59 protein-coding genes (2 of these 59 cut by a window edge) are annotated in these 52,559 nt (G+C 62.7%); 24 read left to right on the top strand and 35 right to left on the bottom strand.

Translation table 11 applies throughout. The features are described 5' to 3' along the window. Positions 1-156, top strand: the 3' portion of a protein-coding gene (locus AC07UR_RS04925) for an asparaginase (protein ID WP_209787139.1). 852 nt of this gene lie to the left of the window's left edge; only the last 156 of its 1,008 coding nucleotides appear in the window; its start codon lies beyond the left edge, outside the window; the stop codon is at positions 154-156. An 82-nt stretch (positions 157-238) separates the two neighbouring features. Here AC07UR_RS04925 and AC07UR_RS04930 read toward each other — a convergent pair whose 3' ends face one another. Then, positions 239-991 (bottom strand): DeoR/GlpR family DNA-binding transcription regulator, encoded by a 753-nt coding sequence (locus tag AC07UR_RS04930; RefSeq protein ID WP_209787137.1) that lies wholly within the window; start codon positions 989-991, stop codon positions 239-241. Between the two features lie 93 nt (positions 992-1,084). Between AC07UR_RS04930 and AC07UR_RS04935 the strand changes: the two genes are divergently transcribed. Further along, positions 1,085-1,456, top strand: coding sequence for a DUF4406 domain-containing protein (locus AC07UR_RS04935; RefSeq protein WP_209787135.1), 372 nt, complete (start codon positions 1,085-1,087; stop codon positions 1,454-1,456). 115 nt (positions 1,457-1,571) lie between these two features. On the opposite strand, the gene AC07UR_RS04940 is transcribed toward AC07UR_RS04935, so the two are convergent. Next, the gene (locus AC07UR_RS04940; RefSeq protein WP_209787133.1) at positions 1,572-2,303 is read right to left on the bottom strand and encodes a DUF4198 domain-containing protein; all 732 of its coding nucleotides are present in this window, start codon (positions 2,301-2,303) and stop codon (positions 1,572-1,574) included. Positions 2,304-2,442: 139 nt separating this feature from the next. Here AC07UR_RS04940 and AC07UR_RS04945 point away from each other — a divergent pair, with 139 nt between their 5' ends. Then, on the top strand, positions 2,443-3,063 hold the full coding sequence (locus AC07UR_RS04945) for a glutathione S-transferase family protein (RefSeq protein ID WP_209787131.1): 621 nt from the start codon (positions 2,443-2,445) through the stop codon (positions 3,061-3,063). Here the strand turns inward: AC07UR_RS04945 and AC07UR_RS04950 are convergent. Both AC07UR_RS04950 and AC07UR_RS04955 read right to left on the bottom strand, forming a co-directional pair. After that, on the bottom strand, positions 3,060-3,488 hold the full coding sequence (locus AC07UR_RS04950; protein ID WP_209787130.1) for a hypothetical protein: 429 nt from the start codon (positions 3,486-3,488) through the stop codon (positions 3,060-3,062). The genes AC07UR_RS04945 and AC07UR_RS04950 overlap by 4 nt on opposite strands. Positions 3,489-3,616: 128 nt before the next feature. Continuing rightward, positions 3,617-4,543: a bestrophin family protein gene (locus AC07UR_RS04955; RefSeq protein WP_209787129.1), complete on the bottom strand. Its 927-nt coding sequence runs from the start codon at positions 4,541-4,543 to the stop codon at positions 3,617-3,619. A gap of 252 nt (positions 4,544-4,795) precedes the next feature. Between AC07UR_RS04955 and AC07UR_RS04960 the strand changes: the two genes are divergently transcribed. Together AC07UR_RS04960 and AC07UR_RS04965 are read left to right on the top strand one after the other, a co-directional pair. Continuing rightward, the gene (locus tag AC07UR_RS04960; protein ID WP_209787127.1) at positions 4,796-5,374 is read left to right on the top strand and encodes a dihydrofolate reductase family protein; all 579 of its coding nucleotides are present in this window, start codon (positions 4,796-4,798) and stop codon (positions 5,372-5,374) included. 113 nt (positions 5,375-5,487) lie between these two features. Further along, positions 5,488-6,018 (top strand): GrpB family protein, encoded by a 531-nt coding sequence (locus AC07UR_RS04965; RefSeq protein ID WP_209787125.1) that lies wholly within the window; start codon positions 5,488-5,490, stop codon positions 6,016-6,018. Between the two features lie 38 nt (positions 6,019-6,056). On the opposite strand, the gene AC07UR_RS04970 is transcribed toward AC07UR_RS04965, so the two are convergent. Then, positions 6,057-6,443 (bottom strand): MmcQ/YjbR family DNA-binding protein, encoded by a 387-nt coding sequence (locus AC07UR_RS04970; RefSeq protein WP_234941598.1) that lies wholly within the window; start codon positions 6,441-6,443, stop codon positions 6,057-6,059. Then, the gene (locus tag AC07UR_RS04975) at positions 6,440-6,649 is read right to left on the bottom strand and encodes a hypothetical protein (protein ID WP_173419297.1); all 210 of its coding nucleotides are present in this window, start codon (positions 6,647-6,649) and stop codon (positions 6,440-6,442) included. The genes AC07UR_RS04970 and AC07UR_RS04975 overlap by 4 nt, the downstream gene beginning before the upstream one ends. A gap of 90 nt (positions 6,650-6,739) precedes the next feature. Here AC07UR_RS04975 and AC07UR_RS04980 point away from each other — a divergent pair, with 90 nt between their 5' ends. Further along, positions 6,740-7,681: a LysR substrate-binding domain-containing protein gene (locus tag AC07UR_RS04980; RefSeq protein WP_209787123.1), complete on the top strand. Its 942-nt coding sequence runs from the start codon at positions 6,740-6,742 to the stop codon at positions 7,679-7,681. Positions 7,682-7,717: 36 nt separating this feature from the next. Here the strand turns inward: AC07UR_RS04980 and AC07UR_RS04985 are convergent, their stop codons facing one another. Beyond that, a complete protein-coding gene (locus AC07UR_RS04985; RefSeq protein WP_209787121.1) occupies positions 7,718-8,377 on the bottom strand; it encodes a glutathione S-transferase family protein in 660 nt (219 codons plus the stop codon). Positions 8,378-8,585: 208 nt separating this feature from the next. On the opposite strand from AC07UR_RS04985, the gene AC07UR_RS04990 reads away from it, so the two are divergent. The 4 genes from AC07UR_RS04990 (at position 8,586) to AC07UR_RS05005 (ending at position 13,954) form a co-directional block, all read left to right on the top strand. Then, on the top strand, positions 8,586-8,951 hold the full coding sequence (locus tag AC07UR_RS04990; RefSeq protein ID WP_209787120.1) for a hypothetical protein: 366 nt from the start codon (positions 8,586-8,588) through the stop codon (positions 8,949-8,951). A gap of 158 nt (positions 8,952-9,109) precedes the next feature. Further along, entirely contained in the window at positions 9,110-10,486 is a 1,377-nt protein-coding gene (locus tag AC07UR_RS04995; protein ID WP_209787119.1) for a PepSY-associated TM helix domain-containing protein, read from the top strand. 164 nt (positions 10,487-10,650) lie between these two features. Continuing rightward, positions 10,651-12,984 (top strand): EAL domain-containing protein, encoded by a 2,334-nt coding sequence (locus tag AC07UR_RS05000; RefSeq protein WP_209787118.1) that lies wholly within the window; start codon positions 10,651-10,653, stop codon positions 12,982-12,984. Between the two features lie 181 nt (positions 12,985-13,165). Next, positions 13,166-13,954, top strand: a complete 789-nt coding sequence (locus tag AC07UR_RS05005) for a L,D-transpeptidase family protein (RefSeq protein ID WP_173419303.1) — start codon at positions 13,166-13,168, stop codon at positions 13,952-13,954. A 148-nt stretch (positions 13,955-14,102) separates the two neighbouring features. On the opposite strand, the gene AC07UR_RS05010 is transcribed toward AC07UR_RS05005, so the two are convergent. Beyond that, complete coding sequence (locus AC07UR_RS05010; protein ID WP_209787117.1) at positions 14,103-14,579, bottom strand: MarR family winged helix-turn-helix transcriptional regulator; 477 nt, start codon at positions 14,577-14,579, stop codon at positions 14,103-14,105. Positions 14,580-14,696: 117 nt separating this feature from the next. Between AC07UR_RS05010 and AC07UR_RS05015 the strand changes: the two genes are divergently transcribed. Then, entirely contained in the window at positions 14,697-15,119 is a 423-nt protein-coding gene (locus AC07UR_RS05015; RefSeq protein WP_043610962.1) for an organic hydroperoxide resistance protein, read from the top strand. Positions 15,120-15,235: 116 nt separating this feature from the next. Here the strand turns inward: AC07UR_RS05015 and AC07UR_RS05020 are convergent, their stop codons facing one another. Both AC07UR_RS05020 and AC07UR_RS05025 read right to left on the bottom strand, forming a co-directional pair. Further along, positions 15,236-15,448, bottom strand: coding sequence for an alkylphosphonate utilization protein (locus tag AC07UR_RS05020; RefSeq protein WP_025426258.1), 213 nt, complete (start codon positions 15,446-15,448; stop codon positions 15,236-15,238). Between the two features lie 89 nt (positions 15,449-15,537). Beyond that, positions 15,538-17,100 carry a helicase HerA-like C-terminal domain-containing protein gene (locus tag AC07UR_RS05025; RefSeq protein WP_173419305.1) on the bottom strand — a complete coding sequence of 521 codons (1,563 nt, stop codon included), beginning with the start codon at positions 17,098-17,100 and terminating at the stop codon, positions 15,538-15,540. A gap of 357 nt (positions 17,101-17,457) precedes the next feature. Between AC07UR_RS05025 and AC07UR_RS05030 the strand changes: the two genes are divergently transcribed. Next, on the top strand, positions 17,458-17,850 hold the full coding sequence (locus AC07UR_RS05030) for a hypothetical protein (protein ID WP_173419306.1): 393 nt from the start codon (positions 17,458-17,460) through the stop codon (positions 17,848-17,850). Positions 17,851-17,937: 87 nt separating this feature from the next. Here AC07UR_RS05030 and AC07UR_RS05035 read toward each other — a convergent pair whose 3' ends face one another. Genes AC07UR_RS05035 through wrbA form a run of 3 tightly spaced genes read right to left on the bottom strand, consistent with a single transcriptional unit; the run spans position 17,938 to position 20,422 of the window. Further along, positions 17,938-18,585: an MBL fold metallo-hydrolase gene (locus tag AC07UR_RS05035; RefSeq protein WP_234941597.1), complete on the bottom strand. Its 648-nt coding sequence runs from the start codon at positions 18,583-18,585 to the stop codon at positions 17,938-17,940. Then, positions 18,582-19,790 carry an MFS transporter gene (locus tag AC07UR_RS05040; protein WP_209787116.1) on the bottom strand — a complete coding sequence of 403 codons (1,209 nt, stop codon included), beginning with the start codon at positions 19,788-19,790 and terminating at the stop codon, positions 18,582-18,584. Before AC07UR_RS05040 ends, AC07UR_RS05035 begins: the two co-directional genes overlap by 4 nt. After that, a complete protein-coding gene (gene wrbA / locus AC07UR_RS05045) occupies positions 19,790-20,422 on the bottom strand; it encodes an NAD(P)H:quinone oxidoreductase (RefSeq protein WP_209787115.1) in 633 nt (210 codons plus the stop codon). The genes AC07UR_RS05040 and wrbA overlap by 1 nt, the downstream gene beginning before the upstream one ends. Positions 20,423-20,542: 120 nt before the next feature. Between wrbA and AC07UR_RS05050 the strand changes: the two genes are divergently transcribed. Beyond that, the gene (locus tag AC07UR_RS05050; protein WP_209787114.1) at positions 20,543-21,451 is read left to right on the top strand and encodes a LysR family transcriptional regulator; all 909 of its coding nucleotides are present in this window, start codon (positions 20,543-20,545) and stop codon (positions 21,449-21,451) included. 9 nt (positions 21,452-21,460) lie between these two features. On the opposite strand, the gene AC07UR_RS05055 is transcribed toward AC07UR_RS05050, so the two are convergent. The 3 genes from AC07UR_RS05055 to AC07UR_RS05065 form a co-directional block, all read right to left on the bottom strand. After that, entirely contained in the window at positions 21,461-22,621 is a 1,161-nt protein-coding gene (locus AC07UR_RS05055) for an MFS transporter (RefSeq protein ID WP_209787113.1), read from the bottom strand. A 117-nt stretch (positions 22,622-22,738) separates the two neighbouring features. Then, the gene (locus AC07UR_RS05060; RefSeq protein ID WP_209787112.1) at positions 22,739-23,575 is read right to left on the bottom strand and encodes an aldo/keto reductase; all 837 of its coding nucleotides are present in this window, start codon (positions 23,573-23,575) and stop codon (positions 22,739-22,741) included. 88 nt (positions 23,576-23,663) lie between these two features. Beyond that, positions 23,664-24,845: an MFS transporter gene (locus AC07UR_RS05065; RefSeq protein ID WP_209787111.1), complete on the bottom strand. Its 1,182-nt coding sequence runs from the start codon at positions 24,843-24,845 to the stop codon at positions 23,664-23,666. A gap of 140 nt (positions 24,846-24,985) precedes the next feature. Between AC07UR_RS05065 and AC07UR_RS05070 the strand changes: the two genes are divergently transcribed. Then, positions 24,986-25,879 carry a LysR family transcriptional regulator gene (locus AC07UR_RS05070; RefSeq protein ID WP_173420969.1) on the top strand — a complete coding sequence of 298 codons (894 nt, stop codon included), beginning with the start codon at positions 24,986-24,988 and terminating at the stop codon, positions 25,877-25,879. 53 nt (positions 25,880-25,932) lie between these two features. Here AC07UR_RS05070 and tam read toward each other — a convergent pair whose 3' ends face one another. The 4 genes from tam to AC07UR_RS05090 form a co-directional block, all read right to left on the bottom strand. After that, on the bottom strand, positions 25,933-26,706 hold the full coding sequence (tam, locus tag AC07UR_RS05075) for a trans-aconitate 2-methyltransferase (RefSeq protein ID WP_209787110.1): 774 nt from the start codon (positions 26,704-26,706) through the stop codon (positions 25,933-25,935). A gap of 12 nt (positions 26,707-26,718) precedes the next feature. After that, positions 26,719-27,381 (bottom strand): haloacid dehalogenase type II, encoded by a 663-nt coding sequence (locus AC07UR_RS05080; RefSeq protein WP_077504090.1) that lies wholly within the window; start codon positions 27,379-27,381, stop codon positions 26,719-26,721. 179 nt (positions 27,382-27,560) lie between these two features. Then, positions 27,561-28,121, bottom strand: coding sequence for a phosphatase (locus AC07UR_RS05085; protein WP_209787108.1), 561 nt, complete (start codon positions 28,119-28,121; stop codon positions 27,561-27,563). Between the two features lie 112 nt (positions 28,122-28,233). Continuing rightward, a complete protein-coding gene (locus AC07UR_RS05090; protein ID WP_209788452.1) occupies positions 28,234-29,274 on the bottom strand; it encodes a zinc-dependent alcohol dehydrogenase family protein in 1,041 nt (346 codons plus the stop codon). A gap of 159 nt (positions 29,275-29,433) precedes the next feature. On the opposite strand from AC07UR_RS05090, the gene AC07UR_RS05095 reads away from it, so the two are divergent. Next, entirely contained in the window at positions 29,434-30,315 is an 882-nt protein-coding gene (locus AC07UR_RS05095) for a branched-chain amino acid aminotransferase (RefSeq protein ID WP_173419317.1), read from the top strand. Positions 30,316-30,506: 191 nt separating this feature from the next. On the opposite strand, the gene AC07UR_RS05100 is transcribed toward AC07UR_RS05095, so the two are convergent. Beyond that, a complete protein-coding gene (locus AC07UR_RS05100) occupies positions 30,507-30,845 on the bottom strand; it encodes a hypothetical protein (protein ID WP_209787106.1) in 339 nt (112 codons plus the stop codon). A gap of 221 nt (positions 30,846-31,066) precedes the next feature. Between AC07UR_RS05100 and AC07UR_RS05105 the strand changes: the two genes are divergently transcribed. Beyond that, positions 31,067-31,669: a superoxide dismutase gene (locus AC07UR_RS05105; protein WP_209787105.1), complete on the top strand. Its 603-nt coding sequence runs from the start codon at positions 31,067-31,069 to the stop codon at positions 31,667-31,669. Positions 31,670-31,790: 121 nt separating this feature from the next. Continuing rightward, a complete protein-coding gene (locus AC07UR_RS05110) occupies positions 31,791-32,675 on the top strand; it encodes a metallophosphoesterase (protein WP_209787104.1) in 885 nt (294 codons plus the stop codon). Here the strand turns inward: AC07UR_RS05110 and AC07UR_RS05115 are convergent. Further along, positions 32,641-33,336 carry a helix-turn-helix transcriptional regulator gene (locus tag AC07UR_RS05115; RefSeq protein ID WP_209787103.1) on the bottom strand — a complete coding sequence of 232 codons (696 nt, stop codon included), beginning with the start codon at positions 33,334-33,336 and terminating at the stop codon, positions 32,641-32,643. The two genes, AC07UR_RS05110 and AC07UR_RS05115, sit on opposite strands and share 35 nt — an antisense overlap. A 132-nt stretch (positions 33,337-33,468) precedes the next feature. On the opposite strand from AC07UR_RS05115, the gene AC07UR_RS05120 reads away from it, so the two are divergent. From AC07UR_RS05120 to AC07UR_RS05135, 4 genes are all read left to right on the top strand, one after another. Then, positions 33,469-34,104, top strand: coding sequence for a LysE family translocator (locus AC07UR_RS05120; protein ID WP_209787102.1), 636 nt, complete (start codon positions 33,469-33,471; stop codon positions 34,102-34,104). A 212-nt stretch (positions 34,105-34,316) separates the two neighbouring features. Further along, positions 34,317-34,763 carry a c-type cytochrome gene (locus AC07UR_RS05125; protein ID WP_173419323.1) on the top strand — a complete coding sequence of 149 codons (447 nt, stop codon included), beginning with the start codon at positions 34,317-34,319 and terminating at the stop codon, positions 34,761-34,763. Positions 34,764-34,929: 166 nt separating this feature from the next. Next, complete coding sequence (locus AC07UR_RS05130; RefSeq protein ID WP_209787101.1) at positions 34,930-35,844, top strand: cytochrome c; 915 nt, start codon at positions 34,930-34,932, stop codon at positions 35,842-35,844. Between the two features lie 75 nt (positions 35,845-35,919). Continuing rightward, positions 35,920-36,594 (top strand): nitroreductase family protein, encoded by a 675-nt coding sequence (locus AC07UR_RS05135; RefSeq protein ID WP_209787100.1) that lies wholly within the window; start codon positions 35,920-35,922, stop codon positions 36,592-36,594. A 12-nt stretch (positions 36,595-36,606) separates the two neighbouring features. On the opposite strand, the gene AC07UR_RS05140 is transcribed toward AC07UR_RS05135, so the two are convergent. The 4 genes from AC07UR_RS05140 to AC07UR_RS05155 form a co-directional block, all read right to left on the bottom strand. Beyond that, on the bottom strand, positions 36,607-37,131 hold the full coding sequence (locus tag AC07UR_RS05140; RefSeq protein WP_412728329.1) for a DJ-1/PfpI family protein: 525 nt from the start codon (positions 37,129-37,131) through the stop codon (positions 36,607-36,609). 67 nt (positions 37,132-37,198) lie between these two features. Continuing rightward, entirely contained in the window at positions 37,199-37,702 is a 504-nt protein-coding gene (locus AC07UR_RS05145) for a GNAT family N-acetyltransferase (protein WP_173419327.1), read from the bottom strand. Between the two features lie 260 nt (positions 37,703-37,962). Further along, complete coding sequence (locus AC07UR_RS05150; RefSeq protein ID WP_173419328.1) at positions 37,963-38,376, bottom strand: MerR family transcriptional regulator; 414 nt, start codon at positions 38,374-38,376, stop codon at positions 37,963-37,965. 105 nt (positions 38,377-38,481) lie between these two features. Then, a complete protein-coding gene (locus AC07UR_RS05155; protein ID WP_209787099.1) occupies positions 38,482-39,348 on the bottom strand; it encodes an alpha/beta fold hydrolase in 867 nt (288 codons plus the stop codon). Positions 39,349-39,741: 393 nt separating this feature from the next. On the opposite strand from AC07UR_RS05155, the gene bla reads away from it, so the two are divergent. Continuing rightward, a complete protein-coding gene (gene bla, locus AC07UR_RS05160) occupies positions 39,742-40,632 on the top strand; it encodes a class A beta-lactamase (protein ID WP_209787097.1) in 891 nt (296 codons plus the stop codon). Here the strand turns inward: bla and AC07UR_RS05165 are convergent. From AC07UR_RS05165 to AC07UR_RS05185, 5 genes are all read right to left on the bottom strand, one after another. Next, positions 40,629-42,329, bottom strand: coding sequence for an ABC transporter ATP-binding protein (locus tag AC07UR_RS05165; RefSeq protein WP_234941596.1), 1,701 nt, complete (start codon positions 42,327-42,329; stop codon positions 40,629-40,631). The two genes, bla and AC07UR_RS05165, sit on opposite strands and share 4 nt — an antisense overlap. 93 nt (positions 42,330-42,422) lie before the next feature. Beyond that, on the bottom strand, positions 42,423-42,887 hold the full coding sequence (locus AC07UR_RS05170; RefSeq protein WP_209787095.1) for a hypothetical protein: 465 nt from the start codon (positions 42,885-42,887) through the stop codon (positions 42,423-42,425). Positions 42,888-42,992: 105 nt separating this feature from the next. Continuing rightward, positions 42,993-45,326 carry a glucose/quinate/shikimate family membrane-bound PQQ-dependent dehydrogenase gene (locus tag AC07UR_RS05175; RefSeq protein WP_209787093.1) on the bottom strand — a complete coding sequence of 778 codons (2,334 nt, stop codon included), beginning with the start codon at positions 45,324-45,326 and terminating at the stop codon, positions 42,993-42,995. Positions 45,327-45,692: 366 nt separating this feature from the next. Further along, positions 45,693-45,992 carry a DUF6958 family protein gene (locus AC07UR_RS05180; protein ID WP_209787091.1) on the bottom strand — a complete coding sequence of 100 codons (300 nt, stop codon included), beginning with the start codon at positions 45,990-45,992 and terminating at the stop codon, positions 45,693-45,695. Then, on the bottom strand, positions 45,976-46,536 hold the full coding sequence (locus AC07UR_RS05185) for a GFA family protein (RefSeq protein WP_459553703.1): 561 nt from the start codon (positions 46,534-46,536) through the stop codon (positions 45,976-45,978). The genes AC07UR_RS05180 and AC07UR_RS05185 overlap by 17 nt, the downstream gene beginning before the upstream one ends. A gap of 109 nt (positions 46,537-46,645) precedes the next feature. On the opposite strand from AC07UR_RS05185, the gene AC07UR_RS05190 reads away from it, so the two are divergent. After that, a complete protein-coding gene (locus tag AC07UR_RS05190; protein ID WP_173419334.1) occupies positions 46,646-47,278 on the top strand; it encodes a TetR/AcrR family transcriptional regulator in 633 nt (210 codons plus the stop codon). Between the two features lie 45 nt (positions 47,279-47,323). Here the strand turns inward: AC07UR_RS05190 and AC07UR_RS05195 are convergent, their stop codons facing one another. Next, the gene (locus AC07UR_RS05195) at positions 47,324-48,829 is read right to left on the bottom strand and encodes a protein adenylyltransferase SelO (RefSeq protein WP_209787087.1); all 1,506 of its coding nucleotides are present in this window, start codon (positions 48,827-48,829) and stop codon (positions 47,324-47,326) included. A gap of 163 nt (positions 48,830-48,992) precedes the next feature. Further along, positions 48,993-49,949: a homocysteine S-methyltransferase family protein gene (locus tag AC07UR_RS05200; RefSeq protein ID WP_173419336.1), complete on the bottom strand. Its 957-nt coding sequence runs from the start codon at positions 49,947-49,949 to the stop codon at positions 48,993-48,995. Positions 49,950-50,188: 239 nt separating this feature from the next. Here AC07UR_RS05200 and AC07UR_RS05205 point away from each other — a divergent pair, with 239 nt between their 5' ends. Then, positions 50,189-50,806: a TetR/AcrR family transcriptional regulator gene (locus tag AC07UR_RS05205; protein ID WP_209787085.1), complete on the top strand. Its 618-nt coding sequence runs from the start codon at positions 50,189-50,191 to the stop codon at positions 50,804-50,806. Positions 50,807-50,809: 3 nt separating this feature from the next. On the opposite strand, the gene AC07UR_RS05210 is transcribed toward AC07UR_RS05205, so the two are convergent. Beyond that, positions 50,810-51,337, bottom strand: a complete 528-nt coding sequence (locus tag AC07UR_RS05210) for a DUF1697 domain-containing protein (protein ID WP_209787083.1) — start codon at positions 51,335-51,337, stop codon at positions 50,810-50,812. A 10-nt stretch (positions 51,338-51,347) separates the two neighbouring features. Then, positions 51,348-52,559: the 3' portion of a S9 family peptidase gene (locus tag AC07UR_RS05215; protein WP_209787081.1), read on the bottom strand. It continues 903 nt past the right edge of the window; 1,212 of the gene's 2,115 nt are visible here — the last part of the coding sequence; its start codon lies off the right edge, out of view; its stop codon occupies positions 51,348-51,350.

The raw sequence follows: 52,559 nt of genomic DNA on the forward strand, positions 1-52,559 counted from the left end.
GCTGCCGAGGCGATGGTCACAGCGACGCTTGCCCGCTTCTTCCAGGAAGAGCCAGAAGTACAGTCCGCGCTGATGGCGCAGGCCAACCACACCATGAAGAACTGGAACGGTATCGCGGTCGGCGACGTCAGGGTGACGGACGCCTTCGCCGCCTGAGATTCACAGGCTTGAAAGCGCGCGGGCAAGGAAACGGCCCGCGCGTTCTTGCACACGTTGCGCAGCCAATCGGGCGCCGCCCTCAGACGGGCAGCAGCGTCACGCCCTTGTCGCGATAGGGCTTGAGGGCATCTTCATTCATGTCTTCAGGCACGATCAACCCGCCGATGTCTTCCACATTGGCGACGTGGTGTGGCGAGGCCGCGCCGAATTTTTCGGCGGTGGCGACGACGAACGTCTCCGCCGCCTGGGCGAGGATCGCGCGCTTGACCGCTGCCTCTTCATAGTCGCCGGTCGAGAACCCGTGCACAGGGTGGATCGCGGTGACGCCCAGGAAGAACATGTCGACGCGGATAGCGGCAATCGTTGCGACCGCGGCTGCACCTGTCGCCACCATTGAGTGTTTGTAGAGCCTGCCGCCGATCAGGATCACATCTGCGTCGTGCCGTTCGAGTTCGGCGGCGATCGTCGGGCTGTGGGTGATGATCGACAGCCGCATTTCGCGCGGCAGCGCCCGGGCGATTTCGGCGTTGCTGGTGCCGCCATCGAGAAAGATCGTTTGTCCCGGCGTGACAAGCCCAGCCGCCCTGCGGCCGAGCCGGCGCTTGACGTCGCCGGCAATCTCCTGTCGCGCGGCAAAATCCGGCAGGGCAGGGACGAGCGGCAGCGCGCCGCCATGCACCCGCTGCAGCAGCCCTTCTGCCGCCATCTCCCGGAGGTCGCGGCGGATCGTGTCTTCGGAAAGCTGCAGCTCGTCGGCCAGGCGCTTGGCGACGATCTCCCCGTCGCGGTTCAGCCGCGCCGAAATCAGCGCCCGTCTCTGTGTCGTCAGCATTCATTCGCTCCTTGACTCTTCACGATAATGCACGAATTATCACGAACATTCCAGAATTATCTGGATATATCGTGCAAAAATGAGGAAGAAATCATGTTGATCCTGATTGCAGGTCCCTATCGCTCGGGCACCGGTGATGACCCGGCCAAGATGGCGGAGAATTTGAAGCGATTGGAGGAGCCGTCCCATGCCCTGTTCAGGGCCGGCCATGTGCCGATGATCGGCGAATGGGTGGCGCTGCCGGTCTGGCATGCGGCGGGTGGTGCCAGGATCGGCGACGACCTTTACGAAGAGATCTTCCATCCCGTCGCCGGACGGCTGCTGGCGCTCTGCGATGCCGTGCTGCGCCTTCCGGGCGACAGCAAGGGCGCGGACAACGATGTGCGCATTGCCCGCGAGCGCGGCATTCCGGTTTACTACAGCCTGCAGGACGTACCTGGCTGCAGCGAGGCCCGGGTAACCTGAGTGAAGACGGCCCCGGTGGACATGTTCCACAGGGGCCTCAATTGCCTGGACGCAGGTCGCAAGCGCGCCTCTCAACGGCTTGGCCGCGCACGTTCCGCTCTGCGGAAAGACGTGACTATTCGTGCACGTGCGGCTCGGCGACGAAGGTCAGTGTTGCCGTCAATCCCTTCTTGTCGGCGGCGGTGTCGCCGTCGAGCGGAATGGCGTGGCTGACGGCGAGAATGTTGACGCCGGCATTGCGCAGCGTCACTTCGGCTTCGCCCTTCGCGTCCGTTTTTTCGGAAACAAGCTCCGGCAGTCCGGCATAATCGATGGTGATTTCCTTGCCTTCGAGCGGCTTGCCGTCAAGCAGCAAGCGGACGCGAAATTTTTCGCCCGGCTTCAGGCCGATCGGATTGTCGAGCGGCACGATCTGCAGCGGCTGAGCCGGGAAGGCCGGCATGTCGCCATGCACATGCACGAGCGCGATGCTGTATTTCACCGAGTGGCTGGCCTGCTTGGCGCCAGGAACTTCGCTTTTCGGCTTGTTGACCCATTTGCCGTCGGCACCCTCGCTCCAGTAGCCGTTGTCGAACTCAAGCGCGAGCAGGGCCGGTTCGCCGTCGAGCTTCAGCAAGGCATGGCTGCCGGCCGGCAAGATCGTGACAGGCAGGGCCTTGCCGTCCTCGCCGAGCGCGGAAACGGACTTCACTTTTGCCGGATCATAGGCTTCGTCGGCGGGCCCGTGGCCGTAGATCACGGCAAGATCGCCCCAGCGCTCGCCGATCCAGGCGCCATGTGCAAATGCCGGCGTGGCGGCGGCGGCCAGCAGGCCGGCGGCAAGCAGGGAGGAAATGAAGGTCTTCATGAGCAACTCCGAAAATATGTTATAACGTAACAACAACGTTCTATTGAAGTTGGATTTGGCTTGTCAACCGTGGCGACTTCATTTCTTCTGCGGCACGAAAGACGGCGTGATGGTCGCACCGAATGGCAAGGAGAGTAACGTGCTGAAATTGTTCTACACCCCGGGAACCTGTTCGCTGGCCTCGCACATAGCGCTCGAAGAGACCGGCATCGACTACAGCGCCGTTCCGGTCGATTTTTCCAAGGCGGAACAGACCAAGCCCGACTATCTCGCGGTCAACCCGAAGGGACGGGTCCCGGCACTGGTTACCGATCGCGGCACGATTACCGAGACCCCGGCGATCTTGACCTACATTGCCCAGAGCGTTCCGCAGGCGAAGCTCGCACCGCTTGACGATGCCTTCGAATTTGCGCGGATCCAGTCCTTCCTCAGCTACCTCTGCTCGACCGTGCATGTCGCCCATGCCCACGGCCGCCGCGGTGCGCGCTGGGCGGATGACCCGACGGCGCACGAGGCGATGAGAGCCAAGGTTGCCTCAAACATGACGGATTGCTTCCAGCTGATCGAGACCACCATGCTCGCCGGCCCCTTCGTCGCTGGCGAGACATACTCGATCGCCGACCCCTATCTCTTCACCATCGCCGGCTGGCTCGAGCCGGATGGCGTCGACCCGGCGCGGTTTCCGAAGATTCTCGATCACCGCAACCGCATGACGCAGCGGCCGGCGGTTGCCCGGGTTCTCGCGGTCCTGAAAGACTAGGTACGGGGCGAGCGTCCAGCAAGTCTCTCGGGCAGGTCGAGCGGGGGTTCGTCCGCCCAGGCGACGAACTCTTCATAGCTGATCTTGTCGTCGATAATGGCGCGGACGAACAGCCGGCAATAGGCTGCCGGAATCTCTGGCAGCCGCACATCAAAGTGGGTCCCCAGCTTTGCCAGATCGACATTGGCTATCCGGCCCTCGGCAATGCGTTTTTCCATCCCGAGCCTGCACCCGGTCGCTGCACGGGAAAAGGCATGACGTTCTTCGCGAAGAGCACGTTTCCTCTCCTGCCATTCCTCGACCGTGAGGTTATCAGCGTTGGAGGCACGGCCGAATTCGGACACCCTGAAATTCATCACGAGCATGAGAACAACGACGAGGCCAAGGCTGGCGATGAGTCCGTTCAATGCCTTGCCGACCCGCATTTGAGACCTTCGCTCCTAGAAACCCTGCATGCCAAGTAGGGAGTAAAGCCGGAAGCTGCAGGATTAAATCTCGGCTATCCCTGCGTGCTTCGTTCGCTTGCCGACGCTCGTCCTGGGAGGTCACCCGACTACATCAACATGTAATCCTTCGGTTTCGGCAGTTCGGGCAGATCGGTTTCACCCAGCGCTTCGCGCAGATTGATCTCGATCGTGTCGGCAAGCGCCACGATCGGCAGGTCATTCGGCAGTGTACCGAACGGCTCCTCCAGTTCGTCGCCAAGCGCGTCGAGGCCAAAGAAGGTGTAGGCGACGAGCGCGGTGACGAACGGCGTTGCCCATCCGAGCGCATCGGCAAAGCCGAAGGGCAGCAGGAAGCAGAAGAGATAGGCGGTGCGGTGCAGAAGCAGCGTATAGCCGAAGGGAACCGGCGTATTGCGGATGCGTTCGCAGGCGGCAAGCACCGCCGACATGCGCCCGACCGTGCTGTCCAGCATCATCAGCTGAATATCACTGATCCTGTCAGTGGCGCGCAGCTCCGCTAGAATAGCGCCGATTTCGCGCAGCAGCAGGTCGGGGGCGTTCCGACTGGCCTTGTAGGCTGGCAGCAGATCTGCCGGCAGCCTTTTCAGCGGCTTGTCGGGGTGACTGCCCGGACGCAGGTGGCAGACCAGCGTCTGTGCAAAGGCGATCGCCAGATTGAGCAGGCGTGTGCGGGCGTTGTTTTCGCCGACTGTTCCACCTGCACCGAGGACCAGTGTCTGGCGGGCAAGATCGCGGGAGACGAAAATCAGCTGCCCCCAATCCTTGCGGGCCTCCCACCAGCGGTCGTAGCAGGCATTGTTGCGAAAGCCGAGAAACACCGAAAGGGCGATACCGAGCAGCGCGAACGGTCCGCTGTTGACGCTCGGCACCATCGCCGGAAAGGCCTGGTGCGACCAGACGACGCCGGCAGAGAGCGCAAAGACGAACAGGACCTGCGGGAAGATCCGCTGGATGACCGAACCGCGCAGGATGAAGAAGAGCTTGAGAAGGCTTGGGCGGTCGCGAACGATCATTGTCGGGCACCTGTGCGGCAAGGATTGAGCATCGGTATAGCCGGTACGCAAAAATTGGAAGAGAGCGCGATGTCGCTCTGTGCTCGGAACGGCTCCTTGCCGAAGCTTCACGACTTGAACGAGTGGTTTGCCTGCCGCGGCCTTCATCGGCCTCTGTGCTGTTGCGTCGCCCTCCTGAAAAGCGTTGAAGCACCGTGTCGGCAGTCGACCACTCCACCCGTCCTTGATGAGAGGAACGAAGAGGAGGCCGAAATGCGCAAGGTTGTTGCCGGCATGCAAATGACCATCGATGGCATGATCGATGGTCCCGATGGTTATGCAGACTGGGTGGATTCCTGGTCGGATACGTTTGATCTGTTGCCCGAAATCGATGCCTGCGTGCTCGGAAGCGGCATGTACGAGGGCTACGAGCACTATTGGAGCGCGATCAAGGCAGACCCGCACAGCCCGCTCGAACTGAGCGGCAACCTCCCAACTTCGGAGGAGATCGAATATGCCGATTTTGCCCTGAACACGCCGCACTATGTGCTGTCCAATACGCTCGACGGCGTGCGTTGGGCGAACACGACGGTGCTGCGCGACGCGGGCGAGATCGATGTCTTGCGGCGCAAGCCCGGCAAGACGATCTATGTCGTCGGTGGCGCACGGACGGTGTCCGGCCTGCTCGACCGGGGCACGATCGATGAATTGCGCCTGACGATCCATCCGTTGGTCGTGGGGGAGGGCAAGGCACTGTTTGCAACGGTCGCGCAGCGGCATCGTCTGCAGCTCAACGAAGCGAAGTCGCGCTCCGACGGAACGGTCAGCCTCGTCTACAGCGTCGGCAAGTGACCGTTCGCGCCGGTCGTCTCGACGGGGCAAGTGTTTCTGCGATGTAGCGTGGGCGTCATTTCTCGATTAACAGCGGGGCTGATCTGCAGTGTCTGATGCGATGAGGTGTCGATTTGCTCCCGCCTATCAAGGTCGAGTTGTTGCCGCATGATCCGCGATGGGTGGAGAGCGCGGCTCTGGAAGGTGATCTCTTTGCGGCGATCATCGGCTCGTGTCTGGTGGCTATGCATCACGTTGGCTCTACGGCCATTCCGACGATCCGCGCAAAACCGGTCCTCGACCTGGTTCCTGTTGTCACCGATCTGCAGGCGCTCGACGACGGCCGCCGTGTAATCGAGGCGCATGGCTACGAATGGTGGGGCGAGCTTGGGCTGCCCGGTCGCCGCTATTGCACCAAGAGCGACCCGGCGACGGGACGCCGGCTCGTTCAACTGCATTGCTATGAAGACGGTTCGTCGGAGATCGAGCGCCATCTCACCTTCCGTGACTATCTGCGCAGTCATCCGCAGATCGCTGCCGCCTATGATCGCGAGAAGGCCCGGTGCCGGGATCTTCACCCCGAGGATTCCCACGCCTATAGCGATTGCAAGGACGCCTGGATCAAGGCGGTCGAGGCACAAGCCTTGGCGTGGCGCCGCGCTTGAGGGACAAGGCGATTGGTGCTGCCCGTCGCAAGCCTAAGCTATGTGGAAAAGCCGGCTGACAGTTTGCGCGGTGCTTTTTCCCGCCAGGCGGCGATCAGCCTCTGGGTCAGGCTGGCGTCGTCAATCGCTTGAAGGTGCACCAGCATCGCCGGCCATCCCTTGTAGTGATCGGTTTCGAAGAAGAGGGCCGGATCGAGTTCGAGCAGCATTTCCTTTTCCTCGAGCGCGCACATCACCACGAGGGTTTCGGCATCCTTCATGCGCACAAAACTCTTGCCCTTCACCAGCAGAGCCGGGGTGCCATAGGAGGTCCCGAGCGAAACCTCCGGGAGGCCGGTGCTTTCGGCGAGCTTCACGACGCGGGCAAACGGTCCGTCGAGGTCAGCGACTGGCATGCCGTCGTGCGCGGCGGGTCGGTGGCTCATCGACCACCTGTCGGCGCGCAATCGCAGTTGCACTCCGCCGCCTTCGGCCACGGCCACCCGGGAAAAGGCAGGTCGCCGAGTTCGCGCCCGTCCATGCGTTCGAGATCGGGATGTCGCAACGGATCGCGCGCCCAGGAGAGCAAGGCGTCCTGGCGGGTATCGGTCAAAAATCGAGTCGGTTTCAACAAGGAGAAAATCTTCAGCATGGCGGACCATCCTTTCGATGCTTCCGAGCATCCGCCTGTTTGGCCAAAGTTTCAATTGAGATTGCCGAGAGGACGATTTAGAAAAACTATATGAAGGAACTGAATGCCATTCATCTGAACGGCTTGCGCGCGGTCGAAGCGGCCGGTCGGCTTGGCTCGCTGGCGGCTGCCGCCGAGGAGTTGGCGGTGACCCCGGGGGCCGTCAGCCAGCAGATCGCCAAGACCGAGGCGCAACTCGGGCGCATCCTGTTCGAGCGCACGCCGCGTGGGCTGGTCCCCACGGATTTCGGTCGGTTGTTGCTGGCGCGGCTGAGCAGTGCTTTCAGCGAGCTCGCCGAGGCTGTTGCCCTGGCACGACGGCGGGATGAATCGGTGTTGACGATTTCCGTTGCTCCAGTCTTCGCCGCCCGCTGGCTGGTCTACCGGCTCAACCGTTTCGCCGAGCGCCATCCTGATATCAGGCTGCGCATCGACGCGACCACGAGGCTGGTCAATCTCGATACGTCCGATGTCGATGTCGGCATACGCGTCGGTGAGGGGCGCTGGCCCGGGGTCAAATCGGAATTGTTGCTGGAGCAGGAAGTCTTCCCGGTTTGCTCGCCGGCGATGGCGGAGAACCTGCGCGAGCCTGCAGATATTCTAAAGATCCCGGCCGTCATCGACGGCCATTCGATGTTCTCCTGGGAGGTCTGGCTGCGCGAGGTCGGGCTTTCCGGTGCAGAACTGGGGGTGCGTCATACCTTCAACGAGGCTTCGCTGGTCCTCGATGCGGCGATCGCCGGGCAGGGCGTCATGCTCGCCTGGCAGACGCTTGCCGGTTTCGCCGTGACCGAAGGCAGCCTCGTCGTTCCCTTCGGCATCCGCGCCAGAACCGGTTACGGCCACTATTTCGTCAGTTCGCCTTCGAGGCGCGAGAGCAAGGCCACGACCGCCTTCAAGCGTTGGGTGCGCGACGAGGTCGAAGAGGGCATGCGACTGCTCGACCTCAAGGCGCCACGTAGCCGTTTCAAGCCCGCGACGCCGAGAGATTAGTGTCGCTTCAAGGGCGTGATGGTCGATGCCGTAAGCCTACGCGGCTTCCGTCGACCGAACCTCCATCATCGCCTTGAAGGCCGGGCGCGACTGGCAGCGCGCAAGCCACGCCGTGACCTTCGGGTGACGGTCGAACAGGTCCGCCTGGCTCATGGCGTAGCGGAAGACCTCCGCCACGTTGAGGTCGGCAACGGTGAAGCGGTCTCCGACGATATGGTCGCGACCTTCGAGATGGCTTTCGAGAAAGGCGAAGGCCCTGACTAATGCCGCGACCGCGGTCGCGATCTTGGCCCTGCCTTCATCATTGTTTTCGGTGCCGGCGTCGTGGGTGAGAATGATGCGCACGGCGTGCGGCTCGACTTCGGTCGCCGCCCACATCGTCCAGTTGCCCACCAGACCTTCTTCTCTGATGTCGGCTGGTGCAAGCGGTCCGCCATACTTGCGGGCGAGATAGAGATTGTTGGCAAGGGATTCCGTCAGAACAAGGCCATCGTCTTCGATCGCCGGGATCAAGCCCATCGGGTTGACGGCAAGGAAGCTTGCCGATTTGGTGTTGATGGGCGCGTCGTCCGCCAGCGGATCGGCCAGCCGATAGGACTGCTTCACGGGAACAGACTTGAAGGGAATGCCCAGCTCTCCCGCCATCCAGTAATTGCGCGATGCGCGCGAGCGATAGACGCCATAGATCGTCAGCATGTCCGGTTTCCTCCTCTGTTTTTCCTCCTCCGTCTTAGGCAAACACAGGCCGCACAAGAAGCCGCAGGCGTTGATATCCGCCATGAAATCTTTTGATGAAACGATCGGTGCGGCGCCTTGGCCGCTTGTCTTTCAAGCCTTCGCGCTCTAGCAATCCCAACAACGATCGGGGGCTTGATTGACGCGACAGCGGCGAGAATGGGTAAAGATGGATCTGCCAGCACGCATCCTGTGCGCGCTGATCCTCGTCTTTTCCGTCCTGGCCCAGCCGCCGGCGGGCGCTTCCATGCCGGTCATGCCGGAGATGGCGGCCTATGTGCTGCCGGACGGATCGTTTGCCGACCTCTGCCTGACCGGTCATGCTGCGCAAGATGGCAAGGGCCGCACCAGCAGCCATGCGTGCCAATCCTGCTGCCTTGCCGCCCCCGTGGCCCTGCCGACGCCACAGGCATTTCAGGGCAGGTTCTCTTCCGAAATCTTTGTGCGCTCCTCGCTGGCGGCCGAGCTTCTGCTCGCCCGACCGGTGCTTTTGGCTGGCCTCGGACCGCGCGCGCCTCCACAATTCCTCGCCTGATCTGCGCCTGAAGGGGTGAGCGGAAGGCAGCGACACCGACGCCGAGAGCATCTCGGTGGGCCTGGTCGCTTCCGGAGCCGGCTCAGCCACTACATCCACACTTCAAGCAAGGGGCAAGTCGCTGGCTCTTCATGCCGGCCCTTACCCGGGGGACACCCATGACGACCGCATCTCTTTCCGGCTCCGCGCGACTGCCTGATGTCGCCGAGCGCGGCATTTCGCTCTATCGCGCCATCTGGCGCTGGCACTTCTTCGCCGGCCTTCTGGTCATTCCGTTCATGATCAGCCTGGCCGTTACTGGTGGGCTCTACCTCTTCAACGACGAGATCGACGACACGCTGTTTGCCTATCGCAATATCGTGCCGGTGGGGGAGATGCCGCTTCAGCCCTCGGTGATCGTTGCCAATGCCGTCGAGGCGGTGCCGGGTAGTGCTGCGATTGCCTATCGCACGCCTGGTGGCACCGACCGGTCTGCACGCGTGACCGTGGGTGTTGGCGCCGGCAGGATGATGGTCTACGTCGATCCTTATACCGCCGACATTCTTGACATGGTCGCCCCGAGCGACGAGTTCAACCGGGTGGTCGAGGACCTGCACAGCCTGGATTTTTTCGGCAAGCGCGTCGAAATCATCATTGAAATCGTCGCCGGCTTTGCGATCCTGCTCGTCTTTACAGGCGTCTATCTCTGGTGGCCGCGGCAGCAGACCGGTGGCGTGATCACCGTTCGCGGCACGCCGGCGCGACGGGTGTTCTGGCGCGACCTGCATGCGGTCACCGGCATCGCCTCGGCGCTTTTGATCGTCTTTCTCGCCTTCTCCGGCCTTCTCTGGTCCGGCTATTGGGGGTCGACGGTCAATGGCAAGCTGACGGCGGCCGGCCTCGGCTACCCCGCCCAACTCTGGGACGACGTTCCGACCTCCACGAAGGTATCGACCGACGTGCTCGCCAAGGCCGGCTGGCTGGTGGAAAACGCGCCGGTGCCCCTGTCGACCACGGATGGCGGATCGGTCCCTTCCATCGGGATCGACAGGGCCGTGGCGATTGCCGATGAGGCCGGCATGCTGCCCGGTTATGAACTGGCCATTCCGGGCGACGAGACCGGCGTCTATACCGCAGCCATCTTTCCGGCCGACCTTTCGCGCGAACGCACGATCCATATCGATCAGTACTCCGGCAAGCCGCTGGTCGATATCGCCTTTGGCCAGTACCCGCCGCTCGGCAAGGCGATCGAGTGGGGCATCAACGTCCACAAGGGGCAGGAGTGGGGGCTGTTCAACCAGCTGCTGATGCTCACGACCTGCCTTGCGATCGTATTCGTATCGGTTTCGGCGGTCGTCATGTGGTGGAAGCGACGCCCGGCCGGGCGCATCGGCGTACCGCCGATGCCGCCGCGCCGTAGCATCTACGCGGGATTGTGGCTGATGGCGCTGCTGTTCGGGCTCGCTTTTCCGCTGACCGGTATCGCGATCGTCGTGATGATCGTTGTGGACCAGGCGCTGATGCTGTTTGCGCCAATGCGCAGGGTCCTGTCCTGATTTGGCGTGGGGCGGCTCGCGCCGCCCCATCTTTCCGGCTATGCTAGTGCCAGATGCAACCTCCGCACGTTTTTTCTTGTGTTATTTAGGGAAGGCTAACCTTTGGCCGCCTATCGTGGGTTGGGGAAGACGGACGATCTCGACACTGCTTCCGGAGGCCTTGCTTGGCGAAGAACACCTCCCGCAATCCGCGTTACGCTGCCCTCAATGCGGGCGGCAACGAGAATACGCGTCGCCTGATCGACGCGAGCACGCGTCTGGCCGAAGAGATGGGCCGGATCTTTCCCGCCGATCCCGATATTGCCGACCGGCACTATTGGCTGGAAACCATCATCAACCATGTGCCGGATTACATCTACGCCAAGGATACCGACGGTCGTTTCCTCATTGCCAACCAGGTGACTGTCGCCGACAACGGCTTGGAATCGCTTCGCGACATCATCGGCAAGACCGATTTCGATCTGCATCCGCAGCATTTGGCCATGGCCATCGCCGAGGTGGAACGCCGGGTGATCGAAACGGGCGAGCCGATCTTTGGGATCGAAGAGCGTGCGATGGTCACCAAGGGCCGCGATCGCTGGCTGATGACCTCCAAGGTGCCTTTGCGCAACAAGAGCGGCAAGATCGTCGGCATCGTCGGCGTATCGCGCGACATCTCCGACCGAAAAGCGGCGGAACGCTTGCTCGAAGGGCAGGCGCATCTGCTGGAGATGATCGCCAATGGCCGGCCGCTCGACGAATTTTTCCGCGAACTGATCTTGCTGATCGAGGCGCTTATCCCTCGCATTCGCGGTTCGATCCTGATGCTGTCGCCTGATGGTCACCGTTTGCTTCACGGTGCGGCCCCGAATCTCGACGAAACCTATTGCGGCATGATTCACGGCGTGGAAATCGGCCCAAAGGCGGGTTCCTGTGGCACCGCCGCTTGGCGCGGCGAACAGGTGATCGTCGCCGATATCTTCGAAGATCCCCTGTGGGAGGATTATCGCGAGATCGTCCGACCCTACGAATTCCGGGCCTGCTGGTCGACGCCGATCCATTCTCGCGAGCGAAAGGTGCTCGGCACCTTTGCGCTGTACTCCGAGGCCGTGTGCGTTCCAGACGAGCAGCAGAAGGAGCTGATCGCCATGGCCGCCCACCTGGCGGGCATTGCGATCGAGCGCAAGCAGGCTGAAGACCGCATCAGCTTCATGGCGCACCACGACGCGCTGACCGGCTTGCCCAACCGGGCGCTGTTCGAAGAGCAGGTCGCCGAAGCGCTTGAAGCGCTGCGTGGGACGGGGCAGTGGGCGGTGCTTGCCTTCCTCGACCTCGACAACTTCAAGCTCGTCAACGACACGCTCGGCCATGCGGCGGGCGACGAACTGCTCAAGGTGACTGCCACGCGCATGCGCGCATCGGTGCGCAAGTCCGACATGGTCGTGCGGGTCGGTGGCGACGAGTTCATCCTTCTTCTGAACGGCCTGCCCTGCGAGCGGGATGTCGTGCTTGCACGCCTTGAGGATATCCGGGCCGCAATCGCTGCTCCCATGCAGATCAACGGCCGCGGCCTGCAGGTCTCCTGCAGCATGGGCGTTGCCTGTTTTCCCAACCAGGGAAAGACCGTCGGCGAGTTGCTCGCCAACGCCGATATGGCGATGTATCGCGCCAAGGAGCTCGGCCGTAACAACCTGCAGGTCTTTACCGAGGAGATGGCCGACAAGGCCCACGAAAAACTGCTGAAGCAGGCGGAGCTGCGCCAGGCGATCGCCCGGGACGAGTTTCTGCTGCATTTCCAGCCGCAGGTAAATCTCGAGACCGGCCGGGTCTTTGCCGCCGAAGCACTGCTTCGCTGGCGGCATCCCGAGCGCGGCATGATTTCGCCGGGCGATTTCATTCCGCTCGCGGAGGAGACCGGGCTGATCGTGCCGATCGGCGATTGGGTGCTGCGCGCCGCTTGCCGTCAATGCAAGGCCTGGCATGACGACGGGCTGCCGTTGCTGATCGTCAGCGTCAACGTCTCCGCACGACAGTTCCGCGAGCGAAACTGGGCGGCGCATGTCGCTGCCGTTCTCGCCGAGATCGGCCTCGATCCGCGGTTCCTGGAGTTGGAACTGACGGAGAGCCTGATCATGCAGGACGTGCCGGGTGCATTGGCGACGATGCACGAGCTGGAGGCAATCGGCGTGCATCTGGCGATCGACGATTTCGGCACCGGATATTCAAGCCTTAGCGCGTTGAAACGGTTTCCCGTGCGTCGCCTGAAGATCGATCGTTCCTTCGTCGAGGACATTCCAGCCGATGTCGACGACAAGGCCATTACGGCGGCGATCATATCGCTGGCGCAAAATCTCGGCCTCAGGGTTATTGCCGAAGGGGTCGAGACCCAGGCGCAGGTAGATTTCCTGCGCCACAGCGGTTGCGACGAGATCCAGGGCTATTTCTTCAGCCGCCCGCTCGCGTCCGCCGACTTCGAGGCGCTGTTGCGCCAGCCAGCCATGACAGCAGACGCTCCTTGATCCGCGCCGTTGCACGCGCCGTGTTGCCATCGGAAACGTGATCCGACGTTTGCTGACACAAGCCTCGTTCCAGCCGTAGATGCCAGCATTCTTACATTGGGCGGGTCTGCGCGAATCGTTTCGTTAATCAATTTCGTGCAGCACTCCAGTTCGTCGCCGCACTCAAGCCTTTCAGAGTTCGATGTCCTCTTCAGTCATTTTCTCCCGCCGCCAGTTCCTCCGTACATCAGGCATCGCGCTTGCTTCGGCAGGTCTTGCAAGCTGTACGTCCTCGATGAACACCGACCGTTTCCGTCAGGAAACCGCGCCGGTGTTCCGCAATCCTGCTCTTGAGGGGCGTTGGGTCGATCCGCGTGCCGAGGGCATTCTGGAAGGCCCGATCGGTGAAGGCCCGCAGCCGACCGGTCTGCCGCCCCAGAGCGCCTATTATGGCGACATCTATGCTGCGGTCGACGATGGCGGTTATCAGATCCCGGCCGTGCCCTACCGCCAGATCGACGCGCGGTTTTATCGGCAGGAAGTCAGCGATCCCTTCGGCGAGCGCCCGGGCACCATTGTCGTCGATACCGGCGACCGGTTCCTCTATCTGATCCAGCCGGGTGGCAGCGCGCTGCGCTACGGTGTCGGTCTCGGTCGCGAGGGCTTTGCCTGGAACGGTCGTGGCGTCATCCAGTGGAAGGCAAAGTGGCCCCGTTGGACGCCACCCGATTCGATGATCGCCCGTCAGCCGCAACTGGCGAAATTTTCCGCCGGCAACGGCGGCATGGCGCCGGGGGTCAACAACCCGCTGGGTGCCCGCGCGCTCTACATCTTCCAGAATGGGCAGGATACGCTTTATCGCGTGCACGGCTCGCCCGAATGGAAGTCGATCGGCAAGGCCGTGTCGTCCGGCTGCGTGCGCATGCTCAACCAGGATGTTATGGATCTCTACGATCGCGTGCGCGGCAAGGCGCCGATCCTCGTCGTCTGATCCGCTTTTGCGTACCGCGCGTCAAAATAATTCGGATGCCCGATCTGCGGCATCCCGGTTTGCTGTGACGCACGCAGACTGAGCCTCGTGATCTGCACGCTACTCAAGGCCTGAATTCGGGTGGTGGGCCGCTCCGCAACCGCGGCGATCAGTTTTCGCTCTCGTTGGACGAGAGCCGTCGGGTCAACTGGTGCAGGGATTCCCGGATCTCTCCGGCTTCCTCCAGGCTGCAACCCGATGCCTTGCCGATATCTGCCAGAATACCGAAGGCCTCCGTCTTGAGCTCACGGCCCTTGTCGGTCAGGCTGACGATCACCTGCCGTTCGTCGCCAGGATCCCGTTGGCGAGCGACATACCCTGCCGCCTCCAGCCGTTTGAGGAGAGGGGACAATGTTCCCGAATCCAGCCCGATCTCCTCGCCGATCCGCTTGACTGTCATCCCGTCCTGTTGCCAGAGCGCCAGCAGCACGAGATATTGCGGGTAGGTGAGGCCGAAACGATCGAGCAGTGGTTTGTACGCGCGCGTGAATGCGTGGGCGGCGGAATAGACGGCAAAACAGAGCTGTTTGCCGAGCGTCAGCGCTTCGTCGGGGATCGCATCGAATTGTGCCGCTTTCGTCGTCATTCCCTTATTGTCGCAAATTTAGGCCGAAAGTGCAATTTGCAAAATTAATTTGCGTACAATTTAATTTTGCGATACACGTTTTCCATCGACATTGAAACCGCACAGGAGACCCCGCCAATGCCCATTCTCTATCGTACCACAGCATCCGCAACTGGTGGCCGCGCTGGCCAGGCCAAGAGCGCCGATGGCGTTCTTGACGTCACGCTGACCGTGCCGAAGGAACTGGGCGGCGACGGCGCCCGCGGCACCAACCCTGAGCAGCTTTTTGCCGCCGGCTATTCCGCCTGCTTCCTCGGCGCCCTCAAGTTCGTCGCTGGCAAGGAGAAGGTAAAGCTTCCCGAAGACACCACCGTGACGGGCACGGTCGGCATCGGCCCGCGCGAAGATGGCACCGGTTTCGGTATCGACGCAGCACTCGAAATCTCGTCGCCGGGCGTCGACAAGGCGGTGCTCGAAGACCTCGTCCAGAAGGCACATATCGTTTGCCCCTACAGCCACGCGACCAAGGGCAATATCGACGTCAAGCTGACGGTCGCCTGAGACCTGCTCCCATCCGGAAATAACAAAGCCCGGCGGGTTGGTTCCCGCCGGGCTTTGCTGTTTTTCAGTGACGGGGAGGGAGCGCGCGCCGCTTCCCGAACATGCCTGCGACAGTATCAGGCCTTCTTCAGGAATTCGGTACGCAGCACCAGTCCCTTGATCTTTTCGACCCGGCACTCGACTTCGTCGGGATTGTCGGTGAGCCGGATGCCCTTGACCACCGTGCCGCGCTTCAGCGTGGTCGAGGTGCCCTTGACCTTCAGATCCTTGATCAGGGTGACGTTGTCGCCGTCATTGAGGATGGCGCCGTTCGAATCTTTCACGTCCATGGGATGCTCCTTTCAAGATGCGGGCACGCCCTGATCCGGTGGGCCAGGGCGCGCGGAATTCGTCCTTCGTATCGTCTTGGCCAACGGGGTTAGCGTCTGCTCAGGCTGCCGAGAATGCCGCGGACCAGGGCGCGGCCAACCTGCGTCGCAACCGTGCGGGCAACGGATTTCATCGCCGCCTCCACCACGGTCTCGCGCTGGTATCCGGAAGACTTCGGGCGGGCCTGCTTTCCGGCCGGCGCCGCCGGCTCATCGTCGCCGAAGCCCGGAAGTGTCCAGCGGCTGCCGCCGGTATTGGCTTCCACCGGCTCCTGCTCGGCCTGCTGCTGCGCTTCCGCCGCCTTCTTCGCCCGTGCCGTTAGCATTTCATAGGCCGATTCCCGGTCGAAATCTTCGTCGTACTGGCCGCGGACCGGGCTGACATCCATGACCTTCTGACGCTCCTCCGCCGTCAGCGGGCCGACGCGCGATTGCGGCGGGCGCACCAGCGTGCGTTCGACCATTGACGGGGCGCCCTTGCCCTCGAGCGTCGAGACCAGTGCCTCGCCGGTGCCGAGATTGGTGATGACGGTGGCGCAGTCGAACTCCGGGTTGGGGCGGAAGGTGTCTGCGGCGGTCTTCACCGCCTTCTGGTCGCGCGGCGTATAGGCGCGCAGCGCATGTTGGACCCGGTTGCCGAGCTGGCCCAGGATCGTTTCCGGCACGTCGAGCGGGTTCTGCGTGACGAAGTAGACGCCCACACCCTTGGAGCGGATGAGGCGCACGACCTGTTCGACGCGTTCCGTCAGCACCTTCGGCGCATCGTTGAACAAAAGATGCGCCTCGTCGAAGAAGAACACCAGCTTCGGCTTTTCGGGGTCGCCGACTTCGGGAAGTTCCTCGAACAGCTCGGACAAGAGCCAGAGCAGGAAGGTCGCGTAGAGGCGCGGGTTCATCATCAGCTTGTCGGCGGCAAGCACCGAGATCGCGCCGCGCCCGTCATTGGTCGTGCGCATGATGTCGGTGATCTTCAGCGCCGGTTCGCCGAAGAAATGCTCGGCGCCCTGCTGTTCGAGGATCAGGAGTTCGCGCTGGATCGAGCCGACCGAGGCCTTGGAGATGAAGCCGTACTGGTTGGAAAGCTGGGTGGCGTTCTCGCCCATGTAGTTGAGCAGCGCCTGCAGGTCCTTCAGGTCGAGCAACGGCAGGCCACCCTGGTCGGCGATCTTGAAGGCGATGTTGAGCACGCCTTCCTGTGCATCGGTCGCGTTCATCAAGCGCGACAAGAGGAGCGGGCCCATTTCCGACATGGTGGTGCGGACACGGTGGCCTTTTTCGCCGTAGAGATCCCAGAAAATGACCGGGAACTCCTGGAAGTCGTAGGGGTTCGTCGGCAGGCCGATCTGTTCGGCGCGCTTTGTGATGAAATCCTTCGGCTCGCCGATCGCGCCGATGCCCGAAAGGTCGCCCTTGACGTCGGCGCAGAACACCGGAACGCCGGCATTCGAAAAGCCTTCGGCCAGGATCTGCAGCGTGATGGTCTTGCCGGTGCCGGTTGCGCCGGTGATGAGCCCGTGGCGGTTGCCGAATTTCAGCTCGAGGTATTCGCCTTTGTTGATCGTATCGTCCGGCTTGCGGCTGGCGCCGATAAAGAGCTTGCCTTCTTCCACCATGTGGGCTTCATCTCCGTTTCATCAATGAAAGCGGGCGGTTCGCGGCTTTCCACCGAGGCCCGTCATCGAAATGTGGCTCGCCCCTGTTATAGGCGGTGCCGCTCTACCCGGCAACAAGTCGATTGCGGCGCACAGACGCGAGAGTTGCGCATGGGGCAGGGGCGGATCGGTCGCATTGCCAAGCGGTCGCGAGCGTGAAACGATCGTGGATATCTGTGGAAATGCACGCCAGCGCGAAGTGCAAACCGCTGTCTGAAAGCTGGTGGTTTGACCGGCATTCCATTCATCATCGCTTGTTATTTCGGAAGTGATCATTTACCTTGACGTCAACGTCAAAATTCAACGAGGGAGTTATCCATGAATGAACTGGTCACGCGCGTAGCGGAGAATGTCGGTCTCGAGCCTGCGACGGCTGAAAAGGCTGTCGGCATGATTCTCGGCTTCCTGCAGCGCGAAGCGGCCGACGGCCCGGTTGCCCAGATGATCGCATCGATCCCGGGTGCGACCGACCTGATCGCCCAGTACAACGGCGAAGGCAAGGGCGGCGGCGGCCTGCTCGGCGGCCTGATGTCGGCGATCGGTGGCGGCGGCGTGATGGCGCTCGGCCAGCAGCTGATGAGCCAGGGCCTCGGCATGGGCGAGATCACCTCGCTTGCCAAGGAAACCATTGCGTTCGCCAAGGAAAAGGCTGGCGCCGACGTCGTCGACGAAGTCGTCGCCTCGGTCCCGGGCCTCAGCCAGTTCGTCTGATCCGTTTCGGGTGCGTCTAAGGAAAACCCACCGGTGCTCGCGCCGGTGGGTTTTTTGTTGCCTCCGTGTCCTATCCTCGATCAACGCTCAACCGTCCGCGCCGCGTTCCAGCCGGCGTATCATCGCATCGATCTGGCGTTCCGTTTCCCGGGCATCGGTTTGGTGGAACGGCTGCCCCTTTGCCAGGCTGGGTACCAGGACGTCGAAGGAGAGTGACTTGATCAGCGCCAGCGAGGCGAGATAGGCGGCCGTGTCGCTGCTGTTCAAAACAGCGCCGATCCATCGTCCCTCTTTCAGGAAGATCGTATCGCCGGTGAACAGATAACGACGCTGGCCATCGTTCCAGAGAAAGCAGGCCGAACCGGCGGTATGGCCCGGCGTGGGAATCACCTCGAAATCCGGGAAGGGCGTCTCGCGGCCGGCAAAGCCACCCCCCATACGGCAATGTGTCAGGATCTGCCGTCGTTCCAGCTCCGGGCCGAACAACGGTGCGGCGAGGTGCTCGCATGCCCAATCGCAGGACGGCATCGCCTGGTGATGGTGGTTGATGTATTGCCGGGCGAACGCCCCCGTCGACAGCAGTCCGTCCGCCTCGTCTGCAAGCCGCCGCGAGGCGTAGACGATGAGGTTGCCATCGGGGCGACGAAGGACGAAGGCGCGACCGGTGAAATCCGGTGCGAAGCTCAGTTGCTCGGCACCGACGCCATAGAGGGTGTCGAACAGATGCTCCATCATGCCGTCTCCTGCGGCTTGGTGCGAAGGGTGCGATTGAGCATGGTTGCAAGCAGGATGCAGCAGAGAGCACCTGCTCCGATGAAGCCTGCACCCGACGTCCAGCCAAAAGTTTCGATTGCGATTCCGACGGCAACCGGGCCGACGAGTTGCCCGAGATTGCTCCCCTGCATCAGCAGCCCCATCGCCATCGGTGCCAACTCGGGCCGTGGCGAGACTATCGGGACCGATGAGATCAACGTCGCGGGGATCAGCCCGCCTATGGCCGAAAACAGCACGCACAGCGCAAAGGTCAGCGTATCGCCCGATTGCGACAGAAAGATCCACAGGCCTGCGGCTCCCATCAGCGTGGCGGCTACGATGACCAGACGGCCGCGGCCGACGCCCCGAGCCAGCATGGTCCCTGCTGCAAGATTGCCGATGACGTTGGCAAGCGTGATGAGGGCGCTGAGCACACCCGCCGTTGCAAATGAAACGTTCATGCGCGCGACGAGCAGGATCGGCAGGAAGCTGGACAGTGTGAACGACATCAGGCTGTAAAGGCTGAAGAGCGCAAAGAGCAAGACAGGTCCGCGGCTTGTCAACGTTGTGAGCATGTCCGAGCGGATGCCGCTGGCCGATGCGCGTGGCCCGCCGCGGGAGGGCAGCACCGCTGCGATCACGGTCAACAGGCTGAGGAGCGCGACGAGGCCGTTGCCCCACCAGATCGCCTGCCAGTTTGCAAACAGCGGGCCTGAGAGCATGGCGACCGCCATGCCGGCGGGCATGAAGCAGCTCCACAGGGCAAAGACGAGGTCGCGCCGAGACGTCGCGACAATGCGCATGAGGATTGCCGGACCGGCGACGACCACGAGCAGGAAGCCAAAGCCCTCGAACAGGCGCGACAGGATGAGCAGCGAGAAGTTCGGGCTCACGGCGCCGATCAGGATGCCGATGAGGAGAATTCCCATGCCAATGACCATCATGCGCCGGTCGCCGATGGCCGCGACCATGGCGCCGGCCGGCATGCCGCCGGCGACGCCGACGATCGCGAAAATCGACGTGATCCAGCCGAGTGCAGTCAGGTCAAGGCCGAGATCTGCCTGCAAGAGGGGGCCGGCGATCAGCCCCTTGCCAACCTGCATCGCTGCGACCATGCCGGCCGCAACGACGGCGGTGACGGCGATCCACTCGGTTCTCTCCGGGCTGAGAGCGACGACCGCCGACATCAGGCGAGCTCCGCCACGCGGGCCCTGCCGGCGACCAGTGCCGATGCCAGTTCGGCGACGTGGCGGCCCTGGAAGCGCGCGCCGTCCAGTTCATTGGCGCTCGGCTGTCGGTCGCCGCCATTGCCGTCGTCGGCAAGCGTCGAGGCACCATAGGGTGAGCCGCCGCTGATCTCGTCCATGCGCATCTGTCCCTTGAAGCTGTAGGGCAGGCCGGCGATCACCATGCCCAGGTGAAGCAGCACCGTATGGGTCGCAAGGATCGTCGATTCCTGGCCGCCATGCTGGCTGCCGGTCGAAGTGAACACACTTCCGATTTTCCCGACCAGCGCATCCCTGGCCCAGATGCCGCCGGCCTGATCGAGAAAGTTCTTCATCTGCGCAGCCATGTTGCCGAAGCGGGTCGGTGTGCCCAGGATGATAGCGTCGTAGTCAGCGAGCTCTGCGACGCTTGCGACCGGTGCTTTCTGGTCGCGCTTGTAGCCGGATTTGATCGCGACAGCCTCGGGCACGATCTCCGGAACCCGCTTCAACGAGACGGTCGCGCCGGTGGCACGGGCGCCATCGGCCACGGCAGCGGCCATCGTCTCTATGTGGCCGTAGGAGGAGTAGTAAAGCACGAGGATCTTTGCCATTTCGCTTTCCCTTGTTCCGCTTGCGGCGCATTTGCCGCCGCTGATGTCGGGGAGGATGAAGGCTTCACTCGATCTGAAAAAGTGATATAATTTTCATCAAACTGATCTATGATATCGATCATGTTGGATGCCCTGACCCTCGACCAGATGCGGACCTTCGTGGTGGTTGCCGAAAGCGGCAGCTTTCGTTCCGGTGCGATCAGGCTTTCGCGCGTCCAGTCCGCCGTCAGCCATGCCATTGCCAACCTCGAGGCAGGGCTCGGCGTTTCCCTGTTCGACCGTTCCGGCCATCGGCCGGTCTTAACGCCCGAGGGCCAGGCTTTGCTCGCCAATGCGCGCGATATCCTGCTGCGTGTAGACGCCATGCGGGCGCGTGCGCGCGGCCTCGGCGAGGGCGTTGAACTGGAACTGTCGCTGATCGTCGACACGCTGTTCCCCATCGCAACCATCGGTGCGGCGCTGAAGGAAATGCGGGTGGCCTATCCATCCGTTGCCATCAGGCTGGCGGTTGCGCCCCTCGGTGGCCCGCTCGATGGCCTGATCGAGCGGCGCTTCACGCTGGGCATCATGGTCGGCGAGGATTTTCGCGATCCGGCGATCGGCCGGCAGGCGCTAACGGATGTGCAACTGATCGCAGTCGTTGCGGCCCATCATCCCCTCGGTCTCGGCGCCGACGATGGCGTGCTCGGCAGCCCGGAGCTTGCCGACCATCTGCAGATCGTCCAGTCGGACCCCTCGCAACGCTCCGAGGGACGCGACTTCGGCGTGCTTTCGCCGCAGACCTGCCGGGTCAGCAGCCAGGACACCAAGCATGCGCTGATCCTGGCAGGGCTCGGATGGGGGCGGTTGCCGCTCTGGCAGGTGGAGCGGGATCTCGCCGAAGGTCGGCTCGTCCGCTTGCCGACGGCCTCGCTCGGTCGCAATAGCCAGGTCACCGCCGAGGCCTATCTCGTGCACCGGATCGACGAGCCGCTTGGGCCGGCGGCCCGCGTCTTTGGCGAGGCGCTCGCGCTGCTTTGCAGAAGCTGACGGCAGCCCTTATCTTCGGCCGGCGATGGCGAAAATCAGCGTGAAGACGACCAGCACCAGGCCGACGCCGAGCGGGCCGGCTGTCGGGTTGATCAGTGCCATGAGAAAGCCGGTGGCGCCGGAGCCGGCCGCACTGCCGGCTGCATAGGCGAGCGAAAAGGCGGCGCTTCCCGCCACCAGCATGCTGCCGCGATATTGCTCGCCGAGCATGGTGAGCGCTGCGGTATAAAGCGCAAAGCTGGCCGCGCCAATCAGCGCGAACAGCGCCAGCAACAGCGGCGGCGACGTGACCCATGGAATGGCGAGGTAACCGGTTGCCGCCAGCGCCGCAGCCGAGATCGCGACGCGTCGACGGGGTAGCTTGTCGAGCAAGACACCAACGAAGGGCTGCGCCAGTGCAGTCGGTACGGCAAGCACGGTCACGCTCAAAGCCGCAAAGGCCTGGCTGTGGCCCGTCTTGACGAAATAGACCGGCATCGCCGAGATCGCCGCGATATCGGCGAAACCGAACATCAGCACCATCAGGATCAGGATCGGCGCATGCCGGAAGAAGGCGAAGAGATCGCGTGTCGATGAAGGCTCCGGCCGCGTCCGCGCCCCCATTGTCAGAAGGCCGGTGAGGAAAGCGACGAGCGCGATGTAGATTGCCAGAAGCGCGAAGCCGAGGCCGCCGCTGGTGCCGAGAAGCGGGATCGCCAGCGGCCCTGCGGCAAAGCCGCCGCACATGCCGGCGCCATAGAGCCCGGAGACCCGGCCGCGCAGTCGATCCGGACAGGCGGTATTCAGCCAGGCTTCGCCCAGCATGAACACCATGCTGACGAAGAAGCCGAGCGCGAAGCGGGCAATGAACCAGACCGGCAGCGCGCTCGTGGATGCAAGCGTCGCCAGGCAGAGCGAACAGCCGCAGAGGCTGGCGATGATCAGCTTGTCAGCAGAAGCGAGTTTCGTCAGTCGCCCGAGCAGCAGGGTCGCGGCGGCAAGGCCGGCGGCAAACCCCATGGCATTGAGCCCGATCGTGGCGGCAGAGACGCCGCGGCCTTCGAGCGACAGCGAGATCAGCGGATAGGTGAGCCCTTGAGCGACAGAAAAGGCAGTGACGCCCAACACGACGGCGATGATCGCCGGCCAGTCCGGAGCGATGTCGCCCACCTCAACGGTTTTCGACGTCATCGGCCCCTCCCAGACAGTGCGTCCCCGGGAGATCTGCATAGATATCCCCAAGGGGATCTGCATAGATCATCCGCCGCCGGTTGGGAACTCGACCGGCGGCGGATCGGCAAACAATTGTCAGGCGGCCTTGTCCCAGGCCGGCGACAGGCCGTCGGGACTGACGATGCGACCGTCCGGACGGGCGAGACCGTGGATCGCCGCCATTTCGCCATCGCCGAGCGCGAAGTCGAAGATGTCGAAGTTCTCCTTCAGCCGCTCGATCGTCGCCGTCTTCGAGAGCGTGATCACGTCCTTCTGTTGCACCAGCCAGCGCAAGGTGACCTGCGCTGCGGTCTTGCCGTGGCGCGCGCCGATCTCCTTCAAGAGCGGATCGTTGGGGATCTTGCCGTTGGCCATGGCGTAGTAGGCGGTGATCGACATGCCGTGCTTGCGGGCTGTGTCGAGCACCTTCGTCTGGTCGAGATAGGGATGATACTCGACCTGGTTCGTAGCGATCGGTGCGTCGCTGAGCTTCACGGCCTCTTCCATCTGGGCGGTGTTGAAGTTGCTGATGCCGATATGGCGGACCTTGCCGGCCTTCTTCACTTCATTCAGCGCGCCGATGCGTTCCGCCATCGGTACGTCGCTGCCACCCGGCCAATGCAGGAGAAGCAGGTCGACGTGGTCGGTCTTCAGCTTGGTCAGGCTCTCGTCGACGGAAGCGAGGAAGTCACGATGGGCGTATTTGTCGACCCAGACCTTGGTGGTGAGAAAGATGTCGGCCCGCGGGACGCCCGATTTGTGGATGGCTTCGCCGACCTCGGCCTCGTTGCCGTAGATCTGGGCGGTATCGACGTGGTGGAAGCCGAGCTTCAGCGCTTCCGGCAGCACGTGCAGCACGTCGGCACCGGGCATGCGAAAGGTGCCGAACCCGAGCGCGGGAATGTTGGCGCCGTTGGAATTGACCGAATGCATGGGGGAACTCCTTGTTTTCTAAAGATCGCCCGGCCAGCGGCCGGGCGAGAAAGAGGCGAGCATATAGGTGGGCCAGATGGCCGCGTGGTCAAGCCGGCTGAGCGACGGTTTCTGCCTTGCGGTCGAGCGTACCGCTCAGAACCGTCAGGAGCAGCGCGCCGACGACGAGGACAGAACCGACCATCGGCGTCATGCCGAGACCGAGCGACGAGGCGACGATGACGCCGCCGAGCCAGGCGCCGATGGCGATGCCGAGGTTGAAGGCGGCAATGTTGAGCGCCGAGGCAACGTCGACCGCACCGGGGCGGTGCTGCTGGGCAAGCTGCACCACATAGAGCTGCAGACCGGGCACGGTCGCGAACGACAGGAAGCCGAGGCTCGCCAGCGTCACCAGCGTCAGGACCTGGGACGTTGCCGTGAAGGTGAAAAGCACCAGGACGATTGCCTGCGCCAGGAACAGCCCGACCAGAGCCTTCACCGGATCGCGATTGGCGATCTTGCCGCCGGCGATGTTGCCGATGGCGATCGCGACGCCGTAGAGCACCAGGATCAGGCTGACGGCGCCCGCGGAAAAGCCCGTGATTTCCTGCAGGATCGGTGCGAGGAAAGTGAAGGCGACGAAGGTGCCGCCGTAACCGAGCGCGGTCATGGCAAAGACGATCAGCAGCCGGCCGGAGCCGAGGACGCGCACCTGATCGATCAGCCGTGCCGGCGGCGCCTTGGTCAGCGTACTCGGCAGCAGCGTCGCGATGGCCGCAAGCGCGATGACACCAAGTCCGGTCACCGCCCAGAAGGTGGCGCGCCAGCCAAAAGTCTGGCCGATCCATGTGCCGAGCGGCACGCCGGTGACGATGGCGACCGTCAGGCCCATGAACATCATGGCTATGGCCGAGGCGCGGCGATCCTCGGGCACGAGGTCGGCGGCAATGGTCGAACCGACGGAGAAGAAGACACCGTGGGCGAAGGCCGAGATGACGCGGGCAATCAGCAATGGCTCGTAGCTTGGCGACATCGCAGCGGCGGCATTGCCGACGATGAACAGCGCCATCAGGCCGACGAGCAGCGGCTTGCGCTCGATCCGACCGGTCAGCGCCGTCAGGACGGGCGCGCCGAAAGTGACGCCGAGCGCGTAGACGCTGACGATGAGGCCAGCAAGCGGCAGGGTAATGTGGAGATCGTCGGCAACCGTCGGCAACAGGCCGACGATGACGAATTCGGTGGTTCCGATCGCATAGGCCGCGATCGTCAATGCAAAGAGCGCAATGGGCATGGCAAGACCTTTTCCCGTCCGGCTGGGAGGACCGGGCGTTTTGGCGTTGATGTGTTCGAGGGGGAATATGAGGGTGGAGAGCTTGCGCGATAATCCGTATAATCGGATAAACGTCTGTGAATTGAATTCAAAGGTGAATGATGGACAACCGCGCCGGTGAAATGGAGGTCTTTGTCGCCGTCTGCGAAACGCGCAGCTTCTCCGCCGCTGGCCGGCGGCTGAGGCTATCGCCGTCCGCCGTCAGCAAGCTGGTCACCCGGATCGAGGACCGGCTGGGCACGCGCCTGCTGGTGCGCTCGACCCGCACCCTGCAACTGACGCCGGAGGGGGAAGTCTACCTGCAACGCGCCCAGCGCATCCTGACCGAGATCGCCGAGACCGAGCAACTGGTGGCGGCCGGTGGCAGGCTGTCTCCCCGAGGGCTTTTGCGCGTCAACGCCTCGGTCGGGTTCGGCGAGCGCTACATCCTGCCGCTCGCACCTGCGTTTCTCGAGCGCTATCCGGAGGTGCGCCTCGATCTGACCCTGACGGACAGCCTGATCGACGTGGTCGGCGAACGGGCCGACGTGGCGATCCGGACCGGCCCCTTGCGGGATTCCTCGCTGAAAGCCCGCAAGCTGATGGAAAGCCGGCCGGTGGTGATCGCCTCTCCGGCCTACCTTGCCAGACACGGTGTCCCGCAGACGCCGGCCGATCTGGAAAATCACAATTGCATTCGCTTCAACTTCCGCCGCAGCGTCGACGAATGGGCCTTTCGTTCCCCGGGGCAGAGCTCGGTCGAACTCCTGTCCGTCTTTGGAAACCTGCAGGTATCGAGCGGCGCCATCGTTCAGCAACTCTGCCTCGCCGGCGTCGGCATCGGCCGCATTGGCCGTTTTCACGCCGAACCGGATCTGGCGGCGGGCCGCCTGGTCGCGTTATTGGAGGATTATCGACCCGACGAGATCGAGACGGTCTACGCCGTCTATGCCGGCCACGAACATCTCGCCGCCCGCATCCGCGCTTTCATCGACTTCCTGGCAGACCGGATCTGAAGCCTGAGCTGCCACGCTCTGCGGGGCTTCTGGCCAGCTCCGGTAAACCGGGGCTAGTCGCCTTTGACTGCGACAATGAAAAATCGCGGAAAGCGCAGCAGCACCCGGCCGTCGTTCAAGGCCGGGTAGGCGTCACGGATCCGGTCGGTATAGGCGGTTGCAAAGGCGTCGCGCCGCGCCAGTGGCAACGCGTCGAGATAGGGGCGCAAGCCCGTGCCTTTCACCCATTCGACGATCGCCTCGGCGTTCGCCAGCCGGTGATAATAGATCGTGTGCCAGACATCGATATGGGCTGCATGTCGTGACAGGCGCTCGACATAGACCGACGGCGCCGGCAGCGGATTGCGGCGGATCGTCCGGCCTTCAAAGGCATCAGTGAATTCAGGGCTGCGGGCTGTCTCTTCCATCAACACATGGGTCGGTTGGTCGATATTGTCGGGCATCTGCACCGCAAGCGTGCCGCCGGGCGCAAGCGAAGCGGTCAGCCTTTCAAGTATGTCGAGGTGACCCGGCAACCACTGGAACACAGCATTGGCGAAGAACAGCGAGGCGCCTTTCGGAGGCACCCACGTGGCGAGATCCGCCTTCTCGAAGGTCAGGCCCGGCAGCCGCTTGGCAGCGGCGAGCAGCATGTTCTCGTCGCTGTCGAGCCCGGAAAGGGAGGCGCCCGGATACCGCTGATGAATGAGCTCGGTCGAGTTGCCGGGGCCGCAGCCAAGGTCGAAGGCCGGCCCCGGCGGCAGGTCCGGAGCCTGGGCCAGCAGGTCACGCGCCGGCCGTGTGCGCTCGTCTTCGAACTTCAGATACTGCGACGCCGACCAAGCCATGGAGACAGATCCTCAAATACCGAATTGCAGGCTTTCAAGCGAAGGCAGGATCAGGGCCGGCCCCTGGTCACGGTATTCGTCGGGCATATCCGCCCGGTTGATCCAGACCGTGCGGAAGCCGAACTTCGTCGCACCTGCAATGTCCCACCGGTTAGACGACTGGAAGGAAACCGCATGCGGATAAAGCCGGTAGCGGGTGGTGACGAGATCGTAGACCGCTGGTGCCGCCTTGTAGGTCTTGACCGTGTCGACCGAGAAGACGTCATCGATGACGATTTCGAGCGCGGCATTGCGCACGGCCGCGGCCAGCATATCGGGAGAACCGTTTGAGAGGATTGCAAGCCGCGCTCCGCGCTCCTTCAATCCCTTCAGAACGGCGGGAACTTCAGGATAGCAATCGAGCGTCCAGTAGGCGTCGAGCAGCGGCTTCCTCAGTTTGCGGTCGGCGGAGGGAAACCGGGAAAAGGCGTAGTCGAGCGATTGCTCGGTCAGCTGCCAGAAGTCCTGGTAGGCGCCCATCAGCGAACGCACCCAGGAATATTCGAGCTGCTTGGCGCGCCAGAGTTCGGAAAAGGCCTGTCCGTCCGGGCCGATCTCGGCGGCATGGCGCCGAACCGCCGCATGCACGTCGAAAAGCGTGCCATAGGCATCGAACACATAGGCCGCGTGGGACATGCTTTCCTCCCGTCCGTCATCTTCGGCTACGCGGCGAATGGGATTTCTGATCCCGCCAATGCGCATCCGAAAACAAGGGCTTACCGCATTGTACCGGTGGAGGCACGCTGCGAAGTCAGTTCTTTTGCGCGATCATGTCAAAGATTTGTGCATTGCACAACGACATTGCGCCGTCAGCATCAGCCTTTGCCGGGTTTCCAGACTTTCGCGGGGAACCGCAGGGCCTGTTTCGCAAGCTTGCCCTTCAGCCCGAGCGCCGTGTCGCAAAGACCGACCACATGCCGGTTCGGCTTCGCCTCCGGCCGGAGCGCATGCAACGCCGCAGCTGCCTCTTCGGGGGCCAGGTAGCGGGCGAGAATGCCGAGGCTGAGCGCCGTCGCGCGACCTATGCCGCGCAGACAGTGAACCAGCAGATGCGCATCCTCAGGCAAGCCGTCGACAAAGCTGAAGGCCGCGTCGATCGCGTCCGGCCGCGCGGCATCGGGCGCATCGGGATCGGTGGCGTCGCCGAAATAAAGCTCGAGATGCCTTTCCGGCGGTAGGTCGATCATCGACAGAAGCCGGCTCGCCGGCGCCCGCATCGAGATCAGGTGTGTGGGCGCCCAGAGCGCCCGATTGTGCCGGGCCTCCGTCTGCGAACTGATGATCATCCGGATCGGCCACCCGTTCGGATGGGCCGGGTTGGCTTGCAGGACAGGGCTGTAGAGTTCTTCCCCGGTGGCAGCTGCCGCTAGCGCCATGACAGGACCTCGTCGTGATTCTTGCTGCGATGATTTTGCCCTGAAACCGGTTTCGACTTAAGGGCAAAATCGCATCCGTGACCAAAAGCAAACAGGCTTTGGGATGCGCCGGCTAGAACCGGGTAATCACGCTGATGCCGAGATCGGTAGCGCGGTCCATCGAGACGAGGGCAGGGATCGCTTCTTCGAGCGAGATTTCGCGACCGATCAGTTGCTGCGGCTGCAGCTTGCCGCTGGCGATCATCGACAGCATGGCATCGTAGCGCCAGGCCTGCATGCCGTGGCTGCCATAGATCTCGAGCTCGTGGCCGATCACCTGCGCCATCGGGATTTCGGGCGTCGCATGCTCGCCGAGCATCAGGCCGACCTGCACGTGGCGGCCGCGCCGCCTAAGGTTCTTGATCGAGTTGAAGCAGGTGACGGGATGGCCGAGTGCGTCGATCGAGACATGGGCGCCGCCGCCGCTGATTTCCTTCACCGCACCTGCAACATCGTCCGTGTCGCGGCCGTTGACCGTGGCAACCGCGCCGAGCCTCCTGGCGAAGGCGAGTTTTTCTTCGGAAATGTCGATCGCAATCGGGTGCGCACCGAGCGCTGCGGCAATCATGATCGCCGACAGGCCGACACCGCCGCAGCCGTGAACCGCCACCCATTCGCCGCCCTTGACGCGCGCCTGGTCGGCGACGGCGCGAAACGACGTGGCAAACCGGCAGCCGAGGCTGGCGGCGGTCTTGAAGTCCATGCTTTCCGGCAGATGCACTAGGTTCTGATCGGCAAAGTCGAGTGCGACATATTCGGCAAAGGAACCCCAATGGGTGAAGCCCGGTTGGAACTGCGCCTCGCAGACCTGCTGGTTGCCCGAGCGGCATTCGCCGCAGCGGCCGCAGCCGGAAACGAAGGGCACCGTCACCCGGTCGCCAACCTTGTAGCGCATGACGCCGCGCCCCGTGGCGGTCACGATGCCGGCGAGTTCATGGCCCGGCACATGCGGCAGGCGAATGTCGGCGTCGTGCCCCATCCAGCCATGCCAGTCGGAACGGCACAAACCCGTCGCCTCGACCTTGACGACCACGCCATTCTCGGTCGGCGTCGGATCGGGAAGCGTGCGGATCTCGGGCGTCTTCTCGAAGGCGTCGTAGTACATGGCTTTCATCGGGGCAGGCTCCTTGGCTGTCGGCCGGTATTCTGGCATGCGGCTTCCGGCCGTTCCAGAATGGACGCCATGACATTTTTTGATGTACCCATTCACCCCCATGCTGTTTTTTCGAGCTATGGCGGAAGATACGGAAGACAAAACGTGAAGGAGACGCCGATGGCCGTCGATACATCCCCTCGATCAGTGACCTGGACCTTTGTCGACGGCGAATGGCTGTCGGGCAATCCGCCGCTGATCGGCCCGACCTCCCACGCCATGTGGCTGGGTTCGACCGTGTTTGACGGCGCCCGTTTCTTCGACGGCATCGCGCCGGATCTCGACCTGCATTGCCAGCGCGTCAACCGCTCGGCAACGGCGCTTGGGCTGAAACCGACGATGAAGTCGGAAGAGATCGAGGCGCTGACCTGGGAAGGCGCCAAGAAGTTCGACGGCCAGACAGCGCTCTACGTCAAGCCGATGTACTGGGCCGAGCATGGCGCGGCCGGCGTCGTCGCCATCGATCCGGAATCGACACGCTTTGCGCTTTGCCTTTTCGAGGCGCCGATGGGCAATGGCCATGGCGGTTCGTCACTGACGCTCTCGCCATTCCGCCGGCCGACGCTCGAATCCATGCCGACCGATGCCAAAGCCGGTTGCCTATATCCCAACAATGCCCGCATCCTGACTGAGGCCCGCTCGCGCGGCTTCGACAATGCGCTGGTGCGCGACATGCTCGGCAACATCGCCGAGACCGGCTCGTCCAACGTCTTCCTGGTCAAGGATGGTGTGGTGTTCACGCCGGCCGCCAACCGCACCTTCCTTGCCGGAATCACCCGCTTCCGCGTCATGACGCTGCTGCGCGAGGCCGGTTTCGAGGTCGTCGAGGCGACGCTGTCGATGGCCGATTTCGAAGCCGCCGACGAGATCTTCACCTCCGGCAACTATTCCAAGGTCCTGCCGGTGACCCGCCTTGATGATCGCGACCTGCAGGCGGGCCCGATCGCTGCCAAGGCACGCGATCTCTACATGGATTGGGCGCATTCCAGCCAGGACGGCTGAGGACTGGTCGACCTTCGCAAAAAAAGGCCGATCAAGAATAGGCGGCCGCCAACGCTCGGCGCGGGCCACGTTGCCCGTGCCGCGGTCGCGGTTTCGAGGCTGTGCAACATCGTCATGCACGCCTCGGCCCCTCGATCGAAACCGGTTCTGCGCGTGCCGCCACCGATCTGCGGGCTACGAAGGTCTCAGAGCTATTTGTCGGCTGGTGGTGCCACCACCGTGACGGTGTCGCCTGCCAGTTCGCCACCGATTTCCACCGTCTTCTTCTGCTTGTCGTAGACGCAGATCTGGGTGACGGCATTTTCTGCACCCTTCGGCTTGCCGGAAACCAGCGCCAGACCGAAACTCTCCGAGCCGAACGGGTCGACGATGACGACCGGCTTGTCGAGCGAAGGCGCAGCCGCGATGCACTTTTCCGAAACGTCAGCCCGGAATTCCTCCCAGGCATCGCCGGAGGATGCGTGGGCGCCGGTCGCGACAAATCCGGTCGCGGCGAGAAGGGCAAGGGTCAGGATCGGGCGATGCGGCATGTTCAGTCCTTAATCTCAAGTGGTTGCAGTGCGCGCACGCTGCCCGCCAAACGTGGCGCCAATGTGCCCGGGCTTTGGCCGCTTTCAAAATGATCTTGAAAGTATATTCCGTGGGTTGAGGAAAATTTGGCATTGCATCGGTTGCCTCCGTCAAGGCCGGTGCCTATGTTCCCGCTCACAGATTTCCCTGACGAAATCCCATGCCAAGAGGAGATGCCCACATGGCTTTCGAATTGCCGAACCTTCCCTATGACTACGATGCGCTGGCGCCCTACATGTCGCGCGAGACGCTCGAGTACCACCACGACAAGCATCACCTCGCTTACGTGACCAACGGCAACAAGCTTGCCGAGGAAGCCGGTCTCGCCGACCTGTCGCTCGAGGAAGTCGTCAAGAAGTCCTATGGCACCAACCAGCCGCTGTTCAACAATGCCGGCCAGCACTACAACCACATCCACTTCTGGAAGTGGATGAAGAAGGGCGGCGGCGGCACCAGCCTGCCGGGCAAGCTCGACGCGGCCATCAAGTCGGACCTCGGCGGCTACGACAAGTTCCGTGCCGATTTCATCGCTGCCGGCACCGGCCAGTTCGGTTCGGGCTGGGCCTGGCTCTCGGTCAAGAACGGCAAGCTGGAAATCTCCAAGACCCCGAACGGCGAAAACCCGCTTGTTCACGGCGCTTCGCCGATCCTCGGAGTCGACGTCTGGGAGCACTCCTATTACATCGACTATCGCAACGCGCGTCCGAAGTACCTCGAAGCGTTCATCGACAGCCTGATCAACTGGGATTACGTGCTGGAAATGTACGAAGCGGCTTCCAAGTAAGCCTCTCCACAGTTCGATTTCGGGACCCGGCGCTTGCGCCGGGTCTTTTCGTTCGGCGAGGTTCGCGCGGCAGGCGCCGCCGTCACCAAAGTGTCATCGCACGGCGCTAGGGAGAGGCGCCATGCACGCAGACACACAGCCTCTCCTCCGCTTCGGCGTCATCGCCGACCCGCAATATGCCGCCGTGGAACCGAACCTCGTCCTCGGTCGCTATTATGCCAACAGCCTGACGAAGCTCGCCGAAGCGATCGAGACCTTCAATGCGGAAGACCTCGCCTTCGTGGTGACGCTCGGCGATATCATCGATCGCGACTGGCAGAGCTTCGATGCCATCCTGCCGCTCTACGACAAGCTCCGTCATCCCACGCACTTCCTGCTCGGCAATCATGATTTTCGCGTCGAGCCGGAGCGGCTCGACGACGTCTTCGCCCGGGTCGGTATGCCTGGCCCCTATCAGACATTTGCGGCGGCCGGCTTCCGGTTCGTGCTGCTCGATGGCAATGAGGTCAGCCTCTTCGCCCCACCACCGGGCGATCCGCGTCTTACCGTCGCTGAGAGGTGGATCGACACGTTGAAAGCGCAAGGGGCCGACAACGCTCAGCCCTGGAACGCCGCGCTTGGCGACCAGCAGTTCGGTTGGCTGGAAGAGGTGTTGCACGGGGCGGAAGCTGTCGGCGAGCAGGTTGTCGTGATGGGCCACTATCCCGTCTATCCGCCCAATGCCCACAACATGTGGGACAGCGAACGCATCGTCGACCTTTTCTGCCGCTTCGAAAACGTCGCCGCCTATTTCTGCGGCCACAACCACGACGGCAACTACGGCATCGTCGACGGCACCCATTTCGTCAACATCAAGGGCATGGTCGAAACCCCCGATACGACAGCCTATGCGATCGTCGAGATCCATGCGGACCGATTGGAAATCCGCGGCTATGGCCGCGAAACGGATCGAACCCTGGCATTGACCACCGTCAGGCCCCGCCTGGCTGCGTCCGCCAGCCGCTGATCCAGAGATCCCGAAGGCGTTCGCCTTCGCCCGGGAAAAAGTCGTCGGTCGCTTCACAATGTTCGACCCGATCGGCGCGGAAATTGCGGATGGCCTGGCGCAGTTCGCACCAGGCGACGATGTTGGCGGTTTCCGAGTAGTAGATCAGCGCGATCGGCCGGATCGTGCGTTCGGTGGCGCGGCCGAGTTCGTCGCGATAGTCGACGCCAAGCTTGCGCTCGTCCCGGATCGCCCGGCGCACCAGCGCCAGATCGACGCCGGTGGGGGAGGGTGCCACCGTTCCCCAGGCATGCAGCGCTTGGTTGCGAAAGGCGAGCCTGAGGGGTTCGGGCACAGCTCCGGTGATCTTCTGGTTGACGCGGCCGGCGGCTGCCTTCAGTTCCTCGTCGCCGGTGCGCGCCAGCAGCGCCAGCGCCAGCACGATCGCCTCGGTTTCCTCGATCGAGAACATCAGCGGCGGCAGGTCAAAACCGGGGCGAAGAATATAGCCGATGCCCCGCCCGCCCTCAATCGGCACGCGCATGGCCTGAAGAGCTGCGATATCGCGGTAGATCGAGCGCGGCGTCACCTCCAGCGTCGCGGCCATTTCGGCCGCCGTCACCGGCTTTCGGGCGAGCCTCAGGATCTGGATGATCTCGAACAGGCGCGAGGCCTTGCGCATCGAAAAAACTCCACCATTTCAAAACGCTCCTGACAAGACCCTGTCAGTTGCCGGCGGTTATAACATCCGACAACGGATTGAAAAATAAGCAATCCGCTCAGGCAACGATCGAACGGACCTCGGACAACTGACATGAGCTACACTGAAAACCTCTGGCTTTTCTTCACCCTTCTTTTCGGCATCATTATCGTGCCGGGCATGGATATGATCTTCGTTCTGGCGAACTCGCTGACGGGCGGCCGGGCCTCCGGCCTGTCGGCAACCGCAGGCATCATGGCGGGCGGCGTGCTGCACACACTCTATGCAGCGCTCGGGGTCAGCGTCATCCTTCATCTCGTGCCGCAGCTCTTCAATGTTCTATTGGTCGGCGGCGCCGCATACATAGCCTGGATCGGGTATTCCCTTGTCCGCAGTTCCATCACCATTGGCGGTATCGATGGCACCGGACGGCTGTCGCGCTGGGCGAGTTTTCGTCAGGGCGCACTCACCAGCTTGATGAATCCCAAGGCCTATCTCTTCATGCTTGCGGTCTATCCGCAGTTTCTCAAACCCCAATTCGGGCCGGTCTGGTCGCAGGCCGCCGTTATGGCTGTGATGATCGCCGTGACCCAGCTTGCCGTCTACGGCGGCCTGGCGCTCGCCGCCGGTCGCGGCCGTGATTTCCTCGTTGGGAGCCCCGGTGCCACCGTCTTGATCGGCCGCGTGGCCGGCATCATCCTCGTATTGGTGGCGGCACTCACGGTCTGGCAGGGCTGGGCAGCTGGGTGATTGAAGGGCAAAGTATAAACATGATTATTATATTCATGTTATAAGAAGGGATCAGACGGGATGGTTGTCAATAGCCTCGTCCGTTTCGAATTATGCTGATGCGACAAGGACATCAAAAAAATGTTACTTCCGTCGAATAGCTAAAATGCCATCATGCCGGCGCATTCAACACGAAGGCCGCAGAAGCGGATTCGAATGACCGGGAGATCACGATGAAGATACGCGCTCTTTTGCTTGCCGCCTCCCTCGCTGGGCTTGGCGTTACAGCCGTGACTGCGGCTGACGAACCGCAGGCGGTTCGTCAGGAACTGATGAAGAAGGTTGGTAAGGCTGCTGGTGCGCTCGGTGGCATCGCCAAGGGCGAAAAGCCCTATGATGCCGAGATCGTCAAGGCGTCGCTGACGACCATCTCCGAAACGGTCAAGGTGTTCCCGGACCATTTCCCCGCTGGCTCCGAAACCGGCATGGAGACGGAAGCAAGCCCGAAGATCTGGGAAAACATGGATGATTTCAAAGCCAAGGCCGCCAAGCTTGGTTCTGACACGGACGCCGTGCTCGCCCAGCTTCCCGCTGATCAGGCCGGCGTCGGCGCTGCCATGGGCATTCTCGGCAAGGACTGCGGCAGCTGCCACGAGATCTATCGCGTGAAGAAGAACTGACAATAGGTCGTCTTCCCAGAGAACTGATGATGACGCGCCGGCTTTCGCCGGCGCGCTGAACTGTTGTCGTGACGTCCGGAACCTCACGACGGTTGCGGCTTGCCGCGTTATATGGAGTGTGAGCGAAGCTCACGAATTCAAGAGTGTGCAGTTGAAAGGCAGCTTGATGGGCCGACGAATTAGAAAGCTTGTCTCGGGCATCGTGTTTCTGGGCCTCGTCGGCGGTGCGGCTTTCTGGTGGTTGACGAAGCCGGCGCCCTGGCCTGCGGATCATTGGGAAGGTTTGGGTGAACCGGATCTGGCCAATGGCGAGCAGATCTTCTGGGCTGGCGGCTGTGTAAGCTGTCATGCCAAGCCGGGCAGTGAGGGCGACGCGAAGTTCGTTCTTGCCGGTGGCGCGCCGCTGAAGAGCCCGTTCGGCACTTTTCACGCGCCCAACATCTCGCCGGACGAAACGGCAGGGATTGGCTCATGGACGCTTGCCGAATTCGGCAATGCGATGACGCGCGGCGTCGGGAGAAATGGCGAGCACCTCTATCCGTCGTTCCCCTATGCCTCCTATGCGCGGATGACGCCGAAGGACATCAATGATCTCTGGGGCTACATGAAGACGCTGCCCAAGGCGAGCGATGTCGCGCCTGGTCACGAGCTGCCGTTCCCCTTTAACATCCGGCTGGCGCTCGGCGGCTGGAAGCTGCTGTTCCTGACCGACACGCCGCGCGTCGCCATCGATGGCGCCGATCCGAAGCTGGCGCGCGGCCAGTATCTGGTCGAAGGGCCGGGCCATTGCGGCGAGTGTCATACGCCGCGAAACGCGCTTGGCGGCCTGGAGCCGGCGCAGTGGCTCGCTGGCGCGCCGAACCCGGAAGGCGAGGGACGCATCCCCAACATCACGCCCGGCTCGAAGAGCATCGGCGGATGGAGTGCCTCTGACATCGCCTCCTATCTCGAAACGGGTTTCACGCCGGAATTCGATTCCGTCGGCGGCTCCATGGTCGAAGTCCAGAAGAATATGGCGAAGTTGATCGCCGCCGATCGCGAGGCGATCGCCGCCTACCTCAAGGCCATTCCTGCCCTATGAAGGGCAGGGAGGACCCGCTTGATTCCAGGCCGCCAGCGCGCTCTAACTCTTCCCGGAACGAGGAGGAGATCGGCGATGCGCACCCATGAGACCTTGCCCTACGACCAATGGATCGAGCGCAGCCCCGAGGAGATGGCGGTGCGGGCGTCGCAGTTCTACGAGGACGTCAACCGTCGTCGCACCACGCGCTACTTCAGCGAACGGCCGGTGCCACGCGGCGTGATCGAGACCTGTCTGCTGGCGGCAGGCACCGCCCCAAGCGGCGCGAACCACCAGCCCTGGCATTTCACGGTCATCGAAAGCGCTGACATCAAGAGGAAGGTGCGCGAAGCGGCCGAAGAGGAGGAGCGCGTCTTTTACCAGCAGAAGGCGCCGCAGGAATGGCTCGATGCGCTGGCGCCGCTCGGTACCGATGAGGAAAAGCCGTTTTTGGAGACGGCACCCTATCTCATTGCCATCTTCTCGCAGAAACGCGGCGGTCCCAATCCGGGCGACATGAAGAAGAACTACTACGTCAACGAAAGCGTCGGTATCGCCACCGGTATCCTGATCACTGCCCTGCACCACGCGGGCCTCGCGACATTGACCCACACGCCGGCACCGATGAACTTCCTCAACGACATCTGCGGTAGGCCGGAGAGTGAGAAGCCGTTCCTGATCCTGGTGGTCGGTTATCCCGCGCCCGATGCGACCGTGCCGGTCGCAGGCAAGGTGAAAAAGCCGCTTGAGCAGATTTCGACTTGGCTTTGATGGCCGGGCCGCTCAGGCGGCTGTCGTCACGGCCGCATGCTCGTGGCCATGCAGTGCCGCATAGCCGTCGAGTTCGGGTGAGCCTAGGCCGAGCGCGCGAAAGATTTCGACTGCGAAGGTGACGGGTGCGGTGCCGGCCGCGGTGACGACGCGGTCGCTGCTGCATGCCTGCGGCTGATCGCGATAACGGCCGTGGCCGTGATAGCCACGGAGCGAGGCAAGACTGTCCGCACTGTTACCAGTGTGGTCAATGGCGTCGAGAATTCCGCTCGAAGCCAGTGCATCGACGCCGCCGCAGATTGCCGCAACCAACCGCTTCTCCCGGTGAAACGAGCGGATCGTCCCGCCGAGATCGGGAGCGTCGGCGGTACCCCAGATCGCGCCGCCGCAGATCACCAGGCCGTCGAAGCCCGCGGGGTCGAGCGCGTCGATCGACAGATGGGCGGAGACATCGAGGCCGCCCATCGACATCACCGGCGCGCCATCAGGGGTGGCGACTTCGATATCGACCCCAAGGTGCGCGCGCGCCGTCGCCATCAACAGCGCGCATTCCCAGTCCGCAAAGCCTTCATGCAGCACGATTGCAAGCCGCATCGTCTCGTCCTCAGCCAAGTTTCTGCATATAGCGCATGCCCGTCACCGGACGAGGCACGAAGCGTTCGGATTCGTAGAAGTGATGCGCCTTGAAATTCCCGGTGGCGGCGCTGACCGACAGGTAATCACAACCGGCCATCTTCGCCTGCTCACGGGCTTTGGCGACGAGGTGGCGGCCGATGCCGGTGCCGCGATTGTCGGAGCGCACGAAGAGATGATGCAGTTCCATGCCGCGCGCGCCTTCCGCTGCCCGGTAGACCGGCACGAGGATGGCGTAGCCGATCAGCCGGTTGCCGGCTTCGGCGACAAGCGCCGTGATCCAGGGGCTGCGGCCGAAGAGGTCGCGCTCGAGCTGCTCGGGCGTGATCGGGGCGGCGTCGCCATGATGGGCGGCGAGCTCGGCGATCATTTCGCGCAGTTCCGGAAGGTCGCGCTGCTTGGCACAACGGATCGTCACCATCGGCGGGCGCGTCGATGGCAGCGGATGGAGAGAGGGGATGGCGGTCTGTAGCATTGTCGGCTCCTCATGGTTCTCTTGCCATCAGGTGCCGTGAAAAACAAAAGCCGCCTGATGGCGGCCTTGTTGAATATGATCAGCAGGCCGCTCCTATGGGAACAGCCAAAAATACACGCGGCAGATGGGTGCGCTCTTGATCATGTGCTTAGATTGTCCGTTTCCGAGCGTTTGTCAACGGGGATTCTTGCGCTCGGTTGGGGACAGGTCAGGAGGCCGATGTTCGAAGTCGCCCTTAGTCAGCTGTCCCGAGCCGAAGTTCAGTGATCGGTCCCGCACATCGAATGATCGGCAAGCGCACGGATGACGTAGCAGTCGCCGATCGTGTGGTCGCCGTTGCAGGCGACGATGCGTTCGAGTTCACGCTCCAGCTTCTGCAGTTGCGCAATCTTTTCGCGAACGGTGACCAGATGTTCCTTGGCGATACGGTCGGCTTCGCCGCAGGGGCGCTCCGGGTGCTGACTCAATGCCAGCAGATCGCGGATCGATTCAATCGACAGCCCGAGATCACGCGCATGGCGGATGAAGGCGAGGCGTTCGAGTTCGCGCTTCTCGTAGCGCCGCTGGTTGCCCTCCGAGCGTTCCGGCGCCGCGATCAGCCCCATCTGCTCGTAGTAACGGATCGTTGGGATTTTTACGCCGGTGCGGCGGGAGAGATCGCCGATCGAATACATGCTCGTGCTCCAAACCTATAGCTTCTGGAGCATTAGATAATCGCTCTGCAATTTCCGTCAATGGGGCAGGAAAGGCCGGTTAGGCCTCTCCCTTTGGTCGTCCGTTCAACGTGCGAGGAAGGACAGCAGCGTCTCGTCGAAGAGATCGCTCTCTTCCAGTTGCGGCGTATGGCTGCTCTTCTCGAACATGCGGATCGTCAGGTCTGCAAAATCCCCGCGATAGGCGTCCCAGGTCCCGGCCGGTGCAACGAGATAGTCGAAATGCCCGAGTGCCAGGAGCACCGGCATGGTAAGCCGGTCGAGCCCTTTGCGGATATCGATGTCGCGAAATACCTCGCCCCAGAGATGGTCGAAGACGGGATTGTTAACGGTGACATCACGCCATAGCGGTGCCGAGTCGAAGTCGGGCGAGTGCCAGCTCTTGGCGCCGAGCCGGATCAGCAGCGACTTGAACCGCTCCTCGGGGCGCGCGGCGATATCGGCACCGAGCGCAGCCATCTCGCGTTCGAACACTGCCTTGCGTTCCGGCGCTACGAGTTCTTCCCATCGTCGATCCGCGAGCGCCATGTGCCCAGCGGAATGGCTCGGTCCGGTGCCGACCATGATCACATGGCTGACGCGCTGCGGATGGCGCTTGGCATATTCGAGCGCCATGTAGCCATGGCCGGAGTGGCCGAGGATGGCGAAACGATCGAGGCCGAAATGCTGGCGCATGCGTTCGATATCGTCGAGCACCGTTTCGAGGCCAATATCATCGGGAGAATAGGCCGCGTGTACCGGCGCGAAGCCGCGGTGATCGATGTAATGGAGCTTCATCCGCCGGCGCAGATGCTGTGAGAATGTCCGGGGATAGTAGACGGTGCTGCCGACGATCAGCAGCGGCGTACCGTCTCCCTCTATGCGATAACCGAGCTCGAAAGGACCGGCGCGCAGGCGACCGGTTTTTGGCAGGGATGGATGGGTCGTCGTCATGGATAGGATCCTGCAATGGGCCGGAGAACGATGGTTCAACAGTTGGCGTTCTCATCGGCTTTCAAGAAAAGCGTCCACGCCAAATGAAGCCGCAAAGCGACCTTGGCGTCGGTGGTTTTTCATGCCGGTGAGCGTCGCTAACGGATCAGGCGCACGGATCGGTATCCCTGTTTTAAAGCGGCTTCATACCAGCCAGTACGGTCGAGCCGCAAGCGCCGACCTTGAGGCATTCCGACCGTCAGCCGCATTCGAAGACGGTGGCACAAGGACGCCACAATCGGCGCCTAGCGATCTGCGCAGCATTCGACTCAGCTCAGCGTCGGGCCGAATGCTTATTGTTCAACAGTCAGTTAGAGCGTCGGCATGCGTGCGCGGCGCACGACGGAGAAACACGTGTCGCTACTCATCAATCGTCGCCAACTGCTCGTCGGCTCCGCGCTGATCTACCCGGCCATCGCCTTCGGCTCGCCCGCAAAGGCCGCCGCTGCCGCCGGTAATGATGTCGATGCGCAGCTTTCCGAACTCGAAAAGCGCACCGGCGGCCGGCTCGGCGTTTCCGTCCTCGACATGGAAACCGACATATCCTTTGGCCGCCGCGAGGATGAGCGTTTCGCCATGTGCTCGAGCTTCAAGACGCTGGCCGCCGGCTTCATTCTGGCCCGCGCGGATCAGGGCGCCGAAAAGCTCGATCGGCGTATCGTCGTTGCGCAGAAGGACATCATCGCCCATTCGCCGGTGACTGAGAAACATATCGGCGGCGAGGGCATGACGATCGCAGACCTCTGTGCCGCAACGATGACGACGAGCGACAACGCGGCGGCGAACCTCTTGCTAGAAAGCTTCGGCGGTCCGCAGGCACTGACCGCCTGGCTGCGCACGATCGGCGACGAAACCACGCGCCTCGACCGCAATGAACCGACCTTGAACGAAGCCAGGAAAGACGATCCGCGCGACACGACGACGCCGGCCGCGATGCTGGAAACGCTTGGGCTTCTCGCCTTCGGGCCGGCGCTCACCGAACCGTCGCGCAAGCTGCTGATCGAGTGGATGGTTGCCAACACCACCGGCGACCAGCGCATCCGTGCCGGCCTGCCGAAGGGCTGGAGAGTTGGCGACAAGACAGGAACGAACTCCACGGGCTCGGCGTCCGACATCGCCATCGTCTGGCCGGAGGGCCGGGGGCCGTTGCTGGTCGCGGTCTATATCGCAGAGGCGACGGCGCCGCTTGCCGAGCTGAACGCCGTCTTTGCCGATGTCGGCCGGATGGCCGCGGAGATGGTTTAGCCGGCGGTCGCCAGGTCGGCATTGGCCGCAGCGGTCTCCGTCGCGCGCCACTTCTTCAGCCGGATGACCTGGTCATCGACGCCAATGACGCTCTTGCGGTGGGTGATGGCGATCACCGTCACCTGGCCGCAGACTTCGCGGATATGCGCCATGATATCGCGCTCGGTTGCCTCGTCGAGCGCCGAACTGGCTTCGTCCAGAAACAGGAATTCGGGGTCGTCGTAGAGTGCGCGGGCAATCGCGATGCGCTGGCGCTCGCCGCCCGAAAGCTTGAGGCCACGTTCGCCGACCGACGTGTCGAAGCCCGCGGGCAAAGCCTCGATGAAATCGAGGATGGCGGCCTTGCGGGCGGCGGCGACAAGGCGGTCATGATCCTGCGGTCGGCCGAGCGCAATGTTGGTGGCAAGGCTTTCGTTGAGCATCACGATGTCCTGCGGCACAACGCCAACCTTTGCGAACCAGTCGGCGCGAGAAATGTCAGCCAGATCCTGACCGTCCACGTCGATCCGACCCTTGGTGGGATCAATCGATTTCAAGACCAGCTTGAACGCCGTCGACTTTCCCGCGCCGGTCGGGCCGACCAGATAAGTGATGCGCCCCCGTTCCGCCTGGAAGCTCAGTGCTTCGACGCCACGGCTCTCGCCGTAGGAAAAACCGACGCCGTCGAACGTCAGGCGCCCCTCGGTTGGCGCAAATTTTTTGGAATGTCGGGCATTGGTTTCGTCTTCCGCATGCCACATGGCTGCAAAGGGGCCGAAACGCGCCTTGGATTCCATCAGCGTGCTGACAGCCCGTCCGATCATCTCGAAGGGAGAGTTCAGTTGAAGCAGCAGCATGTTGAAAAGAACGAGGTCGCCGGTTGAAAGCTCTCCTGTCTCGAGACGTGGAACGAGAAGAACGAAGGTAACGCCAAGCTGCAGGCCCAACGCGGCTGCGGACGCAGCACCGCCGAGCGCTTCGGTGCCGAAGAAACGGCGCCATCCGTCACGCGAGATTGCTTCCTTTTCGACGAAACGGGCGTTCATCCACCGCTCGCTGCGGAAGTGCCGCAATGTTTCCATCGCGTTGATGGCGTTGCCGGTAAACTTGGCATTTTCTTGCGAAGCTTTCATCGCAGTTTCGATGTGGCGTGCGGCGACCTTGGAGGTGTAAAAGCGCAGGCCGATGAAGATGCAGCCATAAAACAGCGCCACAAGGATGAGCTCGTTGCTGATCGTCGCACCGAGCATGACCAGCGTCACGCCAATCTGCAGTGTTCCAGGAATGAAGCCGCCGAGAAGCGTGGTCGAGATATTGTTGAGCGCGCGTTCGCCGCCAGTGCCTGCCTGCTGGATCTGCGCGGGATTGTGCTCGACGAAGAAAGCCCCGGTCTTCGTCAGCAGCCGATCGAAAAAGGCGGTCCGGACGATGAAGCCGAGCGCTTGGCCCTGGCTCGCCGCGAGATACATGAGGCTATTCTGCATCGCCGTCGAAAGCGCCATGACCAGAGCATAGAGCAGGAAGCCGCCGATGACGGAAACGGAAGGGTCGTTCAGCCTGTCGATCTGTCTGGAGAAGAGATACGGACCAGCGACAAAGCTCAGGGAGGTCAGGACCGTGATCGCGACGAGCAACAGGATCGAGAGCCACTCCGTCCGCCAGTAGCGAGCAAAAATAACCGCCATCGGTTCGCCCGCAAGGCGCCAATCGTCACGCATATCCCTGTTCTCCTGTGAATCGGCAGGGCGACATATGTCGCGTGCCGGGGGTGCCGATTCAAGGAAAAGTTGAGAATTGTAGGCAAGTTTATTTTAGGCTGCAGGGCTTCCGTCGGCGATATCGGATGCGGTATCATTGCGCTGCTGGTCGATGCCCATCGCGCGCTCGACCGCCTTGCGGATTTCGTCCTCGATCGCTTCGCGCTGCTTCGGGTCCATCGCCTTGAGTTCGTCTTCGGTGATGCCGTGCGCCTCAAGGATCTGGGCGCGAATCTGCTCCGCGAAGCTCATCTTGGCGCGTTTCAGGAACTCATCGCCGACTGATTCGCCTGAGGCCGTCTGTTCGCCGGTTCCGATCGAAGGCTTGGCTTCCTCTTCCCGGGTCGCGCTGATCCAGAAGGCGTTGGACAGCGAGGCTGAACTGGAAGCCGGCGCAATGGTCGGCGGCAGTCTTGGTCGGGCATCGGTGCTGCCATTTTCTTCGAGTGGTGCGGCCGGTCCCGATTGGGCGCGGCGCTGCGAGAAGTAGTAGTTCGAGATGCTGTTGTCGATTTTCATGGGAATCCCCCGGAATCTTATGTCCGGGGGAAGCTGCTTCCGGTGGCTTGTGTGGAGCTTGCCAATACAACCCAATAGCGAGAATTAGGGGTGCCTGCTCGCGCTCTAGGGCAGGGTATAGGCGATGACGTAGTCTCCAGGCTTGGTGCCCACCGAGCCGTGGCCGCCGGCGACGATCAGCACATATTGCTTGTCGCCGACCGCATAGCTCATCGGCGTCGACTGACCGCCGGCAGGAAGACGTGCTTCCCAGAGCTGCTTGCCCGTCGTCAGGTCATAGGCGCGCAGATAATCGTCCACCGCGGCGCCGAGGAAGGCGACGCCGCCCTTGGTGATCATCGGTCCGCCGATGCCGGGAACGCCGACCTTGAAGGGCAGCGGCAAGGGCGTCATGTCCTCGACGGTGCCGTTCTTGTGCTTGTAGGCGATCTTGCCGGTCCTGAGATCGGCACCCGCGACGTAACCCCACGGTGGTGCCTGGCAGGGGATACCAAGCGGGCCGAGGAACGGCCCCATGAACACGCCATAGGGCGCGCCGTCGTTGCGGTTGAGGCCCTGCTCGGATCCTTTTTCGTCCTGGCCCTTCGGCGGGATCTGGTCGCGCGGAACGAGGCGCGAGGTGAAGGCGAGGTAGGTCGGCATGCCGAACATCACCTGCCGTTCCGGATCAACCGCGACCGAGCCCCAGTTGAACGTGCCGAAATTGCCGGGATAGACCAGCGTCCCTTCCAGCGAAGGCGGCGTATAGCGCCCCTCGTATTTCAGCGAGCGGAACGAGATGCGGCAGGCGAGCTGATCGAACATCGTCACGCCCCACATGTTCCGCTCCTGCAGAGGTGCCGGCATGAAGGTGAGGCCTGAGACGGGCTGGGTCGGCGCAGTGAAATCTTCCGGGATCGCGCCTTTTGGTGCCGGGACTTCCTCCAACGGGATGATCGGCTCACCGCTCCTGCGATCGAGCACGTAGATATCGCCCTGTTTCGTAGGTCCTACGAGCGCCGGCACGACCGTGCCGTCGTCCTTGGTGATGTCCATCAGCGCTGGTTGCGCTGGCACATCCATATCCCAGAGGTCGTGGTGCACGGTCTGGCGCACCCAGCGCACCGCGCCGGAATTGATGTCGAGCGCGACGATCGAGGAAGAATACTTCTCCACATGTTCGCTGCGGCCCATGCCGAGTTGATCCGGCACCTGGTTGCCCATCGGGATATAGACGAGGCCGAGACCCTCGTCGTAGCTGGACACCGACCAGCTGTTGGGCGAGTTGGTGCTGTAGGTCTGCCCCTCAGGCAGCGGCGTCGTCACGTCAGGGTTGCCGCTGTCCCAGTTCCAGATGAGGGCGCCGGTGTTGATGTCGAAGGCGCGGATGACGCCGGATTGTTCCTGGGTAGAATAGTTGTCGTTGACGGCGCCGCCGATGATCAGTTTGCCGGCGACGGCGACCGGCGGCGAGGTCGAATAGTAATAGCCGGCCGGATTGTACTTCATGCCCTTTTCGAGGTGCAGGACGCCGTTGTCGGCAAAGCTCGTGCACACGGTGCCGGTTGCCGCATCGAGCGCGATCAACCGCGCATCGGAGGTCGGCAGGTAGACCCGTTCGGCGCAGACGCTGCCGGCAGTTGCGGCCGGGTCGGCCCAATAGGTGACGCCGCGGCAGGTCTGGTGCTGCCGGTCCGGGTTCATGCCGGAGTTGCTGTCATACTTCCATTTCTCCTCGCCGGTCGCCGCATCGAGCGCGATCGCCCAATTGTGCGGCGTGCAGGCATAAAGCGTGTCCTTCACCTTGATCGGCGTCACCTGATAGGTGGTCTCGCCCACGTCCTCGGGGCGTTTGACGTCTCCCGTCTGATACTGCCAGGCAACCTTGAGGCTTGCGACGTTTTCGGGAGTGATCTGATCGAGCGGCGCATAACGCTGGCCGAACGGCGTGCGTCCGTACTGATGCCATTCGCCTGAGGGGACGTTGCCGCCGAGCGGTGGATCGGCCGTGACCACATCGCTCGGCAGATCGCCGCGGATGTCGTGCGGATCCTGGGTCATCGAGTACCCGGCAATGCCGATCGACACGAGGACGGCGAGCGCCAGCGGCCACGCGCCGGCGGCATAGCGTTCGCCGGTCGGGCTCTCGAAGCCGAGCGGGCGCCGGATCGCCGGCAGCATCAGCCACAGGCCGAGCAGGACGATAATGCCGCCACGTGGTCCGAGCTGCCACCAGTCGAACCCGACTTCCCAGACGGCCCAGGCGAGTGAGCCGAGGATGACCAGGGCATAAAGCCAGATAGCGGCGGCGTTGCGCTTGAAGAGAAGAATGGCCGTCAGCAGGAAGCCGATACCGGCGATGAGATAATAGGGACTGCCGCCAAGCATCAGGAGTTCGATTCCGCCACCGCCGAGCGCGATACCGATCAGGGCGAAGACGAGGGCCGTCAGAATAAGCATGGTGGGAACTCCCGAATTGAAGAACGGCGCCGTTGCACGGCTTTTTCGTTGGGGCGGCCCGGATGAACGGCCACGCGGGAAAAATCGGTTTCGGGGTCGGCGGTCGCGAGGCAGACCGCGGCCGTCAGATCGGGCTTGGGCCAGTCTCGCGACGGCCCGCCCTCTAGCACCTAACGCGCCGGACTTGCCTTTCAATAGCCGCAATTTCGCAGCGCAAAAATTTAAGGTGTCCGCAATGAAGTTGCGCGCCGGGGAGCTGAGCGATGCTCCTCGGCGTGCCGGGCACGGCCGCCTCGGCAGTCGCATGACAGGCCAAGGCCTGGCGCGCAGGCGAGACGTCTGTCGAAGACAGCGAGTGTGGACTGTCTAGGCGAGGCGAAGGCGCAGCGGTTTGGTGTTTTCCCGCCGCAGCACGCCCTTGGCCTCAAGGTCGAGCTGGACCGCCTTCAGCCACCACCCGGCCTTCTCGCCGCCAGGAAAGAGATCGTCGGGCAGCAAAGGCAGCAGCATCTGCTTTGCTTCCGCAACCGTGAGGGGCGCGTCAGAGCGGGATAGCGCGGTGAGCAGCGCGTCCTTCATCGCATCATATTTGACCTTGTCGACACGGGTGACGTGTCCGGGCGAAACGATATTCTGGATCTCGATCTTTTCACGTTCCGTGGCCATCAAGCGCTCCCTTCACATAGTCGATGTCAGGTGACCGGAACGCCATTGCGGCCCAGGCGCCGATGAGCTTCAGCATGAACTTTCCGGAATGCCCGGCGTAGCTGGGCAGGTCGTCGGCGATGGCGACACCTGGCCGGCGGTCCCGTGTCATCACCCGCATCTGCACCGATGGCCGCGCCCCTTCTTCGAGCCGATTTCGATAAAGCGTCAGCCAATGACCACCGGTAAACTCGAGGAACATCGGTGTGTTGCAGCACGTTGCGACAACGCGTCGGGTCTTTGACGTTGGTGCCAGTCGATGTTCATGCAGCTGATCGGCGCCACGAACGCAGTTTATCCGGTCCTTGCGGAAGAGAACGAAATCCGTGGAACCATCGCCGTTGAGCACCGGCGAGGCGCCGGGCAGTGCCGCGAAGATTTCGCCTGCCGTCCGGCAGCTTTGGCAATAACAAGCGGCTGTCACGATCGGGCTGCCGACAGCGCGCATGTGCACCTGCCCGCACTCGCATCGCGCATTCAAAGTCCGGTTTTCGCTCCTGCTCACCCGCAATCTCCGTCTTCAAACTCAAATCAAACTGTACCGTCCAGTTTGATTTGTCAATGCGGTCGTGCTAACCGGGACCGCAGGCCCCTGTGAGAGATCGTGACTGAAAATGACGAACCCGGTCGAGACGCGAACGACAAGGAAGCGCCAGTCCATCCTGGCTGCCGCTACCGAGCTTTTCCTGCAGCGCGGTTTCCTTGCGACCAACATGGACGAGGTGGCGGCGATCGCAAGTGTGTCGAAGCAGACCGTCTACACCCATTTCGGCACCAAGGAAGCGCTGTTCCTCGAGATCGTCACCGGCATGACGGGCGAGGCCGGCGATGAACTGGAAGGGCAGGTAGCTGACCCCGTTGATGGGCGCCCGATCGAAGACTTTCTGCTGGAGTTTGCCGAACAGCAGCTGGCGATCGTCATGACGCCGCGGCTGATGCAGTTGCGGCGCCTGGTGATCGGCGAGGCCGAACGCTTTCCGGAGCTCGGCAAGAGGTTGCACGCAAAGGGGCCGGGCCGGTCAATCGGCCGGCTCACGAAAGCCTTTGCCCACTACAGCGAGAGCGGCGACGTCGAGGCGGAGGACCAGCGCGCCGCCGCATCCTTCTTCAACTGGTTGGTGATGGGCGAGCCCGTCAACGACGCCATGCTGCTCGGTGATCGGGCCATTCCTGATGCCGATGCTCTTCGCAGCCATGCAAGGGAAAGCGTGCGGATTTTCCTCGCTGCCTATGGCCGAAGGCCATAGGCGCGGACCATGACCTGTAAGCGTTGCGCGCCTGTCGATTTGTCCTCACGTACCGCAAAAGGTCTGCTGTACTTCTTCCTCTGGCTGCGGCGGATCGGCATAGGCTGCAAAACGGGGCTGGTCCTCATAGGGTTTTGACGTCACGTCGACCAGCGCTTCGAACAGCGAGAAGTCGGCGTCTTCCGTCGCCGCGACGATCGCCTGTTCGATCCGGTGGTTGCGCGGGATATAGGCCGGGTTCACTGCCCTCATCGCCGTCGCGCGGTCGTCGGCGGCCCCCGGCTCCCGCTCAAGGCGCTTGCGCCAGTCGGCGAGCCAGGATGTCACGGCGACAGGGTTGGTGAACAGGGAGGCGAGGGCTACGTCCGCACTGGGATCGGCAGCACACTCGCAAAGCCTGCGGAAGGTGAGGGTGAAATCGGCTTCACCCTGATGCATGGCGCTCAGCAGCCCCTGCACGAGATCAAGGTCGCCTTCCTCATCGCCGACAAGCCCGATCTTGTGACGCATGCCGTCGAGCCAGTGTCGCTGGAAGATCGCGCCGTATTCGCCAAGAGCGTCGTTGGCGAGGTCAACCGCTGTCGCTGCCACCGGATCGAACAGCGGCACCAGCGTCTCGGCAAGCCTGGTCAGGTTCCACTGGCCGATCGCCGGTTGGCTGGCATAGGCGTAGCGCCCGAACTGATCGATCGAGGAAAACACCTTCTTCGGATCATAGGCATCCATGAAGGCGCAGGGGCCGAAGTCGATGGTCTCGCCCGAGATCGTCATGTTGTCGGTGTTCATCACACCGTGGATGAAGCCGACATGCAGCCAGCGGGCAATCAGGGCCGCCTGCCGCGCGACCACGGCCTTGAAGAAGGCGAGATAGGGGCGTTCTTCGTTCTTGATCTCCGGATAGTGGCGGTCGATCGCGTAGTCGGCCAGCGCCTGCACAGAAGCCATGTCACCGCGCGCCGCGAAAAACTGGAAGGTGCCGACCCGGATGTGGCTTGCCGCCACCCGGGTGAAAACGGCACCGGGCAGGATCTGCTCGCGATAGACCGGTTGGCCGGTCACCACGGCAGCAAGCGCCCGTGTCGCCGGGATGCCGAGCGCGAACATCGCTTCGCTGACGATGTATTCGCGCAGCACCGGGCCAAGCGCCGCCCGCCCGTCGCCGCGGCGCGAGAAAGGGGTCTGTCCCGGTCCCTTCAACTGGATATCGCGCCTTTGCCCGCTCCGATCGATGACTTCGCCGAGAAGGATCGCGCGGCCGTCGCCCAACTGCGGCACGAAGGTGCCAAACTGATGGCCGGCATAGGCCATCGCAAGCGGCGCAGCACCGGCAGGCACGCTATTGCCGGAAAAGATCTGGGCGCCGTCGCGCTCGAGAGTGGCGACGTCGAGGCCGAGTTCTTCGGCAAGCGGTCGGTTGAGCTTGATCAGCCAGGGCTCGGCAACCGGCGTCGGATCGACACGGGCGAAGAACTGCGGCGGCAGTCGCGCAAAACTGTTGTCGAAACGGAAACCGTCGGTTTCGGCGGTCGGCGAAGGCGGCACGTAGTTCATGGTTCAACGGTCAGCGGCTCCTGCCGGGACATTCCGGCCACCGCCCTTTCGGACCAAAGTCTACACGAGCCATCTCAATTTCGCGAGGGTTGGCTGACAAGGCGGCGCCCTCCCGCGAGAGGTCTTTCGCGGGAGGGCCGGGAGGGCGAGTGCCGTCTTCGTGTCAGGCGCTCAGCGCCGTCGGCGAAAGGCAGGCCTCGCAAATCGCCGCGATATGGCGATGGTCGGTGCCGCAGCAGCCACCGAGGATGCGCAGTCGCGGCAAACGATCACTCAGCATCCGATAGCGCTGCCCGAGTTCAACAGGATCGCCCGCATCGAGCGTCTCACTTTCGTCGAGCTCGCTGTGGCTTTTCGCCGACGCGTTGGCGCGGATGCCGCCGATCCTGTGCACCCAGGCGCTGTCGGTATCGAGGCTGGCCTCGAAATGATCCGGATGGGCGCAGTTGATCATGTAGTATTGCGGAAACCGGCCGGTTGCCGCGTCGACGATCTCGATCGCGTGTTTGAGCGTGCGGCCGTTCGGCAGGCGCCCGTCTGTCTCAACCGTGAACGAGATGGCGCAGGGCATGCCGTGGCTCTGCGCCGAGCGGGCGATGCCGATCGCCTCGTCGATATTGGTAATCGTGTAGGCCGAGATCATGTCGGCATCGCTGACGGCAAAGGCAGCGACCTGTGCGGCATGATAGTCCTCGGCTTCGTCGGGGCTCATCCGGCCTGCCCTGTAGCCGTCGCCGCGCGGCCCGATCGCGCCGCTGAGCACGATCGGTGCCTGCGGCCGCTCGTATTCGGCGCGCAGTTCCGTCAGCAGATAGACGGCATCCTGGTTCAGTTCGGCCAGCGCTCCGGCATCATAGCCAAGCTTGGAGCCCCAGTCGGCACTCGCCCGCCACGTCGCCGTGTCGAGGACAAAGCCGGTGCCGTGGTGTTGCGCGATGTCGAGATACCGCGTGTAGTAGTTCAGCAGCCGCCGTCGTCCCTCGGACGTCGACAGCAGAACGAAGGAGGCAAAGTGCGGAAGCGCGACGCCTTCGTGAAAGATGAGCGTCGTTTCCATGCCGCCGTCGCTGAGAAAGGTTCCACCCTTCATGAGCGGCAGGCTGCGTCGGTATTTGGCCATGTCGGTCTCCACCCGTTTTGGTCTCGTTGGATCCCGGCGGAGCGCTCCCATTCCCGCAAGGATGGTTAAATTTCTGCCTTTTTATCATCTTCTAAACTAGGCGACTTGCGGTATACTATTGCTAATATACGTAAATATCTCAGTAAAATCATTATGTTGCTGGTAGAGTTTTGCTGCGGCATTGCTCGCTGGTCGTGGGTTCGTTGGCGAAAACTGTACCGACGGTAGGGAAGCGGCTAATGCGAAAGGGTGAGGAAACCCGTGCCAAGATCCTCGACGCAGCCGAAATCTCGGTGTTGGCGAAGGGCTTTGGCGCGACCTCGATCGATGAACTGATCGCCGAAACCGGCATCACCAAGAGTGGCTTCTTCTATCATTTTCGCGACAAGAACGAGCTGGCGAAGGCGCTGCTCGAACGCTACGTCGAGAACGACGAGCGGATTTACGACGAGATCTTCAGCCGGGCGCGCGAGCTTGTCGATGATCCGCTTCAGGCGTTTCTGCTCGGCCTCAAGCTCCTGTCGGAGCTGCTCTCCGATCTTCCGAACGGTCACCCCGGCTGCCTGGTCGCGGTAATCTGCAGCCACGAGCGAGCCTTCGACCGCGATATCCAGGAGATCAACCGGCAGGCAGCCTTGATGTGGCGCCGGCGTTTCGGCGCGATGTTCCGCGACATCATGCAGGTCTACCGGCCACGCGAGCCACTGGATGTCGACCAGCTTGCCGACATGGTCTCGACGGTGATCGAGGGCGGAATCATCCTGTCAAAGGCGTTGAAGGAGCCGAAGAACCTGCCCGCTCAACTGCTGGTCTTCCGCACCTTCATCCGGCTGCTGTTCCAGCCGGCAGCCTCCTGAGCATCAAGCCTCGTCAGCTTCCATCGCGTGCGCCAGTTCGGCGAGCTTGCGGACGGTGTTGAGGTTGCGCGCCGTACCCGTTTTGAGCGCCGGCAGCTTCATCTTCGACGGGCCGGAACCATTGGGATAGTGCACGTAGATCTCGTGTCCTGCGACTACGACCTCTTCGCCGTCGGGCGCAACGAGCTTGTCGAGTGCATCCGCCGGTGCTGCATTCGGCAGGAACACCACATGCAGGAGGTTGGTCTTGGCATCGGGGAAGGGAGAGGCGTCGGCAATCGCCCGCAACTGCCGGGCATCCCGGATGACAACGCCGGGCGCCTTGCCGAGTTTTTCGCCAAGGACCGCGCCGAGCTTTACCGCCGCCTCCGGCGCCGGCAAGTCAGAGCGGAACAGCACGTTTCCGCTCTGGATGTAGGTCTTCACGTCGCTAAAGCCGAGCGCCTCGCAGATCGCCCTGAGATCGGCCATCGCCAGCTTGCCGGTCCCGCCGACATTGATGGCGCGAAGAAGGGCGACGTGAACGGGCATCGGCCTCTCCTTAGCCTTGCATCTTGCCGGCGACCTTGATGGCGAAGGCATATTCGAAGGCGATCTCTTCCAGGCGCTGGAAGCGGCCGGAGGCGCCGCCGTGGCCGGCGTCCATGTTGGTTTTCATCAGGATCGGCGCGGTGCCGGTCGTCTTTTCGCGCAGGCGTGCCACCCACTTCGCCGGTTCCCAATAGGTCACGCGTGGGTCGGTGAGCCCGCCAAGCGCCAGGATCGCCGGGTAGGGTTTTGCCTCGACATTGTCGTAGGGCGAGTAGCCGGCGATGATGTCGTAGAACTCGCGGCTGTCGATCGGGTTGCCCCATTCCGGCCATTCCGGCGGCGTCAGCGGCAGCGTGTCGTCGAGCATGGTGTTGAGCACGTCAACGAAGGGAACGGCTGCGATGATGCCGGTGAATTTCTCCGGCGCCATGTTGGCGATCGCGCCCATCAGCATGCCGCCAGCCGAGCCGCCTTCAGCGACGATGTTCGCGTAGGAGGTGAACTTCTCCTGATTCAGATAGTCAGCGGCGGCGATGAAGTCCTTGAAGGTGTTGGTCTTCTTGGCCATCTTGCCGTCTTCGTACCAGGAAAAGCCCCGGTCCTTGCCGCCACGGATATGGGCGATGGCATAGACGAAGCCACGGTCTGCCAGCGACAGGCAATTGGTGTTGAAGCCGGCGGGAATGGTGATGCCATAGGCGCCGTAGCCATAGAGCAGGCACGGTGCCGAGCCGTCGAGCGGGGTATCCTTGCGATAAAGCAGCGTGACGGGAACCTTGGTTCCGTCCCAGGAGGGCGCGAAGACACGGCGGGTGACGTAGTCGTCGGGATTGTGTCCCGACGGTACTTCCTGGGTCTTCAAGAGCGTGCGCTCACGCGTCGCCATGTCGTAGTCGAAGAGCTGCGACGGCGTCGTCATCGACGAGTAGGAAAAGCGGATGACGTCGGTGTCGTATTCGGCAGCACCCGAAAGCCCGAGCGAATAGGCCTCTTCGGCAAAGGCGATCGCGTGCTCCTCGCCGGTCTTGCGGTCGCGGATGACGATTTCCGGAAGGCCTTCCCGGCGCTGCAACCAGACGAGATGGCGCGCATAGGCCATGTGGTTGAGGATCAGCGTGCCCGGCTTGTGCGGTACGAGCTCTCGCCAGTTCTCCTTGCCCGGCGCATCGACCGGCGCTTCCATGATCTTGAAATCCTTGGCGCCATCGGCGTTTGTCAGGAT

The sequence above is a fragment of the Ensifer sp. GW821-FHT05G01 genome (genome assembly GCF_059419585.1).

What these genes read in the sequence shown, in the direction of transcription:
- AC07UR_RS04930 (WP_209787137.1), bottom strand. Translation starts at nt 991, where the DNA reads ATGCTGACGACACAGAGACGGGCGCTGATTTCGGCGCGGCTGAACCGC.
- AC07UR_RS04935 (WP_209787135.1), top strand. Translation starts at nt 1,085, where the DNA reads ATGTTGATCCTGATTGCAGGTCCCTATCGCTCGGGCACCGGTGATGAC.
- AC07UR_RS04940 (WP_209787133.1), bottom strand. Translation starts at nt 2,303, where the DNA reads ATGAAGACCTTCATTTCCTCCCTGCTTGCCGCCGGCCTGCTGGCCGCC.
- AC07UR_RS04950 (WP_209787130.1), bottom strand. Translation starts at nt 3,488, where the DNA reads ATGCGGGTCGGCAAGGCATTGAACGGACTCATCGCCAGCCTTGGCCTC.
- AC07UR_RS04955 (WP_209787129.1), bottom strand. Translation starts at nt 4,543, where the DNA reads ATGATCGTTCGCGACCGCCCAAGCCTTCTCAAGCTCTTCTTCATCCTG.
- AC07UR_RS04960 (WP_209787127.1), top strand. Translation starts at nt 4,796, where the DNA reads ATGCGCAAGGTTGTTGCCGGCATGCAAATGACCATCGATGGCATGATC.
- AC07UR_RS04970 (WP_234941598.1), bottom strand. Translation starts at nt 6,443, where the DNA reads ATGAGCCACCGACCCGCCGCGCACGACGGCATGCCAGTCGCTGACCTC.
- AC07UR_RS04975 (WP_173419297.1), bottom strand. Translation starts at nt 6,649, where the DNA reads ATGCTGAAGATTTTCTCCTTGTTGAAACCGACTCGATTTTTGACCGAT.
- AC07UR_RS04980 (WP_209787123.1), top strand. Translation starts at nt 6,740, where the DNA reads ATGAAGGAACTGAATGCCATTCATCTGAACGGCTTGCGCGCGGTCGAA.
- AC07UR_RS04985 (WP_209787121.1), bottom strand. Translation starts at nt 8,377, where the DNA reads ATGCTGACGATCTATGGCGTCTATCGCTCGCGCGCATCGCGCAATTAC.
- AC07UR_RS04990 (WP_209787120.1), top strand. Translation starts at nt 8,586, where the DNA reads ATGGATCTGCCAGCACGCATCCTGTGCGCGCTGATCCTCGTCTTTTCC.
- AC07UR_RS04995 (WP_209787119.1), top strand. Translation starts at nt 9,110, where the DNA reads ATGACGACCGCATCTCTTTCCGGCTCCGCGCGACTGCCTGATGTCGCC.
- AC07UR_RS05005 (WP_173419303.1), top strand. Translation starts at nt 13,166, where the DNA reads ATGTCCTCTTCAGTCATTTTCTCCCGCCGCCAGTTCCTCCGTACATCA.
- AC07UR_RS05010 (WP_209787117.1), bottom strand. Translation starts at nt 14,579, where the DNA reads ATGACGACGAAAGCGGCACAATTCGATGCGATCCCCGACGAAGCGCTG.
- AC07UR_RS05015 (WP_043610962.1), top strand. Translation starts at nt 14,697, where the DNA reads ATGCCCATTCTCTATCGTACCACAGCATCCGCAACTGGTGGCCGCGCT.
- AC07UR_RS05020 (WP_025426258.1), bottom strand. Translation starts at nt 15,448, where the DNA reads ATGGACGTGAAAGATTCGAACGGCGCCATCCTCAATGACGGCGACAAC.
- AC07UR_RS05025 (WP_173419305.1), bottom strand. Translation starts at nt 17,100, where the DNA reads ATGGTGGAAGAAGGCAAGCTCTTTATCGGCGCCAGCCGCAAGCCGGAC.
- AC07UR_RS05030 (WP_173419306.1), top strand. Translation starts at nt 17,458, where the DNA reads ATGAATGAACTGGTCACGCGCGTAGCGGAGAATGTCGGTCTCGAGCCT.
- AC07UR_RS05035 (WP_234941597.1), bottom strand. Translation starts at nt 18,585, where the DNA reads ATGATGGAGCATCTGTTCGACACCCTCTATGGCGTCGGTGCCGAGCAA.
- AC07UR_RS05040 (WP_209787116.1), bottom strand. Translation starts at nt 19,790, where the DNA reads ATGTCGGCGGTCGTCGCTCTCAGCCCGGAGAGAACCGAGTGGATCGCC.
- wrbA (WP_209787115.1), bottom strand. Translation starts at nt 20,422, where the DNA reads ATGGCAAAGATCCTCGTGCTTTACTACTCCTCCTACGGCCACATAGAG.
- AC07UR_RS05050 (WP_209787114.1), top strand. Translation starts at nt 20,543, where the DNA reads ATGTTGGATGCCCTGACCCTCGACCAGATGCGGACCTTCGTGGTGGTT.
- AC07UR_RS05055 (WP_209787113.1), bottom strand. Translation starts at nt 22,621, where the DNA reads ATGACGTCGAAAACCGTTGAGGTGGGCGACATCGCTCCGGACTGGCCG.
- AC07UR_RS05060 (WP_209787112.1), bottom strand. Translation starts at nt 23,575, where the DNA reads ATGCATTCGGTCAATTCCAACGGCGCCAACATTCCCGCGCTCGGGTTC.
- AC07UR_RS05065 (WP_209787111.1), bottom strand. Translation starts at nt 24,845, where the DNA reads ATGCCCATTGCGCTCTTTGCATTGACGATCGCGGCCTATGCGATCGGA.
- AC07UR_RS05070 (WP_173420969.1), top strand. Translation starts at nt 24,986, where the DNA reads ATGGACAACCGCGCCGGTGAAATGGAGGTCTTTGTCGCCGTCTGCGAA.
- tam (WP_209787110.1), bottom strand. Translation starts at nt 26,706, where the DNA reads ATGGCTTGGTCGGCGTCGCAGTATCTGAAGTTCGAAGACGAGCGCACA.
- AC07UR_RS05080 (WP_077504090.1), bottom strand. Translation starts at nt 27,381, where the DNA reads ATGTCCCACGCGGCCTATGTGTTCGATGCCTATGGCACGCTTTTCGAC.
- AC07UR_RS05085 (WP_209787108.1), bottom strand. Translation starts at nt 28,121, where the DNA reads ATGGCGCTAGCGGCAGCTGCCACCGGGGAAGAACTCTACAGCCCTGTC.
- AC07UR_RS05090 (WP_209788452.1), bottom strand. Translation starts at nt 29,274, where the DNA reads ATGAAAGCCATGTACTACGACGCCTTCGAGAAGACGCCCGAGATCCGC.
- AC07UR_RS05095 (WP_173419317.1), top strand. Translation starts at nt 29,434, where the DNA reads ATGGCCGTCGATACATCCCCTCGATCAGTGACCTGGACCTTTGTCGAC.
- AC07UR_RS05100 (WP_209787106.1), bottom strand. Translation starts at nt 30,845, where the DNA reads ATGCCGCATCGCCCGATCCTGACCCTTGCCCTTCTCGCCGCGACCGGA.
- AC07UR_RS05105 (WP_209787105.1), top strand. Translation starts at nt 31,067, where the DNA reads ATGGCTTTCGAATTGCCGAACCTTCCCTATGACTACGATGCGCTGGCG.
- AC07UR_RS05110 (WP_209787104.1), top strand. Translation starts at nt 31,791, where the DNA reads ATGCACGCAGACACACAGCCTCTCCTCCGCTTCGGCGTCATCGCCGAC.
- AC07UR_RS05115 (WP_209787103.1), bottom strand. Translation starts at nt 33,336, where the DNA reads ATGCGCAAGGCCTCGCGCCTGTTCGAGATCATCCAGATCCTGAGGCTC.
- AC07UR_RS05120 (WP_209787102.1), top strand. Translation starts at nt 33,469, where the DNA reads ATGAGCTACACTGAAAACCTCTGGCTTTTCTTCACCCTTCTTTTCGGC.
- AC07UR_RS05125 (WP_173419323.1), top strand. Translation starts at nt 34,317, where the DNA reads ATGAAGATACGCGCTCTTTTGCTTGCCGCCTCCCTCGCTGGGCTTGGC.
- AC07UR_RS05130 (WP_209787101.1), top strand. Translation starts at nt 34,930, where the DNA reads ATGGGCCGACGAATTAGAAAGCTTGTCTCGGGCATCGTGTTTCTGGGC.
- AC07UR_RS05135 (WP_209787100.1), top strand. Translation starts at nt 35,920, where the DNA reads ATGCGCACCCATGAGACCTTGCCCTACGACCAATGGATCGAGCGCAGC.
- AC07UR_RS05140 (WP_412728329.1), bottom strand. Translation starts at nt 37,131, where the DNA reads ATGGCGACGGCGCGCGCGCACCTTGGGGTCGATATCGAAGTCGCCACC.
- AC07UR_RS05145 (WP_173419327.1), bottom strand. Translation starts at nt 37,702, where the DNA reads ATGCTACAGACCGCCATCCCCTCTCTCCATCCGCTGCCATCGACGCGC.
- AC07UR_RS05150 (WP_173419328.1), bottom strand. Translation starts at nt 38,376, where the DNA reads ATGTATTCGATCGGCGATCTCTCCCGCCGCACCGGCGTAAAAATCCCA.
- AC07UR_RS05155 (WP_209787099.1), bottom strand. Translation starts at nt 39,348, where the DNA reads ATGACGACGACCCATCCATCCCTGCCAAAAACCGGTCGCCTGCGCGCC.
- AC07UR_RS05165 (WP_234941596.1), bottom strand. Translation starts at nt 42,329, where the DNA reads ATGCGTGACGATTGGCGCCTTGCGGGCGAACCGATGGCGGTTATTTTT.
- AC07UR_RS05170 (WP_209787095.1), bottom strand. Translation starts at nt 42,887, where the DNA reads ATGAAAATCGACAACAGCATCTCGAACTACTACTTCTCGCAGCGCCGC.
- AC07UR_RS05175 (WP_209787093.1), bottom strand. Translation starts at nt 45,326, where the DNA reads ATGCTTATTCTGACGGCCCTCGTCTTCGCCCTGATCGGTATCGCGCTC.
- AC07UR_RS05180 (WP_209787091.1), bottom strand. Translation starts at nt 45,992, where the DNA reads ATGGCCACGGAACGTGAAAAGATCGAGATCCAGAATATCGTTTCGCCC.
- AC07UR_RS05190 (WP_173419334.1), top strand. Translation starts at nt 46,646, where the DNA reads ATGACGAACCCGGTCGAGACGCGAACGACAAGGAAGCGCCAGTCCATC.
- AC07UR_RS05195 (WP_209787087.1), bottom strand. Translation starts at nt 48,829, where the DNA reads ATGAACTACGTGCCGCCTTCGCCGACCGCCGAAACCGACGGTTTCCGT.
- AC07UR_RS05200 (WP_173419336.1), bottom strand. Translation starts at nt 49,949, where the DNA reads ATGGCCAAATACCGACGCAGCCTGCCGCTCATGAAGGGTGGAACCTTT.
- AC07UR_RS05205 (WP_209787085.1), top strand. Translation starts at nt 50,189, where the DNA reads ATGCGAAAGGGTGAGGAAACCCGTGCCAAGATCCTCGACGCAGCCGAA.
- AC07UR_RS05210 (WP_209787083.1), bottom strand. Translation starts at nt 51,337, where the DNA reads ATGCCCGTTCACGTCGCCCTTCTTCGCGCCATCAATGTCGGCGGGACC.